We start from the raw sequence: 56794 nt of genomic DNA on the forward strand, positions 1-56794 counted from the left end.
TGAAATCGGAAGCTTTATGAGCTTGTTCCACACTCTGAACCTGAGTTCTTTTACAACACCTTGCCCTACTTGAGCAAGGAGATAAAGAGATACTGCGCTTGTTACCATTTGAGCAGCAAATAAACTAAGAAGCCCTACCACAAGCTGTGGTGAGACGCCCGTTGCAACTTTCTCCATAACTTCTTTAATAACAAGAGGAATAGAAAGAGAAACTCCCGTATTGATTAAGGCTAATATAAAAGAAATAACTAACTTCCCTGTCGGAGGGTTTGTTAGCAACCGCAATTTTTTAAATGAAAAATGAATTCGTTTTTGCGTTTTCATCTTAGTTCCTTTCTAATTCTCTTAATAAGCGATATGCACACCTTAGGCAGACACCTCAAACTTTGCTTTCAAAGTTCCATCTTATTTTACACCATTTCCTTTCTTAACCTGAACTTCTAAGCTTTTACCTATTTTTCAAACTCGTCTATACGAAAATGACAAGCTGGTCATACACTATGGTACACTGAATTCTTTTACTAGATGAGAGGTTGAATAAGGATGTCTGTTTATATTAAATCTATTTCTATTGGAACAATTTCTGGCGGGATCGTTATTTTTGGAAACGCAGGAAATATATCGCCTCCAAGCGGCTCTACGTCCGGCTCTGGTTCTAGTTCTAGCTCTAGCTCTGGTTCTAATTCCCAAATGCCGATGCCTCCTTCTCCGGGAAAAGGCCCGAGAGATAATACAGCTTTTAATGGCTAATAAAAAAACAGTGAGATATTTCTCACTGTTTTTAGACTTGAATACTTGTCATCATCGCAATATAAAAAGCAAAAACAAACAAACCCGCACTTAATACGCTAAGCCATACTGTCTTTTTGTAAAAACAAATAAGTAAATACACAAAAAACAGCAGTGCGACAAATAAGAATAGGATTCCCACAATCGTTACGTGAAACGTTAGAGGGAGCGTCACTTGTTTCCCATAGATAAACGGAAGAATCGATGAATCCATTGCCATATGACTTATATTAGTTGGCGGCGATTGCGTTACCATGATAGCTGTAAATAAAAAAATGATAAGTAAAATAATGCTTTCTGCTCGAATCCACATCACGGGCTTATATTCTGGATGTTTTATCGTTTTTTTCATAAGAAAGCCATTGATGACGGCAAATGCAAGCAGCGGAATAATTGTAATATGCTTTAGTAAAAGAGACTGTCCGTAATCCGTGGCCCATGAATTTACATAGTTGGACAGCCCCATGATAACGACCATTGAAATGAATCCACTTAATGAAAGAAGCACAAAGCAAGCGATCGCAAAAGGAGTAAACCAGCTTAAGAAACGTTTCCAATTGGAGGTTTCTTTTGAAAAAGTGGCAACAATCAGAACCACTCCTCCCCACAGTCCAACTGCTAAAATATGAAGAGAATGTGAAAGCATCCCGCTAAGCGCAGAAGCCGATGCTGCGTGACTTGCATAAGCAATTCCTCCCACCAACGCCACAGTCAGCAACGTATACATATGAGGGTGGCTTTCTATTGAAACAGCAATCATACACAAAATAGCCATTAACACAACAAAGATCCAAGCGTGTCCTGTTCGTGTTTCTAATAATACAAGACGAACTGTTTCACCTAATCCTCTTATTTTTGAAAAAGATAAAATAATCTCAAGCGAATTTCCAACCGAAAAAATAGCGACAGCCGCTGCACTTGCAAGTAGCCATCGCTTTGATAATAAAATTGTTGGTTTTTTTGCAAGCGGCACATATTGCAGTACGGCAAACCCTAATAGTAAGGAAAGAGCTACGTATGTAAACCACTCAAAAACAGGCAACAAAATACTCATCTTTTTAAGCCTTTTTCTTTCTGAAGATTAAGAGTAATGCTCCGACCACCACTACAATCGCAATAACCATGATGACAAAAAACGATGAAGAATCATTGTTCTCTGCTTTTTCATCATCATTTGCTACTTCACTTTTTTGGTTTTGTTCGGATTGAGTAGCGTTTTGCTTTTTTTCACTATCTTTTCCGGCTGCTTGAGTATTCTCTTCCTTCGCTTCATCTTTTATATCTACTTTAAAAGCAATGGAATCTTTCATTACATGACCATCTTCCCCTACAATTTCCCAGTTAACTGCGTAAGAACCGTTTTCAAGAGGCTGATTAACAGAAGCTATTAAATCATGACCTTCTACTTTTTGCGATGCAAGTGAAATTTTTTGTCCATCTTTTGTAACGGTCATTGTACTGATTTTCTCAATGTGTGTTTCAAAGCTTAATTTAATTTCTTTTAGAGGTTCTGTAACCGTTGCACCGTTTTCTGGTACTGTTGTTTGCACGTGTGTATGAGCAAAACTAGCTGTCGGGACAGCTAAAAAGCATGCTAAAAGTAAGCCTATTATTTTTTTCATATTTATGACTCCCTATCTCTTTTTTCTTTTTTCATCATATCCAAAAATGCTTTTATGTAGACGTTTCCGAACACGATCTATTTTCCTAGTAAGTTTACTCCTTTTTTAGTCAGTCTCACAATAACTATCGCCAATTCGTTATAAAATGTTCACAAATCCTAGGAAATATGCCGCTGTAATTTTTTGAATATTCTTTCAGAATATCTTTGAATATAGTAAAATAGTTAAATAAGATGGCTGGCCCTTTTCTAGTTTAAAATCTATAAAGAAAGGATAGGAACAATGAAAAAGTACACATGCCCTTGCTGTGGTTATCAATCGTTAGACAGTGATGGTGACTATGATATTTGTGAGATATGTTTTTGGGAAGACGATCCATATCAAAAGCTGAATGCCAATGAACTAGGAGCCAATTCTATTTCTTTAATAGAAGCGCAGCAAAATTTTATAGTTTATGGAGCATGCGATAAAGAAAGCTTGCAGCACGTGAGAAAGCCTTCTGTTCAAGATGTAAAAGATTTCAATTGGAAACCTATTATAAGTCAAGGGTAGCGAAACTAGTTTATGAAAAAAGAATGCTTGTGAAAGCATTCTTTTTTGATTCAGTACGAAGTGGAAACAAATACAGAAAGCACATTTGTAAACCTATAAAAAGTTTGAGTTTTAGACGAAGCTCTTTCTTTTGCAGTGAATGAATGAAACATGGCATTTCGCAGCGGCTGGCTAATCTCTAATTGAATACTTTTCCCGGTACGATTTTTATTGGCAATATTTCCAGGATTAATGCCTGCAATCTCATCGTGCCCTTTTGTAATCAGTTCCGCTGGAAATCCATTTCGATTTAATAATTGCGTTAATTTTTTTGCACGTTCCCGGTCAGTTCCCCCTACAAAAATATGTTTTTCGTTCCCAAAATAGCCGTGAAGAGATAAAACATTCTCATACTTGCTTACCATTTTACATGCTGTGGGCTCATCAAAATGAGTGCTTGTGATGTGCAGATCTCGTGATCCTTTAGACTTTAACGATTCGAATAGGTAAAGAGCATTTTGTTTGCCAAGCTCTTTGGCAATTTCGCTTGTCCCTCCTTCGATTCCCCCACCGTGTGGAGCAAAGATAAGGACGGGACTTTTTGTTTCTTTGGTCGTCACTTTATAGCTAGCTGAAGACTCATGCTGTGAGAGCTGCTTGAAATTTTGATATTTATCAGTTGATGCACTAGATGTATCTTGAAAAGGTGAAATGAACAAAACGAGTAGACAGATAAATAAGGTAGAGAAACTTACTAAACGATAGTTTTTCAATTTGTATTCCTTCTTTCTATTGTGTAATAAGAACTAAAATGTTGGAATCTTAAAAAATCCAAAAACAAGATTTGTAGTAGTCTTATTTACTTATCGTTATAAAACGCATTTTATTTAATAGTTCTTAATACCTATTTAAAGCAGTTAAAAAAAACTTCAGTGCATATGCACTGAAGTTTTTTTACTTTTTTTTGTTTTTATTTATTTAAAGCAAGCGCCAAACTAATTTTATCCAGCCAAAGAAGGCGATCCATAAAGGTATGCTCAAAGATGTTCCCCACGCTAAACCAATTAAGAAGTTTCCTTTTTCAATCATACAAACCACTCCTTATGAACATTGTAGGTGAACAAGTACAATTCTATACCTCAACTATAACAGAAAGCGCTTTCATTTGATAGCCGCTTACACGTTTTTAGTTCTATATTCATACAGAAAACCGGATTTCAAGTAGATAAAGACGGATATATAAGAAAATGAATAATTACAAGGTGTAAAAAAGTATAATAATCTACTTAAAAAAAAGAAACCTTCTTTGAAGGCTTCTTTTTTGGCTGGTTTTTATTGTTCGCCGCTGCGCTGCAAGCGATTCTCAATAAACAGGCGCTCAACAAATTTATTTAGCTGGGCTTGATACAAACGGCGCTCATCTAGTGTTTTTGCGTCTTGTATTTGCTGCTTAAAGCGTTTGATTTGCTGTCTTTGTTCAACCGTTACATGATGAGAAAGAAGCATAGGTCCCCCTCCATTTCACTAACGTTTGAATTAAGTAAACCAAGGTTTGCCAAAACAAACAACAAACCTGTTAGCTCCTCTTACATAATTTTTTTACTCAGCCTCTTTAGTTCCAACTAATGCTAAACCTGGACCATACGGCGTTGTATGAACATCTAACATTAGCTCATTTGTATAAGGAACAATAGATGCTTCCATTGCTACTTGTACTCCGTCGACTTCATACACTTCATCACCTTCAAAAGGCTCTTCAAAAGCTAACCCAATATTAGGAATTTCACAGCTAATTCCTTTGAAATACAAGCGAATTCCTGTTATCTCCTGCTCTTCAAGTATATTTTTAATTAATTGTTTTGCTTCTGATGTAATATGCATGACTAACCCTTCTTTCTTTCAATACTCTTGCTCTATCCTATCATATCTTTAGAGTTTTTGAAGAGAATAACTACAATTTAAAAGTAATCTATTCTTATTTAATAATAATTATAAATAAGTATTGATTTTAATTTGATATTTGATATAATATAAACATAAGATAACAACAACTCATTGGGAGGCTATTAATTATGAATTTAGAAAACGTATTAAACCAACAAATTGCCGATTTTAACGTATTATACACAAAACTACATCGCTTTCACTGGTATGTAAAAGGGCCTCAATTTTTTACGCTTCATGAAAAATTTGAAGGATTTTATAATGAGACAGCGGACTATATAGATGAGTATGCAGAAAGATTACTAGCTGTTGGAGGAAGCCCAATTGCTACAATGAAGCAGTTTTTACAATCAGCTACTCTTTCTGAAGATGGAAACGAGGAAACAAGTGAAGAAATGCTAGAAACATTAATTAATGACTATACGCTACTTGTTAAAAACTTAAAAAATGGAGTTGAAAAAGCTGAAGCAGCGCATGATCACGTAACTGCTGACTTATTCATTGGAACAATCGGCAATATGGAAAAACATATTTGGATGCTAAAAGCTGCTTTACCTGTAAAAACATCTGTACATGCATAAAAAGAGCCTAATCGGCTCTTTTTTACGTTTATTGATTTACTTTTTTTTGTCTTTGCAGCCACATAAAAAAAGACATATCATCGTGAATGTCATCTTCTAGTACAGCCTTATAGACATGATCACTCGTATAGTAGCGATTGTATCCACTTTGTTGCTTGAAAGATAAAATACATTCCCGCTTCTTTTCAGTGAGAAGCAATTTGAATAGCTCTTGTTTCTCCATTTTGCCCCTCACAATATTTTCTGGAAGTACGGCGATATGAAGCTTCCATTCTTCTCCTTTCTGAATCATATACACGCTCCACTGATAATTATCTTTTTCATTAGCAAAGATCAGCTTATAGGGATTAAAACGCTTTGTAAGTTGATACCCCATGTGAAAAATAGATTCTTCATCCATTTCATCATTTCCTACGTAAAAATTAAGGATGCGATTTGTCATGACATTCAACTCAAAACTCTCCCCTGAGAGAGGGCAACCATACTCTTTTAACAAATTCAATAAATGATTGGATACCACCAGTTGATTTGCTTCGTGCCTTAACTCACTTGATTGTGACAGCAATTCATTCATGTTTTTTGATTCCCCTATCTATCGATCGTGAATTGTTATTGATATTCGCTTTTTTTTCATAAAACCCTTTCATTTTTACTCTTTAATTAAAAATAACTAGATGTAAATTTAGTTATTTAAAGCAACATTTTATGAATAAATAAAGTTTGAGTATAAAATCTGAAGAAGTTTAAAGACTATAGCCGGTACCGGTTTTAAGGAGGACTTAGTATGAATAATGACGAACTTCCTACAAACATGCAAACTGGAGCTGTCCCCCTCAATTGAACCATGGAGGACATGAACTATTTGATGGTCATGAAACGCTTGCCGGCTCGATTAATGTAATGGATCAGTTTATGATGTTTAGGCAATATATAAAAGAACAAGAACTGCTTGAACGATGAATCGAGATTCTTGATAGAGAATCCAACTCGTTTGGATTTTTTCATGATGATGGTGAACGTAGGCTTCATATATAGTTGCTTCTAGCCGTGGATTGGATTGATTTAGTTATGTCCTAGCCTATTTTTACGTACATATTTCAGAAAATGACAAAAAACTATGCATTTTGAATTATTTTCTGAATATTTGTAGTATTTTGATTAATAATGTATTATAATATAATTAACGAATAGAAAGGAGTGAGAGATGGATCATATATACTCGGATTACAGTTAAAGGAGGTGTCATAACACACTCGCAATACGTTTGCTAAAAGTCAGTTGAACTGTAGAACCGATATGTGATAGACCATGATGGTAAAGTTAAGATTAATTCCCCTAAATGAACATGTAACATAATAAACTGCTTCTTTTTCCTTTTAAAAATAGAAGCAGTTTTTTTATGTGTATTTTTCTTTTACGGATTTAATACATGTTTTCTCCACTTTGGCTAACACTTAAGATATACATTTACGTAAAAGGTGGTGACTTTCATGATCGCCGTAAAATTACTATTAGTCGCAGTTTTAATTGCGTTAACTGCTTTTTTTGTAGCGACAGAATTCGCTATTGTAAAAGTAAGGAGTTCAAAAATCAATCAGCTTCTAGAAGAAGGAAATAAAAAAGCCGTCTCTGCTAAACACGTTATTACGCATCTAGATGAATATCTATCCGCTTGTCAGCTTGGTATCACCATCACGGCTCTTGGGCTTGGTTGGCTTGGTGAACCGACGCTAGATCGGTTGCTTCACCCTCTTTTCATTACCTTCCATACTAATGAGCCGCTTGCTGGTATTTTATCTTTTATTATTGCATTTGTTGTTATTACTTTTTTACATGTTGTTTTAGGAGAATTAGCTCCTAAAACGTTTGCTATACAAATGGCTGAACAAATTACGCTGAACTTCGCAAAACCGATTATCGTGTTTTATAAACTTATGTATCCGTTCATTAAAATATTAAACGGCTCAGCTCGTATGTTGACCAAGGTTTTTGGTATCACAATGATTTCGGAAAATGAAGCTGCTCATAGCGAAGAAGAACTTCGCATTTTGTTATCGGAAAGTTTTGAAGGCGGTGAAATCAATCAATCGGAATATCGATATATGAGCAAAATTTTTGATTTTGATGATCGTTTAGCTAAAGAAGTTATGGTTCCTCGTACGGAAATTGTAAGTGCTTCTAAAGACGACGTGGTAGAAGTTTTTTTGCAAATCGCAAATGTGGAAAAATATACGCGCTATCCAATTGTTGAAGATGGAGATAAAGATAAAGTAATCGGTCTTGTTAATATTAAAGAAATTTATAACGATATTGTATTTAACGAAAAAGACGGCACCAATACGTTAGAATCATACGTCAAGCCTATCTTTAAAGTAATTGAAACAGTACCTATCCATGATTTGCTTGTAAAGATGCAAAAAGAACGCATTCAAATGGCTATTCTGTTTGATGAATATGGTGGAACCGCTGGCCTTGTCACAGTAGAGGACATTATTGAAGAAATTGTGGGAGAAATTCGAGATGAGTTTGATACGGATGAAATTCCTTATGTACAAAAAATTAAAGACGACCATTATATTCTTGACGGGAAAATGCTCATTAGCCAAGTAAACGATCTACTCGGCACAGATATTAGCGACGAAGAAGTAGATACCATTGCGGGGTGGGTGTTAACAGAAAAGTTTGACGTGACCAAAAATGATATCATTCAGCATGAGCAATTTTATTTTAAAGTTTTAATTATAGAAGATTTTCACATTAAGTACATAGAAGTAAAAAAAAGAAAGAAGAAAGATAAAAAGGATGATCATCATTAATCATCCTTTTTATTTATTCAAAACCCCTTTTACCAATCGTCTCCTCCATCAAAGAAATCTCCATCAAACAGATTCTCTCCCGCTTCTTCAATATCTTCCCCTATCTCACCAAGCGCCGAGTCTTCAAACATATCATCCATCAAATTTTCAATGAGCAGTCCACCTAACATACCGGCTGCAAAGCCTCCCATTGCGCCTCCTAATCCACTCATACGTGGGTGATGTGAATGGGGATCGTAGTGAGAAGGCTTATAATATTCATAGTCCCGAGGATTTTCCATCATCTCTTCCATCGCTTCTTCCAGCAAACGAGCAATAGTGGATGGATGGCTTAATTCATCGTTCGTAAAAAACAGTTCGTTTTTTATTTCTCTTTCTCGGCCGAAAGAAGGCAAATCTAGCTCCAACAGCATTCGGATACCTTCTCGTTCAACGGCTACCTCGAACTCAATCTCATTTACATATCCCTTCAAAAAGTCTGTGGGGAAAAATGCAAATTCTTGTTTGTATCCATTAAATTTTCCTGAATGGTGTTTTTCTCTAAACCCAAGTGCTTCAAAGCCCTCCACTAGCTGATACAAGCTTTTTGGAGCTTTAATACGCACAAGGTCTCGGTCTGTTGAGTCAACTCCTCCTTCAATATCTAAGTATGTCTTAAAGAAATAGCCAACATTGCTCGCAGAGATTGGAAGATCCAAAGGTAAATGATATGTAAACGGAATTTCTTTTTTCTCTCCTTCATTAATTGTAAATGAAGAAGCTGCGCGCAGGCTTTCAACACGATGCGTATGCATTTGACCGTTTTTCATTTGAACTTCAAGCCAAAATTCAACATCAATTAAATTAATATGTTGCTGAACGTTTCCACCTTGAATAACGATAGCTCCTTCAATTACATGACCGAGCGTATAGGCCGGTTCATTTAAACGTAAATCCACTTTAGCAGCTCCAACCCCAATTTTAGCAAACATTTTTTTAAACATTCTTTTTCCTCCTCCAAAATGCTCTTACTATATATACGAAGTATAACGTTTATAAGTTTCAACTTACAAAAAAAGAACTCAATTCCTTGAGTTCTTTTTGTTGATTCAGTGCTCCTGTATTAAAAAAACCAGCCCCAGCAGCAGCGACGTCTTCTACAGCCGCCATGATTGCCACCGTGATGACCGTCGTGATTGCCACCGTGGTTACCGCCGTGATCGCCACCGTGGTTACCGCCGTGGTTACCGCCGTGATCGCCACCGTGGCTACCGCTGTGATCGCCTCCATGATGACATTTTTTATGGCCTGAACGATGATCGCCATCATGTTTAGGACAATGATCGTTATGCTTATAATCATTATGACAGCATTTTCCTTCGTGACTACTCTTTGGATCGTAGCCATGAGTTTTGTAATAATACTGATTAGAGCACCAGCAACAATTCTTTTTATTATACTGACTCACATAAATCATCCTTATCTATAAATAAGATTTATATAGGCACTTTTATACCTATATATAAATACATTATGTAAACTAGTACAAGGAAGTGCATTGCTGTGGGCCATGACCTAAGCCTGTTTTTAGCAGTATGTATGGGACAGATAATACAAGAAAAAAAGCCATCTGAAGATGGCTTTTTTATAATTGATTTTTCACTTTATTTGCGCTTTCTGCATAAAACTCTAAAATTTCTCTTCTTCTCACAATTCCAATAAATACACCTTGATCATCCGTTACAGGAACAAAGTTCTGGTCAATTGCCTTTGAGAGAATGTTTTGAACTTCATCATATATAGCGACAGGGTTATAATCTTGGTAGCGGTCAATCTCCGTTAATTTAATATTTTCCGTATCTTGAAAGCGATAGTCTCCTAGACTTTTTAACTTCCAAAGAAGATCTCCTTCAGTAAGAACACCTACGTATTTACCATCGTCGTCAACCAACGGAACTGTAGAATATCGATGATACTCCATTTTTTCAAGAGCCTGTCTTAATGTGGATTGAATATTTAATGTTACAACGTCACTTTTTGGTACTAAGAAAAATGCAATATTCATTTTTTACTCTCCTTTTCCTTACCCGCTCATCGTACAATTTCTATTTATTTTTTCAGTTTTCGTCTTATTTTAATGTTTTAATCATACAAAATGCAGCTCGCAGTTATCTTACATTTACAACTATAAGCTGTCAATCATAAGCTATGTAATTGTGGCTTCTTATTTCTCTATTACAGTACCCGTTTTCTAAATAATCAAATCCTAATTTTTAGAAAAACACTTCTAGTTAAAATGATTGTTCCTGCAGCTGCTTCCATATACTAATAAGGGCCGGAAGAGCTATTTTCAGCTCTTCTTCTCTGCGATAAGAACGCAACTGAACCTCATTATATGCTCTTTATATTTTTTGACTCATAAAAAAGTCCCACATGATTCGGCTAGCGTTAGGCCCTTTTGGATCTGTATAGCTGCCCTCTGAATTTCCTCCTGACCATGCATGCCCCATTCCATTGATAATATATTTATCAATAGCTAATTCTCCTTTGCTGCTTTCGTAGCGATATGTTGTATAATCCCGTCCAAAGAGGATTTTTTCTTCTCTCGTTTTAACTGGACTCTCCTGAATCCATCCATCTATTCTTCCGTTATAAGCAAGGTTATTGGTTGTAATCCACTGGTGAACCACTTGATCTGCATTAGCAACATTTACTGTAGAATCAGCGTTACCATGAAATACAATGAGCGGCAGCGGTTTTGCCCGGTTTCCCATTTGTTGATACGCAATTCTCCCTTGCTTAACAGGAGAAGGGCCTTTACTGGCCATAACAGAATACGCATTAAATACGTTAAGAGCCGCCTGGTATTCGATACCTGCTGACACACCTATTCCAGCAAACAGTTCTGGATACGTTACCCCCATAACGATACTCATTGCTCCTCCTGCTGACAGACCGGCAATAAAAACTTTATTTTTCTGAATAAAGTGCATATTTTGTACTTTTTTTACAATCCCTGCAATAATAGCTGGCTCTCCAAACCCTCTAATTTGATGAAGAGGCTCAAACCAATTCCAACATTTATTCATATTTGAGTTAGAAGACTGCTGTGGGTATACCACAATAAATTCCTTTTCGTCGGCAAGCTCATTCATTTGCGTACCTATAGCAAAATCATCCGCATTTTGTGTACATCCGTGCAGCATAACCATTAGCGGGTAAGATTTTAGAATATGATAGGATTTAGGTAGATAGACTTTAAATTTTTTTCCTTTATGAGTATATGTTTTAAATGATTCAGATGACGCTTCTTGTTGTTCACTTGAAGACACAAGCGTTGACGTATTTATAATATTAGGTAGTGAACCCAACATGGTACCCCTCCTCTTTTTGTCAACGTTTTCATTTTTCTTCCCAATTACGTCCTGTATTACAATACTACATATTATTTAGTTTTTTTGCACGTTCTACATTCTCTAAGAGTACAACCTGTTTTGGTTTAAGCCGTTTTTTATACCCTTTCAATCTGGGATTTTTTTGCTATATATATACTTTATTACTATATATGAAAATTGTCACTATAATCATGAAAAAAGGACAAACATACCGTTTGCCCTTTTATTTGGACCTTGATGTTTATATACGATTTGCCGCATTAAGCCTCCATACTTTTATTATATGATGCTTCCTATCATTTATATGAATTTATTGCTCTGCATGTTTAAATCTGTAGCGTTTACTATTTCATATGTAGCTGAGAGATGCTATTAGAGTAGATTCCGTTATTTTGTATACATTTTTTAGAAAACTATGGTAAAAATAAGACTTATCATATGGAGGTGAATAAATTGGCAAATATCCCAAAGGATACTGAGCCCTACTGGCGCGATTATTTAAAGTTTCCAACATACCCATCTCTTTCAGAAAGTCGAAAAGTTGATGTTGTAGTAGTAGGAGGCGGTATCAGCGGTATTACAACGGCATATTTATTACAAAAAGAAGGACTGAACGTCGCGTTAATCGAAGCTGATAACATTTTAAATGGTACAACCGGCCACACAACAGCAAAGATTACAGCCCAGCATGACGTCATCTATGATGAGCTGCTTTCACACATTGGCGAAGAAAAAACGCTGCTTTATTATAAAGCAAACGAACAAGCTCTGCAGTTTATGAAAGACTTAATTCAAACCGAAAACATTGACTGCGACTTTTCCGTACAAGATGCTTACTTATACGGAGAAACGCTGAAGTTTGATCATCGAGTTCGTAAAGAATTTAGAGCCTATCAGCGACTACATATTCCATGTGAATTTGCAACAGAGCTTCCTTTTAATTTTGATATCCGGGCAGCAGCTATTATGAAAGATCAGGCTCAGTTTCATCCGTTAAAATATCTGCTTCATTTAGTAAAAAAGTTCACAGAAAGCGGCGGACTGATATTTGAAAACACTGTAGCAACGGATGTAGAAGAAAGCACATCGCCTACCGTCGTTACAAGAGATGGGCACCGAATTTCTTGTAAGTATGTAGTGGCGTGTTCACACTTTCCATTTTATGATGGAACAGGCTTTTACTATACGCGCATGTATGCTAAACGTTCATATGTATTAGCAGCGAAAGTTGAACAAGCCTATCCCGGAGGTATGTATTTAAGTGCCGATCAGCCTACTCGTTCCCTGCGGTCAACGAAAGTTAACGGGGAAGAACTCATTTTAATTGGCGGAGAAGGCCACAAAACTGGCCAAGGAATAAATACCATGTTTCACTATGAGTCACTTCAGCGATTCGCCGAAGAAAATTTTACTGTTCAACATTTTCGTTACAAGTGGTCTGCACAAGATTTATTTACGCTTGATAAAATTCCATATATCGGTCCTATCAAAGAAAGCAAGCCGAATATCTTTATTGCCACTGGATTTAAAAAATGGGGCATGACCCATAGCACTATTGCGGCACATATTATTCGGGATGCAATAACCGGAAACGACAACCCATATGCGGAGTTGTATAATCCGTCTCGTTTTTATGCGGACCCTAGCCTTAAGCACTTCTTTCGTCAAAATCTTGATGTGGCTGAACACTTTATTACTGGTAAGTTTTCAATGCCTGAAAAAGGACTGGATCAGCTTCAAAATGATGAAGGGTCGATCGTATATGTAAACAGCAAACGTACAGGTGCTTATAAAGATCCTCAAGGAAAGCTTCACTGCGTGGATACTACATGTACGCATTTAGGCTGTGAGGTGAATTGGAACGCAGGTGACCGCACGTGGGACTGCCCTTGTCACGGTTCGCGTTTTTCTTATGACGGATCTGTGGTAGAAGGCCCTGCTAAAAAGCCGCTTACCCCAGTGGATGTAAATTCAACGGATAAAAAAAGCACGCCTTAGGGCATGCTTTTTTTATCCTTATCAATGGATTCACATTTGAATTTACTCTTTACATCCTTCTTTTCTAAAGTATCGGTTATACACCAAAACCATCGCATAAATGACTAAAAAAGAAAATGTAAAGATAATTAACCTTCCAGATTCAGGGACGTGATCAAGATAGTCTGTTTCGAAAAACACAACAAACATCAAAAATGGCAATAGAAATAAAAACCAAATAAAATCTCGATCCATAAACATTTTTATAAAAAATAAAATGGCCCCGATGTAGACAATCATCAAAAACATAATCATTCACCAAATTCTATTTAATACTAGAGGTGTTGTAATGATTATATCGGATTTTACCAATGAAATATAGAGTCATTGGTTTTAATTTTGTAAATTCCTTATAACTTTTAAACTGTTATTTTAACATAATAAGGGAATTCACTGCTGTAAAGACTCTAAGTGAGCAAAGAATTGCGGGTAGGAGACGGATACGGCGTCACGATTTTCAATAATTGTTTCTCCATCTGCAATACAAGAGGCAACAGCAAGCATCATACCGATACGGTGATCTCCGTGGCTGTTTACATTTGCCCCGTGAAGTTTTGTACCTCCGTGAATAATCATTCCATCCTCCGTTGCTTCAATGTTAGCTCCCATTTTCGTTAACTCATTCACTACTGTATCAATACGGTTTGTTTCTTTTACTTTTAACTCTGCAGCATCTTTAATAACCGTGATTCCTGCTGCTTGTGTGGCTGCTAGTGCAATAATTGGGATTTCGTCAATTAGGCGTGGAATTAAGTCTCCGCCTACTTCCGTACCTTTTAAGTGAGAAGCTTCTACAACTAAATCTGCATAAGGCTCTGCGGTTTCTTTTGTTTCTTTGACTATCTCGATAGAAGCGCCCATATTTAAAAGTACATCTAGAATACCTGTGCGAGTCGGATTCATCCCAACTTTTTGAATTTCAATGCGGCTGTTTGCAATAATAGCTCCTGCTACTAAAAAGAATGCTGCTGAAGAAATATCACCAGGCACTTCTACATGCGTTCCTGTTAACGTTTGACCGCCTTCAATTGAAACTGTTAATCCTTCTTCTTCGACTTTAACACCAAATGCCTCTAGCATACGTTCTGTATGATCTCTCGATTTCGCCGGTTCCGTTACAGAAGTTGTTCCTTCTGCTTGCAGTCCAGCAAGTAAAATAGCTGACTTCACTTGTGCGCTTGCAACTGGAGATGTATAGTGTATACCTTTTGCTTTACCACCTCGAATAACAAGCGGTGTAAAATTAGCATCTTCTCGGCCATCTAAATGAATATTCATATCACGAAGCGGACCGGTCACACGCTTCATAGGGCGTTTGGCAATAGATTCATCTCCAATCAATGTTGAATGAAAGGGTGTATTTGATAAAATCCCCATCATGAGGCGAATCGTTGTGCCCGAATTTCCAACATCTAAAATATCAGATGGCTCTTTTAGCGCTTGTATACCTTTCCCTTTTACCACGACGCTTTGTTCATCAATCATTTGAATATCGACACCTAGTTTTTGAAAACAAGAAATGGTGCTAAGGCAATCATCTCCTGGCAAAAATCCGTTAATTGTTGTTGTTCCTTCTGCAATCGAACCAAACATGACGGAACGATGGGAAATGGATTTATCTCCTGGAATTTGAATCGTTCCTCGTAAAGCTTTTACTGTCACAATATGTCTCTCCTTTTATGCGTGAAGCGAATCACGAAATTCCTTGGCATCTGAGAAATAATCAAATAATTCGTGACCGTCACCTTTTTCTACTAATAGTTTTACTTGTTCCATTTCTTTCATCCAGTCATCAAGCAATGTTAAAAGCATAGAACGGTTTTGTTTTAGTATATCTCTCCACATATGAGGATTGCTTGAAGCAATTCTCGTAATATCTCTAAAACCGCCTGCTGCCATTTCCGTGACAAGATGATTCTTTGCTGAATATCCTTTTACTTGTCTTACAAGACTGGTCGCAATCACATGAGGTAAATGACTGACAACTCCGGTGATTTGGTCATGAGTAGCTGCATCAAGCGGTACAAATTGTGCACCAGTAGGCTCTAGCAAATGCATAAGCGCATCTATTTTTTCTTTTTGCTCATTTTCAAACGGCGTTAAGATATAGCGCGCCGAACAAAATAAATCCGCTCGTGCATTGACTGCACCGCTCGTATGAGAACCAGCCATCGGATGCCCCCCAATAAATGAAATACATTTCTTATTCAGCGCTTGGGCTGCTTTCATAATTTCACCTTTGGTACTTCCGACATCCGTTACGATAACTGTTTCTTTAAGCTTCCAAGTAGAAAGGTCGTGTATCCATGCGGTCGTATACTCTACTGGAGTAGCAAGCACGATATAATCTGCTTGGGCTGCTTCTGCTTTTATATCTTCAGCTACATAATCAATGATACCTAGCTGTTTGGCTAATTGTACTTCATTTGTATTGATATCAGCTCCAACGACTGTTACGTGACGATGCTTCTTCATAGCTAGCGCTAATGATCCTCCAATAAGGCCAACGCCAATAAGTAATACACGTGTTTTCACCTTTCATTCTCCTCTATTCATTAAAATTGCTTTGCGTATTCTTCATGTTTTTTTACATTTTCTTGAATTAACTGAATTCGGTCTGCTCCAAACTGATCGATAATAGCAGACGCTAGTTCCCAAGCAATTACTGATTCTGCTACAACAGCCGCCGCCGGTACTGCACAGCTGTCTGAACGTTCAATACTTGCAGCAAACGGCTCTTTTGTATCAATATCTACACTTTGCAGCGGCTTATATAAGGTAGGAATAGGTTTCATGACGCCTCGTACAATAATAGGCATTCCTGTTGTCATGCCTCCTTCTAAACCTCCTGCATTGTTCGTTTTACGCGTATAGCCGTTTTGTTCATCCCATAAAATTTCATCATGTACTTCACTTCCCGGTCTGCGAGCTGCTTCAAAACCTACACCGATTTCAACACCTTTAAACGCGTTAATGCTCATAATAGCAGCGGCTAGCTTTGAATCTAACTTACGGTCATAGTGTACGTAACTTCCTACTGCTATAGGCATTCCTTCCACTACTACTTCCACTACGCCCCCGATGCTGTCTCCATTTTCTTTTGCATCATCGATTGCTTTCATCATTTTCTGTCCAGCTTCATCATCTAAGCAGCGAACAGGTGACGCTTCCGTTTTTTCCTGAAGTTCTGTTAGCGACTCATATGCCGTTTTTTCAGCTTTCACACCGCCAATTTCAAGCACATGACACGCAATATTTACGCCTACAGCTTTTAGTACTTGTTTGGCAACAGCACCTGTGGCTACTCGTACCGTCGTTTCCCGAGCAGATGAACGTTCTAATACGTTTCGCATATCTCTGTGACCATATTTAATCGCTCCATTTAAATCCGCATGACCTGGACGAGGTTTTGTAATTTGTCGCTTTACTTCTTCATCATGATCAACCGGATCAGCACCCATAATGTTTCTCCAGTGAGTAAAATCTTTGTTTTCAACGACTAAAGCAATAGGTGAACCAAGCGTTTCACCGTGGCGAACCCCGCCTTTAATCTGAACTTGGTCTTTTTCAATCTGCATGCGGCGTCCGCGCCCATGTCCCTTTTGTCTTCTTGTCAAATCTTCATTAATATGTTCGGCTGTTAATTCAAGCCCTGCCGGTACTCCTTCAATAATTGCTGTTAATTGGGGTCCGTGCGATTCTCCTGCTGTTAAATATCTCATGTTATCGATTCCTTTCTGCTATAAAAAATAAAAAACTCGCCCCTACGTCATAGGGACGAGTTTTTCTCGCGATACCACCCTAGTTGCAAACACTGCTTGCCACCTCGAATTGTTAACGATCCGCTGACCGCTCTGTAAAAGAGTACTCAAAGAGTGTAATTCGCTCACATTTTTGTACTGACTTTCACCAACCGTCAGCTCTCTGAGACAGGGAAATGTTTGCTACTAGTTTCTTATCACTGTATCACTATGAAATTAAGATAATTTTACTGCTGCACCTTTTAATTCTTCCATGAATTTGTGGAATTCAGGAATGTTCATTTGCTGTGCTGAATCTGATAATGCTACTGCTGGGTCTGGGTGAACTTCTGCCATAACAGCATCTGCGCCGATAGCAATCGCTGCTTTTGCACATGGTAATAGTAAGTCTTTGCGTCCTGTTGAATGCGTTACGTCTACTACAACTGGTAAATGCGTTTCTTTTTTCAAGATTGGAACAGCTGAGATATCTAATGTGTTGCGTGTTGCACGCTCGTATGTGCGGATACCACGTTCACAAAGAATAATGTTGCCATTTCCGCGAGACATAATGTATTCAGCGGCATTAATGAATTCTTCAATTGTTGCTGCTAATCCACGTTTTAAAAGAATTGGTTTGTCTACAGAACCTGCTGCTTTTAATAGCTCGAAGTTTTGCATGTTACGTGCACCAATTTGAATCACATCTACGTAGTCTAGAGCCGTTTCAATATCTTGAGGAGAAACAATTTCACTGATAATTGATAGACCTAGCTCATCTCCTACTTGACGTAAAATTTTCAACCCTTCCACTCCAAGACCTTGGAAATCGTAAGGTGATGTACGTGGTTTGAACGCTCCGCCGCGCATTAATGTAATGCCTTGTTCTTTAAGCGCTAAGCCCACTTCTTTTACTTGTTCGTAGCTTTCTACTGCACATGGTCCCATTACAAATTCTAAGTTTCCAGGTCCTACTTTTGTACCGTTGATGTCAACGATTGTATCTTCTGATTTCTTTTTACGAGATACAAGAAGTGCTTTACGGTGATCGTCTTCTTGAAGTTCTAAGCTTGCTTTGAAGATTTCTTTGAAAATATGCTGAATTGTTGAAGCTTCGAATGGACCATTATGGTTAGCTAAGATTTGATCTAATGATTTACGTTCGCGAACTGGATCAAAGCGATTCACGCCTTGTGTACCTTTTACTTTTCCAATTTCTTGTGCAATTTCACCACGTTTATTTAATAATTCTAAAATTTCTAAATTTATTTCGTCGATTTGTCCTCGTAATTGTTCTAATGATTTTGTCATTTTAAAAATCCTCCTTTGATTTTATAACCTTAAACGGATCTTCTCGTTTAGTTTGTATTTGAAAATCCGTTTTACACCTACACAGCCGCTTATGCGGATATACAAAAAGTCCCTACTGATTGTATCAGTAGGGACGAATTGATCGCGGTACCACCCTAATTGCAAGCATTGCTTGCCTCTTCATTAAGATAACGGCTATTGCCGCTTTTGACTGTCGCCAAAAGAAAGCTCCAAGAATGTAATTCGCAATCTCTTTTGTACTGATTCACACCAACCATCAGCTCTCTGATACAGGGAAGATTTTGCTACTATGCTCTTTTCATCGCTTGTAATGGATATAAAATTATAATGGACCGAAATACAAAAAGTCCCTACTCACCCTTAAGATTTTTCTTAAGAGTCAGTAGGGACGAAAATTCGCGGTACCACCCTAGTTGCAAGCATTTCGCTTGCCTCTTCATTAAAATAACGGCCAGGCCGTCTTTTCCTGCTCGGAAAAGATGCTCAAGGAATGTACTTCGAAAAAATTTTTGTTCTGACTCGCAGCAACCGTCAGCTCTCTGATACAGGGAAATTTTTTCTACTAGTGCTCCTATCAACGCTCAGTATTGACTATGTATGTGTACTTGGATAATCAGTTCCGATCGTTTTGAAACTGTTTGTCGCTTCCAAGTTGTGTGTAATGTTGTGTGATGTTGATTTGTATTATGAATGGTTTTTTTATCTTCGTCAACACTTTTTATCAAATTTTTTTATTTTTTAAAAACCCTTGCTCCTTCAAACCCATCTCTATCAAGAGTTTTGTCACTTTAATTTTTTTTAAATACGTATTCCATTTCAGATTCATATTCAATAAATCCATGTTTATGATATAAACTTTTTCCTGCCGAAGAAGCACTTAACCATATTCGGTTGACACCACTTTTTTGGCAGTAGTGCATCAAATGTTTTAAAACAGCTGAAGCACAGCCTTGCTTTCGGTGATGAAAAGCTGTATACATGTTCATAACATACGCTTCTTTTCCTTGGAGGTTACTGGGTGAAGGCGGACGTATAAAAAAGACAATGCTCCCTGCTGATACAATTTCTCCATCAGCTTTTAAAATAGCTGTATAGCCATTTGGATTATTTATATTTGCAGTAAAATATTCTTCCGTGGCTTTGCGAAACAGCTCCTCATCCCCGTTTAATTCTCCCAGTTCTTTCATGAGCAACATTCGCAAGTTAACCAGGTCCTGCACGTTTTCTAGCACTGCTTTTTCAACCATCGCTCTCCCTCTTTTCGTCTCTTTTAAAAAAACTCTCATCATCTGAGAGCTTCATTCAAGCAAGAAAAACAGCTCCGTATACGAGTGCTCCAACAATAACGAACGCTGGATGCACGCGCAATTTTTCTAATAAAAGAAAGCTGGCTGCTACTAAAAATAGCGTCTGCCATATACCTGAATCACTGTATGAATTCATAAAAAATTCATATGCCATTAAGCCAAGTAAAATAGCGATAACAGGACGAATGTAATTGGTCATTTTTTTTACGTTTGGTGAATCTTTATATTTAAATAATATTCGAAGTAAAATGACTAAAAGCAAAACCGACGGAGCAATTGTTGCAAAAAGAGCAACCAACGAACCTAAAATCCCTGCCTGCTGATATCCGATAAATCCTGCCATTTTTGTTGCAATCGGACCCGGCAGCGCATTTCCAATCGCTAGCATTTCACTAAACTCTTTGACCGTAAGCCAGTGATAGTGATCCACGACTTCTTTTTGAATAAGCGGAATCGACGCAGGCCCGCCTCCATAGCCTAAAATATTTGAAACGAAAAACGCCATAAATAGCTGAATATAAATCATACCGATTCCCTCTTCTGCTTGTGCTCAGCACTTTCGCCTTTTTTTCCTTTTCGTTTTAGCGGAATCCAAGCTGCTGCCATAAGAACAATAATAATAACTGCTGGATGAATATGTGCGAATTCCATTAGCCCTAAACTGATAATCAGCAGAATAATAGCTGGAGTCCACCCTAAACCAGACGTTGATTTTTTAAAAAAATCCCACGTCATAACCGCGAGCATCACTCCTACTACAGGGACAACTGCTTTTGTCATGCCCATAACCCACGGCTGATCTTTAAATTGTGTTAAAGTAGTCAACAGCAATACCATTAAAAAAACGGTTGGAATAACGGCTGCAAATAAAGCCGTACCAAGACCTAAAATGCCGCCGACTCGATAGCCGATGTATCCAGCCAGCTTTGTCGCAATAGGCCCAGGCAGCGTATTGGCGATTGCTAATAAATCGCCAAATTCATCATCATCCATCCACTTGTACGTATCGACCACTTCTTTTTTTACGAGTGGAATAGCTGAAGGTCCGCCTCCATAGCCGAGCATACCTGAGCGAAAAAACGCTATAAAAATATCTAATTGTCGCATTTCTTGCGCTCCTTTCTCTGTGATCTAATAAGCAACGACCGCTCCGTCCGTTCGTGCTTCTGTGCCACCGTATAAGACGCCAGTTTGTTCATCTCTTAAAATAACCTGCCCTCTTCCAAACATATGTCTGCTCGTGGCCACATGAATATCATGCCCTTTACGTTCTAATGCTTCTACAATATGCGAAGGCATTTCTTTTTCCACAAGAACCTTTTTATGTTCAATCCACTGCCATCTTGGTGCATCTAAAGCAGCCTGAGGATTCAGGTGAAAATCAATCATATTCATGACGACTTGCACATGTCCTTGCGGCTGCATAAATTTACCCATTACACCGAACGGGCCTACCGCGCTTTTATTCTTTGTTAAAAATCCAGGAATAATAGTATGATAGGTTCGTTTCCCCGGCTCTAACCGGTTATGGTGCTGTGGGTCTAGCGAAAAATTATGGCCGCGGTTTTGCAAACATATGCCTGTATTAGGTACCACAAGTCCTGAACCAAAATCCATGTAATTACTTTGAATAAATGATACCATGTTTCCTTCTCCATCCGCTGTCGCTAAATAGATCGTGCCGCTATGAGACGGCTGTCCGGCTTCGGGAACAAGCGCTTTTTCACCAATCAGCTCTCTACGCTTGTTTGCATAAGAATCATTTAACAAGTCTTCAACGGCTACTGTCATTTTATCAGCATCCGTAATAAATTTTTGTCCATCTGCAAATGCTAGCTTCATGGCTTCAATTTGCTTGTGGTATGTATCGACAGAGTCTTTGGCGTCAAAAGAAAAGCCTTTTAGCGTATTTAAGGCTAAAAGCGCAATAAGCCCTTGGCCATTAGGCGGGATTTCCCACACATCATATCCTCGGTAAGAAGTTGAAATCGGCTTCACCCATTCTGCTTTAAAAGCTGCTAAATCTTCTTTTGCTAAAAATCCGCCGTATTTTTTCGAAAAAGCTGCTATTTTATCAGCTAAGTTCCCTCTGTAAAAAGATTCTCCATTCGTTTCGGCAATTTCAAGCAGCGTAGCAGCATGGTCCGGTGATCGCCACATTTCCCCTACTTTAGGAGCTGATCCATTATTGGTAAACGTCTCAAACCAGTGCTTATATTCATCACCTTTTAACGCGTGTGTAAATCGTTCGAATGCTCGTTCCCAATTGTACCCTAAAATCGGGGAAATTGGGAACCCTTCTTGTGCATATGAAATAGCAGGCTGTAGCACTTCTTTTAATGACAGCCGTCCAAAGCGTTTTGACAGCTCCACCCATGCACTGGGGGCACCTGGAACCGTAACGGGAACAAAGCCGCGAGCTGGCATCTCTTTTATCCCCATGGCATGCAGAGCTTCGATAGAGATAGAGGCAGGAGCAGGACCGCTCGCGTTGAGTCCATAAAGCTCTTCATTTATCCACACAAGAGCAAATGCATCTCCGCCAATTCCGTTTGACGTAGGCTCTACAACCGTTAAACAAGCTGCGGAGGCAATAGCAGCATCTACCGCATTGCCTCCTTTTTTCAGCATTTCAAGACCCGCTTGAGCGGCAAGAGGCTGACTGGTTGCTACCATTCCATTTTTTCCAAACGTACACGTACGCTGCGATGCATATGGGTGTGTGAAAAAATATTCGCTCATAGAAAATCTCCTCTTTTCCTTATATGATGAGTAAAACGAATCTCTACAGACTAGACATCGCCACTTCTTGCTCATAAACCTCCAATGCTGCTTGCAGAGCAGAACCTGCATTCACTCTGGCTCCGTTTCGAATAAGCACGGCTTCAAGACCGGCCAATGTAAAGAGAACGTTATCTTTTCGACAGCTGTATCCCATTGTACCGATACGCCATATTTTTCCATGCATCGGCCCAAAAGAACTTGCAATTTCAATTCCAAATTGTTCAAGAAGCGCAGAACGAACTGCTTCTCCGTCAATCCCTAGTGGAATTAAGACACAAGTAACGGTTGGAACTTTTGAATGCTCATCGCCAAATAAAGATAATCCCATTGCTTTAATACCGGCTACAAGTGCTTTTTCATGGAGGCGGTGCCTTGCAAATCTTTCCTCTAACCCCTCTTCCAAAATAACGCGCAGCCCTTCTCTTAAAGCATACAGCATGGACGTTGCTTCCGTGTGATGATTTAACCTGCGCTCACTCCAATAGTCTTGAAGCTGACTTAAATCAAAATAATTGCTGATAATATTAGGGCGCAGACGAACAGTTTGAGCATCTGCTTTTGTCGCAATCCCTTTTTCAACTTTTTTACGTTCCATGATAATTTTTTCAATTCGATCATTGTACGTAATAGGTGCCATACCAGATGGAACGGATAAACACTTTTGAGTGCCAGCAATCAAGGCGTCAATGTTCCACTCATCTACTTTTACATCCGTACCACCAATGGTGGCTACTGCGTCGACGATAAACAAGACATCTTGTTCGCGGCATACAGCACCAATTTCTTTAAGGCGCTGCATTCTTCCTGTAGACGTTTCACCATGAACCATTGCAACAATTTTGGGATTTACTTTTTTTATTTCATGTATAACTGTCTCAGGGTCAAATACTTCTCCCCATTCGCATTCAATATTGTGTACATCAGCTCCGTAGCGCTCGGAAATTTCTGTTAATAAATAGCCGAAGCGGCCGAAAATTGGGACAAATACTTTATCACCAGGTTCAATTACACTTGCAAGAACTGCTTCAATTCCAGCTCTAGACGTTCCATCAACGGGAAAAGCCCATTTGTTTTTGGTTTGAAATAGTTCACGAAGCATTTCCATCGTTTCATTCATAATTTGCGTAAATGCGGGGTCAAACTGTCCTAGAATAGGCGTTCCTAGCGCTCTTAATACGCGTGGATCTGCTTCTACGGGTCCGGGTGTCATAATCGTACGCGGCGGTGTATGAAGCTGTTTTGTTATGGTCATGTCAAATTCCTCCTAGTAGGCAAGCTTATATAATAATTCTATTAAGACTTTTACTCCTTTTTCTAACTGTTCTCCTTTGGTGAATTCCTTTGGGGAATGGCTGATTCCATCTTGGCTCGGTACGAATAGCAAACATGTGGGAACTCTTCGTCCGAATACTTGCGAGTCATGTCCTGCACCGCTTACTAGTTCTCGAGAGGAGATATTCTTTTCCGAGGAAATAATTTTAGAAAGTTCAGATAATTTTTCGCTCATGGCGACAGGCTTTTCATCCATCCAGCAGTCGACATTTACTTCCAAAGTCCCTGCCGTTCGCTTGATAATCTCCTTCATTTCTCGTTCTGCTTCTTGCAAAACCTTATACTCATGATGTCTTAAATCTACCGTGAATTCTACATATCCCGGTATTACATTCGGTGCATTTGGAGAGAGAGTAATCTTACCAACCGTTACATATAAAGAATTATAATACCTTTCGCTCAATTCAATAAACGCTTTAGCAAGTTTGCAGCTCACATAAAATGCATCTTTCCGTACATTCATCGGTGTTGTGCCCGCATGGTTACTTTCACCTTTAACAGATACTGTAAAGCGTTTCTGACCGACGATACTAGAAACAATTCCGATATCACATTGAGATATTTCAAGCTGCTTTCCTTGCTCAATGTGCAGTTCAATAAAAGAGGCGATGTCCGTGCGGTACGGCTCACTGTGGAGACCTTTTCCGAAATTCAGCTGTTTCATTGCCTCATTAAGCTTAACCCCTTCTTTATTTATAACATATTTTGCATCACTTTTGCTGTGTAATCCATTCATATTGCCTGATCCCCAATATGTAAGAGGAAATCGACTACCTTCTTCTTCACAAAGTGATACGACTTCTAATGTTTTTTTAGGAGAACCGTAATGCTCATGTAAATACTGCAGAGCAATGATACCAGCCACAACACCAAACGCCCCGTCATATTTTCCTCCGTTTATCACGGTGTCGATATGCGAGCCTGTTAAAATAACTTGTTTGTCAGGGCTCGTTCCTTGCAGACGTCCAAACAAATTTCCTACATCATCGTAATACGTCTTGAGGTGAAGTCCCTTCATTTTTTCTTCTAATGCCTTTTGAGCTGCATTCCACTGTTCCGTGTATAAAAGCCTCGTGACGCCTTTTTGTTCATCTAACCCAAACTGTGACAACCAGCTAATGTTTTCTTCGATTTGCCGACAAAGCTTAGATTTACCCGTCATATCTGCGACCATTGCTATCCCTCCTGCTATCTTCATTTTAAAAAAATGACTGATTGTTTTCATTAACACTTCCTACAATGATTTAGTGTTTTTTTAGCTATTATCACTAAATACACTAAAACTTACATACGTTATATTTTATAACATTATATGTTATTTATTTTATCTTACAGGATAGAATAAACTTCTTCATTAACAATTTATACATTTTTTTCTGAAAATTTTATTTATTTTAACTAAACTTTCTTATAAAATAAAAGATAGATAAAGATACGTGCAGAATAATGTGAGAATTATTAACAAAAGGAGTAATGAATAATGGAACTACAAACTCTTTTACGCATTCCAATTTATGAGAAAGCATCTGTAGTAGCCGGGCAAAAAGGAGTCACCCGCAAAGTACATAACGTCAATATGATGGACGCACCCGATATTTTATCTTTTTTGAAAGAAGGAGAATTTTTAATTACAACAGGTTATCACTTCAAAGAACATGAAGAAAGCTTAGCAAAACTTGTAGAAGGAATGGCTAAGAAGAAATGTGCAGGACTGGCCATAAAAACGAAGCGCTTTTTCGAACACGTGCCTGCTTCTATTTGTCAGCTAGCTGATGAACTTCACTTTCCGATCATTGATTTTCAGACGGATGAAACGTTAGGTGCAGTTATTAACGAATCTCTCAGCTTTATTTTAGATAAAAAAACAGCCGAGCTTCAGCAAGCGATGGTTACGCATCAGCTATTTTCTTCATACATCTTACAAGGAAAAGGCATTGAGAAAATTATGCAGTCCATTCAAACATTATGCAATGCTCACGTTGCCCTTTGTGATACCCACGGACATGAACTCTTTTATACAAACAAACGCGAACCTTTTTCGCTTCCGATGGAAGAAGCGGTAGCGGGCGCTAAGAAGCTGTTTTTACGAACGGTAAAATATACAACTTTTTCCTTTTTGTACAATAAAAAAACCGTTACTCTTTTTCCAATTGCTACTCACACAAGAAAGTACAGTTATTTACTTATTGAACACCAAGTTTCTTTATCCGATTCAGCACTCCTAACAATTGAACAAGCGACAAACGTTTTATCTTTCGAAATGATGAGACAGCAGGCTTTGTATGAAGCTGAACGGCGACGAAAAAACGATTTTTTCAATCAGCTTGTTAATAATTATTATAAAACGCCTGAAGATGCTTCCTTTCAAGCACAGATGATGGGCTTATCAGCAGGAAACAGCTACATTTGCGCCGTTGGAAAAATCCACTCTACATTTACGCCTTACAGCGATGACGATATGATTTATGAGCTGCTTCAATATGAGTTATCAGCCGGTCATACAGAGGCCGTTTTGTTTTTCTATGACAATCTTTATATTCTTTTGTTTACACCTCATTCTCAACCTATGATTACAGAATGTTTGCATCGCTTGCAAGAAGCTGTTTACCGTCACTACGATAAGCGAATGTCATTTGGAATTGGAAACCAAAGTCAATCCCTACTTACAATCGCTGACTCATATAAAGAAGCTGTTGAAGCTCTTGAAACCATCCATTTTAAAGATCCGTCAAAGCTTATTCAATTTTATCAGCCAAAACAGTTTAAAGAACTGTTGAGGTTGCTTCCGGCAAATGATTTACAGGATTACTATTCTCAAACATTAGAAGGCTTGCTGCAGTACGATAAGAAAGATCGCTCCATCTTACTTGACACACTTGAAACATATCTAAATTCCAATTGCCAAATCTCAGAGACTGCTAAACAGTTATTTGTTCATCGAAACACGGTTATCTATCGAATCGAAAAGTGCGAAGAGTTATTAAAAAGACCTATTCACACGTCAGAGGAAACCCTTCGGCTGCGCGTAGCTTTTCAAATTTTTTCTCTTGTGCATGCTAATTAAGTATAACAACAAACGCCTGAGTCTCGACTCAGGCGTTTGTTGTTATACTACATACTATTTATTTTGCTTCTAATTTAGACTGTACCGATTGTAATTTCCCAGCCATCGTATGGTTTTCTTTGTCGCGACGATCATCAATTCGTAAATTTGTACATACGCGCTGAATACCATTTTCAAAAGGTACTTCATGCATCTCTTGAACAATTTGCAGCAGCGTGCTTAATTCCCCTTCAATTAATGTATTCATAGGGGTTAATTGATATGTAATTTCATCTTCATGCTTCGCCAACACTTTTTGAATATCAGCTACGTACTGACTCACACTTGGCGTTTCCGTGCCAACTGGAATAATGGTTACATCTACAATAGCCATGTTATACACTCCTTTTATTTGTTCCATAACTATCATACCAAACTGTGCAAAAATTTCCTACTTCTACGTTTATAAGGCATAGAAAAGAGGAGTAGTTGTAAAACTACTCCTCTTTATTATACTCTTATAGGTAACGCTTTGCTCCTAAGTAACGTTTTGACCAGTAAGAGTTGCTCATTGAACTGATTGTTACACCTTGAGAAGATGACGCATTTAAGAATTGGCCATTTCCTAAATAAATACCTGCATGGCTGGCACCTGGTTTGTATGTTTCAAAGAAAACAATATCGCCAGGTTGAGGTGAACTTACACGTGTGCCTGTTTGATAAATACCAGCAACCGTACGCGGTAAATTCACGCCTACCGCATTGCGGTATACATAGTTAAGGAAACCGCTGCAATCGAATCCGCTCGGCGTTGATCCACCCCAAACATAAGGTGTTCCCATAAAACGTTTACCGTATGAAATAACTTTTGAAGCTGAGCTTGAGCTTGTACTGTTTCCTGTTGATGTTGAAGGCTTTGAGCTGCTTGAATTTAATTTATTAAGCGTATCCGGACCTGCTTCTCCGTCTACTAATAAACCATTTGCACGTTGAAATGATTTTACCGCACTTGTTGTAATTGAGCCAAAGTAGCCTGTTACACCAGCTGAGAAGTAACCTTTATTTTTTAATTTTTGCTGAAGGCTGCTTACTGCCGAACCGCTCATGCCTTGGCGTAAGATTGTTGAAGTACTGCTTGAACCGCCAGTTGAAGCGCTAGAGCCACCATTTTTCAATTTACTTAACGTAGCTGGACCCGCAATTCCGTCCACAGACAGTCCGTTTGCACGTTGAAATGCCATTACTGCATTTTTTGTAATTGAACCGAAGTATTGAGTTGTAGTTCCTTTAAAATATCCTTTATTCTTTAGCTGTTGCTGTAAGGATTGTACGCTTGGTCCTCGTGAACCAACTCGCAACAACGAACTTGAGCTAATTGATGAACTTCCGCTTCCTAGCAGCTTATTAAATGTAGCTGGACCTGCAATACCATCTGCAGATAAACTATTTGCACGCTGAAACGACTTTACTGCACTAGTTGTAATTGAACCATAATAGTTTGTTGTTGTACCATATGTAAAATAACCTTTATTTTTTAATTTTTGCTGTAACTCTTTCACATCCGAATTACTTGTTCCCGGGTATAGCGTAGCATCTCCTAAAGCAGCTTCACTAATTGTTGGGACTACTGTTAAAGATCCACATAACGCTAACGAATATATTAACTTTTTCATAAAAAAGGTTCCTCCAATGCCATAATCTACTAATCTATAAGACGTTTACATTGTAACAACACATTATTACAAAATAACATCACTAATATTACATTTATGTTACAAGAAACGACAGTAGCTTAGCTTGATGGTGTATATTGTCGTAGTTATTTGTCGTTTAATATTTAATAAGTTCGACAAAAAAGTTAATATATTCCAATATTATTCCTTTTCCTACACTAATAATAGGTAAAAAATCACCCGTAACATTATCTTTATGTTTCAAAAAAAACAATTTATTTTTTTTTGAAATGTGAAACTTTTTTTAAATTTATTCGTTTAATGAATTTTTTCTCTTCTTCAGTCAAACAGCTTTTTTCTAAAAATTTATGTTATTTCCATATTAATGAATAAAAATGTGAATGCCGAAACACTAGTCTTGTTTATGTTTTAAACAAAGAGGAGTATTTTATGAGCCATAAAGGCATTCATGGTACAAATGTTAGCGGGTCAGGTGACTCAGAAGATAAGTGCTATGCAGCGGGAGAAAACGAGTAGACGCTTAATACGCGACAAGGTTACCGCATTCGCGATATTCGAAATTCTCAAACAATAGGCAATAGAGGACCTGCTACTCTTGAAACATATACCCGCGCAAAAGTCTTTTCAAGAGCAGGGAAACAAAGATGTCGATACGTTTCTCTTTAAATACAGTCGGGAACCAAAACAAGGAATCATAACAAAAAACATCCTGCAGCGACAGCAGGATGTTTTTTGGGTTAAACGCTTATGACCAAGTAACGGCAAACACGTGGTAGTCATTTTTTAACTGTGGCGCATCAATGGGTATCCCGTGCTGATATCCTTGTTTAACTCTTTTAGGATGTAAGGGTTTAACCCATTCTTTCACTTGCTGTTTTGTACCATTTGCTAAAATATATACACAATCAGAAAATGCCCCGTCATTGTTTGGACTATCAACTTTTAGTACTTCCACTAACACATCTTGGACACACGTTTTTCTCTGAATACATGTAAGCGTACGGTAGATAATATCAGCGGGCACATCGTTATTTAAACGAAAGCCCACCTTTTTTTGTTCAAAAAAAGACGAGAATGAGACGATTGGTAATGTCTTTTTTTGTTCATACGCTTGAGATAAAATCTTGACAAGAACTTCTCCACTCAAGATGATCCCTCTTTCTAAAAAACGCTTCATCACAACATATGTGAGCATTGATTATGCTCATAGGATAATATATTATCATAATTTAATTGTGTGGTGTTAGTCTTTTTTGGGTTTTTACACTGGGAATTATACCCGCCTATTTCTTGCGTTTCCCCGACGTTCTCGCTACTAGCAAAAGAATGAATAATAAAATAAATACTCCTGCTCCTACAAACATATCATATAAGAAATCAAGCATCATACTCCTCCTCTTCCTCCAAAAAACGCTATTAAAACCAAGTGTTTTAATAGCGTTTTTTGAAGAATAAAGCCTAATTAATAAATACAACGGTAAAACAGATGCGATGTATCGAATGGCAAGAAGCCATGAAGAGAACGAGCGCTTCACATTCGTAGAACCATACTTAAACTCTTCAATTTTTCTTTATTTATTCTGATTTGTCATACTATATCACACCACCCTTCTATCGAAAAGGGTTTTTGTTGTTTTAACCCCCATCATGTGTTATGAATAGTATGTAGGTTTTCTTATTTATTTTCGTAACTAAAAAAAGTTTGACAGTTAGAGGTACAAAAAATGACAAATCAGCAAGTAATACAACAACAATTTTTAGATAAGTTCCTTGACTTTATCTTAGTAAAATGTCCAAACTGCGAACTATGTGCGCGAGTTGTAAAACTGGATAAAAAATTGAGCGGGTCAACGCACTCATGCACGTGTCCTCACTGCGGCTATATAGACGTAGTCAACGCTGATAGCCAGGGACCGTTAGAACTTTCTGAAGCAGTAGATCCTTTTTTTCAGCTTCCACTTTACTTAGAAACGATATGCCCTGAACGTCGACTTTGGGCTTATAACTTAGATCACCTTCAGTATATTGAATCTTATATTGAAGTTAAAACATGCGGGGCTTGTTTCGACGAACTGTCGGTTGAACACTCATTGCCAGATTGGGTAATTCATAAGCAGAAAGAAGCATTAAATGAAATTCAACGTTTAAAAGACACCGTCTTTTGTACATTCAAATGAAGATAAAAAAGAAACGTTGCTCAAGCGGCAACGTTTCTTTTCTTACGAAGAATTTTCTTCGGTAAGTTTTCTTCGATAGTCCCCGGCCTTGTCGAACTCTTTTGCAGTGCCGACAAAGAAGTAGGTTACCGTATGATTTTTGTTACCTTGAGTCATTCCGTGAATCATCTTCCCCTGCTTCAATTGCTTTCGCTGACCATTTTTGTTTACATAGAAATATTTATTTTTGGCCCAGCCGCCCCCGCTTAAAAGCGTTTTGGTTTTCCCGACTCCATGCTCGTTTACCTTAAATACAGTGTAGTCTCCTTCTGTCTTGCTAGGATTTCCGTTATCTTTATCATATTCGACCATAACCCATCCTTTGTACCCTTCTGGTATAAGGAAAATGCTCGGCTGAGACGTTTCATCTGGGCGTCCACATCCAGCTGCGATTACAATTAATAAGCACAAAATGAGCCACCTTTTCACTTTTCCCAACTCCTTTCTTAATAAAAGACGTGCCTCTATACTGCTTTTAGTTTTTGTTGAAGGTAAGATTATATTCTTTTTACATCCCTCAATTTTTCCCAGTTTATCCAATTAAATATGCTATATTTATGTATTGTTTGTCACACACTATTAGCAGGCGTTTACAATTTACAATGGGAGGATAACAAAAATGAGCTATGTTTTTTTATTTATTTTGCTCTTTGTCATTCCGCTTTACACGCAGCAAAAAATTGTTCGTGCCGACCGTGAAAATACACGTGCATTATTACTAAGTGAACACGAGCAATCTGAACATAAAAAAAGCGATTCCCCATAAAATAGGAATCGCCTTCTTTTAATATGTTAAGCTTCCAGCTACAACAAGGCCGACGGCAATCGACGCTGCAAACAGAGTTACTCCAACCGCTACATTTCCTTCTTCTACTTTTTTGGCTAGGCTCGTTTTAGGCGTCATGATAAATTCAATAATCCAATATGCCACTACTTGAGTAATGATGCCTACTACTCCCCAAAGAGTTGCATCTAACAAATTTAAGCTGTTACTCCATACGGTGAAAATGACAATAGCGAGCCCAATTCCTTTTCCCCATAACTTCAAAGCGACCGCTATATTTCCACTTTTTATGAGTTCACGATCATTAAATTTTGTTGTTAATTCAAATACCATTATTCCAATAAATAATAGACCTAACCCTACCGCTACGTGAGATAAAAAACTCCCTATACTAGCCCAATCAACCCATTGTGTCATTGTTATTTCTCCTTTTCATTTTAATCCAATTGGCAAATAGTACGATTCATTATCTGTAATTTGATTTCCAGCTCGTATTCCTACTGCGCTTGCTTTTCCATTTAATAAAAAGCATCCATACATGATATGAGCCTCTATTGTTTGCTTTTGCGTCTTCATTTTTGCAGTTGGCAATGGAATAAACTGTTGATAAACAGCAGTGTATTCTTGATATGTTTTATGTTGATCTTCGTCTATTTTGATTCCGCATTCATTATAAATTTCAACGGTATCTCCCTCACGACCAAACGATGGTTTCTTCACAAATGCTTGTTTTCTTTCAATAAATGGATCTTCTTCTAAATACGTTGGTAAAAAGTATGTTTCAATGGTATGATGTTCTTCTTTAGTGAAAAAAGGGTGATTTTGTTCATGCAAAGCCCAAATGAGTGCCTGCACGGCTTTAGACTGCAGCAAAAATGCAGAAGGCGGATTAATGATTGCTACTTGTTTTTGTTGTACCAATGTTAAAAGCATGTGCCCTACTTTTTCATGCGTACTCGGATCTTCATCTTCAATTAAATGTTCAAGCGGATAAGTTTGGCGATATAGTACATCTATTTTTTGTCCATATTGATCATATACGCCCGCTTCTATATGTTCACCTTCTTCAACTGTAGAGGCAGGGACAATTCGAAGCTGCGATAATGGAACGTATGTAGCATCCACATCGGCTAGCTTCATTAAATAAAGAGTCGTTAGCTTATCTTCTTCATGTGTATCATGAGAAGAAAAAACGACGTTTGGATAGTTTGTTCTATTGAGCTCGTTATAAGCTTCAAAAATGGCGTGTTTTAATGCTAAAGCAAGCTTTTTTTCTTCAAGCTTATTAGGGTTTTGAACCTGAAAATGACGACAGACTAACTCATTTATGTGAAATAATTCTTTAATGAATGTAGGCGTATCCGCATTTAATTCTAAAAGCTTGATTTGATCATTTGTAACGGCAAAATCAAGGCGTGAAATGATACTTTCTGTTTCCATCGTTTTCAGCCGTACGTAAGGGAGACTTGCTTTTGGAAATCCTAAAGAGAAAATTGTCTGATCATCCAAAGAACGAAGCAAAGGTGCAGTTTTAAAAAATAATTCCCCAATTTGATTTGCAGCTTCTTGAATAGAATGAATGATAGGAGAAGACTCTATATGTACGTCATAAAGAGCATACTCTGTTCCATATAAATCGTGCCAAAAACCTTCAATTTCTTTATAAAACTTTTCTCTCTTTTCTTTGTGCATTACCCGCCAAAACCGCCTTTAGAACCGCTCCCAATTCCAGATTTATAAGAGCTGCTCGATTTAAATGATTTATAGGCCGATGAAGAGGTCAGCTGTTTTTTAGAACCGTAGTAGCGACCCCCGTGATAATATGAACCGCTGTGCGAAGAAGAAGAATCTGAACAGTAGTACGTTTGTGTATCTTCATCCCATTTCCACTTGTCACAAGATTTATCTTTCGGTTTAGCCGGCCTTGCTTGGTCAGTTGAACCACAAGCAACGAGCGATGTCATTAATGCTGTGGTCAAAACCCCCGCCATCATTTTTTTTGTTTTTGACATTACGTCTTTCCCCCTTAATACGTTACGCCCGTTTTGATTACATATAAACTGTACACGCAGCGATCTTCATCAATTTCTGCAGAGTCTCTTTCCCACTCTAATCCATTGTAGTATGTATAAATAGTTCCGATATAGCTTAATACTTCCAAATGGGTATAAAATGAAGAGACGAATAAAACCGGATGTCCTCGAAGAGAATTCAGTTCGCGGACTTCTAATGTAATATCTCTGTTATCGTCTTCTGCCTGTTCTTTCACTCCTTGCTCATGTTCCTTTACATAAATAATATGTATGTCATCTTCGACTGCAGATGAAGTTTGCTTATACGTTATTCCTTCTTTAACAAAAAATTCGCATTCTCTTCTTGCTAAAATTTGTTCAAGTTCAATAGATTTATAGTGATAAATAGAAACAAACGTATCATCAGGCTTTAGCAGTCTGTATTCTAACTTCCCCATTGTGCAACTCCTTTTGTGACTTTTTTGTGAACATTCTTTAATAAATACGCACAGATTTTCAAAAAGTTTCAATTTTTTCATATAAAAAGGCTTAGCTTCAAATAAGCTAAACCTTTATTTTTTTATCACATCTGTTACAACTTCATAACCGCCTGTGTATGGGTCAAATACATATTCTAGCATGCCGTTTCCACGATTTACTTTAAATAGATAACGGTATTTTTTAGGGCTGTCTTTTGCTGGATATACGTATTTTCCTTTTTGAAACTGACTTAGCAAGAGCTGTTCTCTTTGCGCAAGCATTTTTTTGGCTTCATTATAACCATACAGCGGAAGATTTTTGGCATAGAGAACCGGTACAAACACAAGCACAACGACTGAAATCGTAATAAGCCCTTGTTTGAACCACCGCATAAATCTCTTTGGATTTCGTGAAAGCAGCATTGTTATGACAATTACTGTTAACAAAGGAACAATATATACTTGAACATACGGAATGTTTGCAAATACAGGTCGATTAATCAATAAGACAATAACTTCAATAGCTGCTACTAATACTAAAATAAAATAGACCACTTACGCTTCACACCTCGACGATTCAATGAATTTTATATGTGTTAGAAAGTATTCCCACTCATGAATGAACTCGTCTATTGTATCACAAGACGCAAAAAAAATATCCACGCTCGGCTATTTTGCGAAATTCAGATGATAAAAGAGAGTGAGACATAACTAAATTAATCCAATCTAAAGACGAACAAATTGGATTAATGATCTAATGTGGATCGCTTGGTACACCGCTGTTGATTTCCGTGCAAGACTTCGCTTTCCGCAGGCGGCCGGTGAGTTTCCTCAGCACTTACACTTCCGGGGGTCTCACCTATTCCGCTTTTTCCGCAGGAGTCTTCGTCTTGCCCTCTAATCCACAGCTAGAAGCCACAACATACATAAAACCTATGTTCACCATCACCATAAAAAAATCCGAACGAGTTGGATTCTCCATCTAGAATCTCGATTCATCGTTCGGATCTTCCTTCAACTAAACTACTTTTGTCCCTGCCTCTTTATTACGAGACTTCTACATTTCGATTTTGATTATATTTTTTCCCCTGTAAAAATGAGTAAATGATCGCTGCTGCCCACACAATAAGTATGAATGCATACACAGCTATCTGAGTTGTGCTGCTTGATACCCATGTATTTAAGAGGGTTCTAGCATTTGTTAAAATGATAAAACCACCAACAAGCGAACCAAGCAAGTGAGCTGGAATAATACGAACAAACCATGCAGCAATCGGAGCCGCAATAATTCCGCCAATCATAAGGGCTCCTACCCAGAACCAGTTTACTTGCTCCCAGCCAAGAGAAATTAAAAAGCCAAGTGTAGCTGAAACGGCAATAGCAAATTCACTTGTATCTACGGTTCCAACGACTTTCCGTGCCGTTGTGCCTTTTTTAGCTAGCAATACAGGCGTTGCAATCGGCCCCCAGCCGCCGCCTCCTGTAGCATCAGCAAATCCAGCAATTAATCCTAATGGAATGGACTGCTTAGTCGATAAAGGTTTGGTGTTTTTTTCTTCGTTTGTTTTAAACGTAAATAAAAAGCGAAATAATACATAAACTCCTAATAGCAATAAGAATGTTGAGACGTAAGGTCTTACTGCATCTCCGGGTAAATTACTTAGGAAGCAGGCGCCTACAAAAGCCCCAATGGAACCAGGGATAATCAGCTTTAAGACCATCGATTTATCGACGTTTCCAAATTTAATATGTGAAACACCAGAAGCTGCTGTTGTTACAACTTCTGCTAAGTGAACAGATGCCGAAGCCACAGCTGGTGCAATTCCAAACGTTAAAAGTAGCGTAGTTGATGTCACCCCGTATGCCATTCCAAGTGATCCATCAATTAATTGAGCTAAAAAGCCAATAAGTGCAAACGTAATTAACTTTTTCATGTTGTCCCTCCACTTTAATCTTCTGTTAGAAAGCACAAAAAGGCCTCCAACACTTGTTTGCTAGAAGCCTTCGGTATGTCCGATCAGCTGTCCGTTTTATGAATAAGTTGTTTATATTGTAATCCTAACTATTCCTAGAAGTCAACTGTGTTTTTGGTTTTTTCTTTTAGTCTATGAATACTGCTTGGTTATAGTATCAGTAAAATAAAATTTTTCTTGTTAAGTCAAAAACATAAAAACGACCGCTCACTTAATAAGGGCGGTCGTTTTTATGCATGTCTTTCCAATGAGCTAGCACTTCCGGGGGCAAACTCACATCTTTATCTAATGACGTCACATCCATAGAAGCAGGCTCATCGCTATTTATCACTTTTTCCACCCAATCCGGCTGTACGACTAATGCCTGTTCAATTGTAACTAAAGCCAGCCCTTGCTCAAAAGCTTCTGCTACTTCTGTTGCCGTAAGTCCTCCTGTACCCACAAGAGGAACCCTGTGATTCACGTGCTTAATAATCGAAGAAAGGAGTGAACGATTTTCTTCACTTCTTGAAGTAGATTCATGTAAGGCACTAACATGTAAATAGTCAATTTCTGTACGAACAAGACAATCAATCCACTCAAATGTATCTTCCACTTTATTTCCTAAATATCCTTTTTCTTTAGGTGCTAATGTATATCCCACAATAAATGGTTTGCCCGCATGAGCTGCTCGACGCGTTACTTCACGAATGACTTCAAGCGCAAAAGTGAAGCGGTTTTCTGCGCTTCCTCCATAAGAATCACTTCGCTCATTTGCTTGCCTTGACATAAACTGCTGCAGTAAACATTCATTTCCTCCGTCAATTTCTACTCCATCAAATCCCGCCTCCATAGCTCTTGTGGTAGCTTCGCCAAACGCTTGAACAATATAAGTTATATCGCGCTCGGTCATTTGAACAGGCTTTTTGCCTTTACGTTTATAAGGCTTTTCACTCGGACTAATTGCTTGCCACTTATTTTTCATTTCTACGCACTTTCTTCCCCCGTGTGTTAGTTGAAGAATCGCTTTAGCTCCTCTTCTATGAATGGTTTGAGTCAGTTGATGAAGCTTTCGTATTACCTGATCACGATGAATTCCGATTTGGCCATGTGCTACTTGCCCATTTTCTGTGATAAACGCGGGGCCGACAATTACCATACTGACGCCCCCTACTCGTTTTTCGTAAAAGGTCATATCGATATCGGATATTTCTCCGTTTTCCCGTGAAGCGTATGTAAGTATAGGCCCCATTGCTAATCGGTTTTTCATCTCAAGAGCATCCACAAATTTAAAATGCTTAAACAATTTTTCGTAGGCTGTCTTCAATTGATTCACACCTTTTTCTCTTAGTTTGCCCATCTTTAGGCGGAGTAGACATAGGCATAAAAAAAGAAATGCCTTCAGCGGCATTTCTTTTTACGTTGTTTTTCTTATTTTTTTGACGGGATAAAATACAAATTCGCTTTTTCCAACGATCCTTTTTTCATCAATGAGACCTAGACCGTTGCGACTATCCATACTGTACAGACGGTTATCACCCATTACAAATACTTCGTTTTCAGGTATTTGAATAGGTTCAAAATCTCCTGTAAGCTCCATATCCATATTGTTGGCAATTTGACGATTCGTTTTTAAATAAGGTTCACTTACTTTTTTATCATCAATATAAAGCTGATCTTTTTTCATTTCGATTTTTTCACCTGGCAGACCGATTACTCTTTTTACATAGTGCTTATTCTTAGCCTCATCTTTAATAATCACAATATCTCCACGGCGAATATCATGGAGCGAATACGACAGTTTATTCACAAACAAACGCTCTCCGTTATGCAGCGTTGGGTTCATTGAAGCGCCTTCTACAATATACGGAGAAAATAAAAATGCGCGAATCATAAATACTAGAGCGATAGCGAAGATAATAGTTTTGAATATGCTGCGTAATTGATCGCTTTTTGTTTTTTCCGTAGTCAATATACTTTGTCTCCTTTGTACAGCTCACTTTTCTTATGTAAAAAAGCAAGAAAACCTCTTACTTTAACACTTATTCTAACTTAACCATAGAAAGAACTGAAATCAAATGTTTTATGTTATGTAAAAAAAGAACCTCTAACAAATGTTAGAGGCTTACATTACGCAAGTTTCGTCTTTACACCTCTTATTATAACATTAATTATATAAAAAGAGACTACCTTTTATGTAAAAATTATGTTTTTTACGCAAACTTAACTAAATCTTCACATTTAGAGGGGCTCTTTCATGTATAAAAAGTTGAGAGGTGCAATACTCTATAATCTTTCTTCGCCGCACGGGTCCAATAAAAATGTTTTGATCATCTACAACTGGTACAAAATTTTGTTCAGACGTGCGTGACAAAATACTTTCCATTTCATCATGAATTAGTTTACGGCCTAATCCCTCCGCCTCTTTCAGAAAAGAGCGTTCTTATCTCCTCGATAAGAACGCTCTTTTTAGCTCATTTTTTCAATTTCATTTACAAGAATTGAAATGGCATCCGTTTTTGTTGCTTCACGCATTGTACGCTTCATTGTACTTGCCTGTTGCTGAAGCTCATTCACTTCACGCAAAAACAATTCTTTTGTCAACTGCTCTTCTTCTACAACCATACAGTAGCCTTTTTTCTTAAAGGACTGTGCATTTAAAATTTGATCTCCGCGACTTTGCGCTTTTGATAAAGGAATAATCATCATCGGTTTATGAAGGGCTAAAAACTCAAAGATGGCATTTGATCCGCCGCGTGTAATCACATAATCAGTTGCTGCTAGGACATCAGGAAGCTGTTCATTTACGTATTCTAGCTGACGGTAGCCCGTCTCTTTTTCAAGGCTTGTATCAATATTACCTTTTCCGCACAGATGTACAATTTGAAATTTCTTTTGCAGTTCAGGCAAAGACTCTCGAACAATTTCATTAATGCGGCGCGCTCCTAAACTTCCCCCCATAATAGTTAAGATTGGGCGCTTATCATAAAAGCGAAGCCAGCTTTCCCCATTTGCTGCGCTTCCGCTAAATAGCTCTTTTCGGATAGGTGAACCAACAACCTGCACTTTTTCTTTTGGAAAGTAGTTTGCCGCTTCATCAAAAGAAGTGAAAATTTTAGTGGCAAATTTTTGCGCAATTTTATTTGCCAGTCCCGGTGTTAAATCACTTTCATGAATGAACACGGGAATATTTAGAGATTTAGCAGCCATTACAACAGGCACTGTGACAAAACCGCCTTTTGAAAAAACAAGAGAGGGCTTTAACTTTTTCAGCACGCGACGTGCATCGCCAACTCCTTTTGCTACTCGAAATACATCTTTTACATTTTCCATATCCACGTAGCGACGAAGCTTTCCGCTTGAAATCGGATGATATGGAATGTTTAATTTTGTAATTAATTCTTTTTCAATACCATTGTGAGAACCGACATAATGGATATCCCATTTTTCACTGTCTAATTCTTTCATAATCGCAATATTTGGCGTTACATGTCCAGCTGTTCCGCCTCCGGTAAAAACGATAACTTGCTTACTCATTTTTTCTTCCTCTCTTTACTTCACTTAATTGATCTGTTTTGACATCAATTTTTATCTGATCTTTTTAGCATGCAATCTGACATGTAAAACGATGGTTTTATTATAGCATTTTTCTTTTTACATATGTATGATAAGGCGTATAAAAGCATGCTATACTTTTCATAAGAGGTGATCGTAATGAACAAACCTGTACCTACAATAAAAGGTGAAACCGTGGATTCCGAAACGCGCTGCACGCACTATCATACTGATAAAGATATTATCGCAATAAAATTTTATTGCTGTAATACATATTATCCATGCTATCAATGTCATAACGGGCATGCAGATCATGATATTAAAAGATGGCCAAAATCTATGTTTAATGAAAAAGCTATTCTTTGCGGAGTATGTAAAAATGAGCTATCAATTGATGAATACTTAACCTGTAGCTCCACCTGCCCTCACTGTCATTCTTCTTTTAATCCCGGATGCAGCCTGCATGGACATATTTATTTTGAACAAAAAAGCTGAACGACACATCGTTCAGCTTTTAAAATAACTGTTCATCTATATTTATAATGGAAGGAATCAGGCCTGGGAATAATTCCTCAAGCTCTTCTAAACGCATGGAATAATAGTGCTGCGTGCCTTCTATACGTAGTTTGATAATTCCAGCTTCGCGAAGTACTTTAATATGATGTGATAGCGTTGATTTTGATACATTTAATTTTTGATAATACGAACAGGTCTGCTCCTTTCTTGTCGCTAAACACTGTACAATTCGCAGCCGGTTAGGATCACTCAACGCGTGTAAAATAGGCGTTAATTTAATTTCAGATTTCGGTGGTTGATAAGGTTTTCTCATGCTTAAAATATAACATAGCTTCTTTTGTGTATCAATGTTCGGTAACTTTCGAACTAAAATCCTTGCGCTGTTATTTAATCAGTGTTATAGTTTCGTTGTTCGATGATATTCGAACTTGTCTTCATTTTAATAATAAATTGAATGAAAGATTAAAAACAAAACAAATAATATAAAGCACCATCATTATTAAAGGAGGAACCATCGATGATTCATTTACAAGCTTCAATGAAAGTTAATCCAGAAAAAAGAGAAGAATTTTTAGAAAACGTACAAGAACTAATTAAGCATTCTTTACAAGAAGAAGGAAACAGCAACTATCAACTATTTGAAGATGCGTTTACATCGAACACGTTTATGATGATTGAAGAGTGGAAAAGCGAAGAAGCAATCCAATCTCATAATAAATCAGCTCACTTCCAAAAGTTTGTAGCATTTGCTCAAACTGGAGTACTTGTAGCACCTTTAGATGTAAAAACATTACAAGGTTAAGAATTTAAACTTGAATAATTGAAAGCTGCGATTAACATCGCAGTTTTTTTTATCTACTTTAACAGCGTCCTGAATAAACTAAAAGTAATACTCAATAAATGAGGTGTTTGTATGGAGTTTATTTTAATTTGCAATTTTCTTTTGGGTGGAACCGCAGCGTTTTTATTAGTACCGGCTTTTACAAAAAAGCACTCCTTTCGCATGACTTTGCTTTCTCTCCTTTTCCTCCTTTCAATTGCTCCAACTTTCCTTCTCGCTAATCCACATATTGGAGTTTTATCTTGGACTATTCGAGACAGCCTTCTATTGTTTGCCGCTTTATTTTTATTTTATTTAACCTTCCCCTCAAGCAGGTCAAAAACGCTTTTGTTTTTTCTTTTATTTTTATTGTCGATTGCTCCTCTTGCCTACGTTGTATATGACGACTTCACGCATACATATGCAGATGCCAATATTAGGCTTGGCTTAGGCTTTTTATTCACATGGTTCTTAACAGCTTTGTACAATATTTTGGCTATTCTTCGATTTTTTCGTCAAAAATCTCAGTAAACACGTTAAAAGTTAACAAACAAACGAATAGTTGATTTCATTTAGTATACGCTAACAACTGCACAGTCCTTCTCTTTACATAAAGCTGTGCATACTAAAAAAGGAAGTGATACTTGATGAAACGACTATTCGTAATGGTAGCAGCGATTGCATTCTTGGCACTTAGTCGCATGTTAGTATTTGCCGCTGAAACACCTCCTGCTGCAGATGAGCGGCTAGCTCAAAATGCAGAAGTTCGCATTGTTCATGTTTCACCAGATGCTCCAGCTGTAGACATTTTTGTGGATGACAAAGCCTTGGTAGAAGGAGCAAAATTTAAAGATGTCTCCAATCCCCTGCCTTTGTCAGCTGGTTCTCATAAAGTAGAAGTATACGAAGCAAAAACGAAAGGCACAAAAGATTCGATCATCGAAGCTACACTTGTTGTAGACGGTGGAAAATCGTATACAGTAGCAGCCGTAAATAAAGCAGAAAATCTTGAACTACAGGCCTTCACAAATAATAAGCAAGGAATGGATGGAAAAGCAAGCCTACGTATTGCTCATTTATCTCCTGATGCTCCTGCGGTAAATGTAGGCCCTAAAGGGGCTGCCCCTTTATTTAAGGATTTATCTTTTAAAAGCATTTCAGGTTATCAAGTAGTAGATCCGGGTTCATACGATTTCTCTGTTTCCACAGCGGATGGAAAAGAAATACTAAGTCTTCCTAGAACAAACCTTGAGAGCGGTAAAAACTATACGGTTCTTGCAGTAAATACTACTAACAAGCTTGAGACCATTGTTTTACAGGACAATTAATCAAAAAACGTCATTTCAATTGAAATGACGTTTTTTATAGACTGCGCTGAATGAATTCTTCCTTTTTGTACTCATAAGTAGAAATATCGTTCCACAATCGTTTTGAAAGCTCGTATTTCATACCTTCATATTTTTTTCTAGCACGTTCGCTCGAGCGTAAATGCTCTCGAAAATCAATGCGTTCATTCCAGTAAGGTGATTCACTGACCGTTACGTACACATGACTTCTTCTAGCATCGTATGGAATAAGCTTACGCGCGTTCTTAGCTGTCATAATTGTAGGATAGTGCGCAGCCTGCACACCCTCTTTTAATAAGATAAACATCTCTTTTTCCGCTACATATACGTGAGATGTATTTTTTAATATGGCGCGTACTTCATTTATATCTTCTTCACGTTTGACTCCAATTAAAATATCAACGATTGGTGAACCTGCCAATCCTGGAACGGACGTGCTTCCAATATGTTCAATGTCTACTGAAAAATCTTTTAGTGTGTTGAGTAACGCTTCTTTTTCCATTTGATACAAAAGCGACCACTTTGTTTCATACTGAACAATCTTTCGCATATTGGTTTCCACCCTTTCACTTTTTTATACTGTACCATGATTCAGAATAAAAAGAAAGAATTTTCTAATAATTTAATTTTAGCTTGTGTCAAAATTTTTATATCGATATGGACAGGCTTTATATTATTTTATATATTGTTGTTATTTTTATTCTAAATGTTTCATAATTGTGGATGTTTCCTCCTTCAAAAGGTAGATACGCTTTTATTTTCTATTTCTTCTCTATCATATTCACACTTGCTTTCTTTATACTATTTCATATTTTTTATAGCCTAAGACATTTTTTCAAAATGCAGGTGAACAAAGGACTAAAGACTTTTAAACACCCCTTATATCCCTAAATCCTACCTCTAATATGAATACATTTTACATTAATGTAAAATTTTGTAGTTAAGAATAACAGATAGTTCAAATTCATTATACAATTGAATTTCGTCATATAGTATGATGGATAATGTCGGTAGAAGAAGATAATAGTAGATTTTACTTGAAATTTTGGATTTATTACCGATATATGCTTTGTATACCAATAAAATTATGATGAAATTTGTAATTTGCAAGGAGGAAAAAATGAATAAAAAACATATTATGTACACAGCTGTTTCTTCTGTACTTTTAAGCTCTTCATTGCTTTTGCATTCGATTGATGCAGACGCAGCTGAATCGGCGAAAGTAACTGCTACATCGTTAAACGTACGTGCAACGCCTAGTACAAGCGGTGCCATCGTTGGGAAAATAACACAAGGAAACACCGTTAATATAGTAGACGAAAGCAAAGGGTGGGCTAAAATTACCTATAATGGTAAAGACGCTTGGATTTCGTCTCAATACATAAGCAAAACACAAATAAACAGTACGTCTACGGCAAATTCGACATCCAAATCAGCAATCGTTAACGCTAGCTCATTAAACGTTCGTTCTTCTGCGAGCACAAGCGCGTCCATCGTGACGAACTTACCACGCAATTCAAAAGTAACGGTGTTAAAAGAAAGCGGATCTTGGTCACAGGTTAAAACGGCAAGTGGTCAAACGGGCTGGGTGGCGAGTCAGTATTTAAAAGCGGACTCTGGTTCTTCTACTCCCACTAACGACTCTGGCTCTACCTCATCCAAGTCGGCGGTTGTTAACGCCAGTTCTTTAAACGTTCGTTCTTCTGCAAGCACAAGCGCGTCCATCGTGACGAACTTACCACATAATTCGCAAGTAACGGTGTTAAAAGAAAGCGGATCTTGGTCACAGATTAAAACGTCAGCAGGTCAAACGGGCTGGGTGGCGAGTCGGTATTTAAAAGCTGATTCTGGACAGTCTTCACAAACAGCCCAGTCGATTCAAATTTCAAAAGCTTCAAATTTGCGTACTCAGCCGAGCTTAAGTGCGGGAATTATTCGTGTAGCAAAAGCAGGTGAAAGATTTAAAAAAATAAGTGAAGCAAATGACTGGGTGCAAATTCAGTACTCTGCGAGTCAAACAGCATGGGTATCAAAAGGGCTAACAGCTCCGGCTGGTTCCACAACTTCAGCTAGTTCACCTGCTCCATCTGCTGCTTTGAAAGATAAAATTATTGTAGTAGACGCTGGGCACGGCGGATATGATCCTGGCACTTCAGGTAAATCATCAATTGAGAAAAATCTAGCGTTAACAACAGCAAAACTTGTTGCAAGCCGCTTAGCTAATTCTGGAGCAAATGTATTTATGACGCGGTCAAACGATACCTTTATTTCACTGAGCGGACGTGTGAACGTTAGTGAAGCAAAGCATGCAGATGCATTTATCAGCATTCACTATAACGCTTCTACTTCATCTTCTGCAAACGGCATTGCGTCATTTTATTACAGTGAAGCCAAAGATAAAGAATTAGCGAAATATATTCAAGAAAGCATGGTTGAAAACGCGCCTTCTATGAAGGATATGGGCGTTCGTTTTGGAGATTATTATGTTACTCGAGAAAACAACCAGCGTGCTGTACTGCTTGAATTGGGCTTTTTATCAAATTCTCACGATGAGCAAATTGTTTCTTCTAACGCGTATCAGCAGCAAATATCTACAGGTATTTATCAAGGAATTGCTCGATATTTTGCAGCTAATAAATAATAAAAGCCCTCATTATGAGGGCTTTTATGCTACCAGCTTGCTTTTTTAACACCTGGAATTTGTCCTTTGTAGGCCAATTCTCTAAAAGCAATGCGTGACATTTCAAATTTTCTAAGGTAGCCTCTCGGACGACCGGTAACGCGGCAGCGATTATTTAAGCGCGTTGGCGAAGAATCTCTAGGCAATTTTTTTAACGCTTCGTAATCTCCTTTTTCCTTCAGATCTTGACGTAATTGCGTATACTTCGCCACTATCTCTTGACGTTTTTGTTCTTTTACAACTTTTGATTTTTTTGCCAAACTTTTTGTCATCCTTTCCTATACATTTTTTCTCTTTATTTGAAATACGTAATTATTACGATTTAATTGTTTTGGGGGTCCACCTTTAAATTTAATCGTATTTTCTTCATTCTTTCAATTTATTTGCTTCAACGCTTACATGCAGTTACCCGCAAACTGCTGTATAAACATAAAAAAAATTGTATGTCAAATGTAATTAATTCCTGTATCTCCTATATCATACAAAGAGACCTACATATTCCATATTGTAGGAGGATTTGTATTTACAGATAATATTTCAATAATATTACAGTTCATTTACATATTAATAACTTCGACAAATTTAGCGGTTATCTAGTATATAATCATCTTAGAAATTCCAAAAATAATATTTTGTGTACTTAATAAAATATAAAAGTAAAGGTGATTAAAAAATGAAGTCGACTGGTATTGTAAGAAAAGTAGATGATTTAGGTCGTATTGTAATTCCTAAAGAGTTAAGACGTGTTCTTGAAATAGATGTAAAAGATCCTGTTGAAATTTTTGTCGAAACAGATCGAATTATTTTAAAGAAATATGAGCCGAATGGTGCTTGTGCGATTACTGGCGAAGTATCTTCTGACAACGTAACAATCGCAGATGGCAAATTAACTTTAAGCCGCGAAGGTATGGAGTTATTACTTGAAGAGTTAAAACAACGTAATTTCTAATAATAAGAAAAGCAGCTGCTTACATGCAGCTGTTTTTCTTTGTATGAAGGTTTTTTCTTCGCTTTCTGATGTTCAGATGCTATACTCAGAAGCGAAATACATAATAAAGGAGCATTTCATTATGACAGTTGAACAAATTACTTATCATTTTTTAGCCCATCGAAACGTAACCAATGAATTAATCAACAAAATTGAAGCAGGTCACTACGACTACAAGCCTGCTCCAACATCTATGTCCGCTTTTGACCTATCTACGCATATTTTAACATCTTTTTATGCATTTGCATCAGTGGTAAAATCCGGCGATTTATCTCCACTTGGTCAAAAAGCTGATTTTAGCGGTAAGTCATTATCAGACCTTTCAGCTGAATATACGAAAAAAACAGTAGACGTATTACGCTCACTTAGCGAAGGTGATTTAAACAAAACAATTGACACAACTGCAGCGTTTGGAAGAAAGCTTGCTGGAAGTCAAATTTTACAAATGGCCATTGACCACGAAATTCATCATAAAGGAAATTTATACGTATACGTGCGTGAAATGGGTCATACGGATCTTCCTCTATTTGTTCAGTTCGGTTAAGGTTATAAAATAGTTTAAGTTTATGCCTGTAAGCGCCCAAGCTAGAAGTTTGGTGCGCTTTTTCTTTGCAGTTTTCGGGATAATAAGTTAGATATATGGTATAATTCTATCAATCACTTCATATCTACTATTCAAAGCTTGTTTCTTCTTATAAAACGATAGTCATCATCTTTTACAAAGGAGGAATCACTTCATGAGTCAAACTGTTAATCAACAAAAAATTGCTCAAGTGTATCATCTTCCGTTTGTTTCTTCATTTGGAGGAAGTGCTATGAACCTTCTTTCTCCTCAAGCTGACGAACATATTTTAGATATTGGCTGCGGCACTGGTGAATTCATTTCGCAGCTCGATAAGCTTCGTGTCCATGCAACGGGCATCGATTGCTCTGAAAATATGGTTGAACAGGCTCGTCATCAGTATCCGACTCTATCTTTTGAACAATTAAATGCCCTTAACCTTCCTTATTACGAACAATTTGAAGCTGTTTTTTCCAATGCAACTTTGCATGATATCCGTCCCCCCCACCTTGTCATTAAAAACATTTACAATGCTTTAAAACCAAATGGCCGATTTGTAGCAGAGTTTTGGGGGAAAGGAAATATGGACGAAATTTTCACAGAAATCATTCGTCAATTCAAAACGTTTGATATTCCTTATCGCGAAGTAGATTTTCCTTGGTATTTTCCTTCTGTAGCTGAATATTCTTCCCTTTTGGAATCACATAATTTTCATGTCACCACTGCCATACACTACAGTCGCCCCTTCTTGTTAAAAGGGGAAAATGGCTTGCGTAATTGGCTGGAAACAAATGCAGCTCCCCTTTTTGCTCACGTAACGACAGAAACAAAAAATGTCATCATTACACGCTTAGAAAATAGAATGCAAGACAAGCTTTTTCAAAACGGATCTTGGCTAGCAGAAGCTAAACACATACGTGTACATGCTGTAAAACTAGACTGAAAAATGGACGTGATTCTATTCACGTCCATTTTCGTTAAAGTGCAGCCAGTATCCTTTTCCTCGAATCACTTCGATTTCTAAATACATGCCTATCTTTTTGCGCACGCGGTAAATCAGCGCATTCAGCTCTTCCGCTGCTACTAGAATTTCTCCATTTGACTCTACTCGTTCAGGCCAAACGCTTTTTTTTAATGCTTCTTTTGAAACAAATTGATTGTTGTTTTCTAGAAGATACGCTAAGCATGCGTATTCTTTATCTGACAAAATATACGTTTCCCCTTTTACTTTTACTTTCTGTAAAATTGGATCTAATGTATAAAACGGCTTACTTATTTGTTTTAGCATAGGTCCTAAATCGAGGGTTACATCCATGTCGTTATCGTCATTTTTAAATACTAACGCTGCCTCCTCATTTGCTAAGGTAATGATATCGTGCTCTTTCAATAAACGACCAGTTCCAGGTCGTAACTCTTCTCCGTTCACTTTTGTACCGTGTTTACTAAACAAGTCTGTAATAAAAAATGCATTATTTTCATACGTTACTTCAAAATGCTTGCGTGAAATGTAAGCACTTTGAAAAGCCAGATAAGGCTCCCATTCTTCACTGCTTCGTCCGATAATACAGGCTTTATCTTTTGGAATAGGCACGGAAGCTCCTTCGTAAAAAGGAGCACCTTTCCGAATAATCAACATACCGTTCATGTTTGCTCACACTCTTTTTTTAAAATTTTCCGACTCTTATTATGTAATTATAATACTCACATTTATTGAGATTTCTTCCAACTTTGGATAACATCATAGTATAGTCAGTTATATGATAAAGGTTGTTGTCATGTAAGTAAACCTTTAGATTATTTCTTTTCTAACTAGAAGAATACGTATTCTTTGCACTGCTGTAACAGGGATACAAATTTTTTGTAGAATAATTTGATTTTTAGTAACTTTGACATATGTTCTCTCTTTTTAAAGCGGAGTAAAATAGGAAAATACGTGAAATATTTACATAATGGAGGAAGACCAATGGGACGGTTGCCAAAAGATAGAGAAATTCAAGCGATTAAACGACGCGTTGCACTGGTATTGTTAATTATTGGATCATTTATTTTAACAGGTGCTAGCTTTAGCATTTACTGGTTTATGATGTTAAAAATATAAGTTTTTTTATAAAATAAACAAAAAAGACATGGTTTTCTTCCCATGTCTTTTTTTATTTTATTCTTTTTCAGACACTCCCGCAGATTGAAACGTGGCCATATTGGCAATCATCAGTGAAGCCGAGTGTAGCAGCGGAAATGTAACAGCAGCTCCACTTCCTTCACCTAAGCGCAGATTGAGATTGAGAAGCGGTTTCTTATCAAGAAGCTTCATCGCACACGCGTGACCTTGTTCAACAGATTGGTGACTAGCAAACATATAGTCTCTTGCTTGTGTATTGATTTCTGTCGCTAGAAGGGCTGCAACTGTACAAATAAAACCATCTACTAAAATAGGAATGCGATGAGCAGCAGCAGCTAACATAGCACCTGCCATTCCAGCAATTTCAAGCCCTCCTATTTTACTGATAATATCAATCGGATCTTGAGGGTTAATATGCCTGTTTTGCAGCGCTTCTTCAATCACGTTCACTTTGTGGCGTAGTTGTTCGTCAGAAATGCCTGTGCCCATTCCTGCAAGCTTAGAGACTTTTTCTCCTGTTAATACAGCTAAAATAGCCGTGCTTGACGTAGTATTCCCAATGCCCATTTCTCCTACAATTAAACATTTGATTCCTTGGGAAATAAGCTTTTCAGCTTCCTCATATCCGACTTGAACAGCCTGTTCTGCCTCATTACGCGTCATCGCGTCTTCTTTAAGAAAACTAGCCGTGCCTAGCTTCACTTTTCGTTGTACAAGGTCCTTATGAGAAAGGTGTGAAGCAATGCCGATGTCAATCAGTTTGAACTGTGCATCTATTTGCTGACTAAACACGTTAATAGCTGCTCCTCCCTGCAAGAAATTTAGCGCCATTTGTGCCGTTACGTCTTGGGGATAAGCTGAAACTCCTTCTTTTACAATTCCATGATCGCCTGCAAAAACGAGGACTCCTGGTGGAGTGACTGTCGGAAAAACTTCCCCTGTCATTGCCGCTAATTCAACTGCTATTTCTTCTATTCTTCCAAGGCTTCCTAGCGGTTTTGTTAATGTATCAATATAGCGTGCAGCTTTTTCGCCAGCGCTTGTTTGAAGCGCTGGAATATAAACGTTTATCATATGTACAACTCCTTTATTCTAGCAAATGTCTACCGTTTAATTTAACAGGATTTTGTTTATTCTGGCTAGTCTTTTTTAAAGTAGAAGATTGGATAGAGTTCCCAAAACTTAGTTATACTAGTAAGAGTCTGTTTAATGCGTAGAGGCAGTATTTTGAAAGGAAAGATTTTATGACAACGAAACAGCACAAAAAGGAAAAGGCAGGTCGGCTCATTTATCGCTACATTATGATGTTAATTGGAGCTTCCTTGGCTGCCGTTTCTATCGAATTATTTTTAGTCCCAAATTCCGTAATTGATGGTGGTATTATCGGTATTTCTCTAATTTTAGTTTACTTAACGAAATTGCCGTTCAGTCTTCTTATCATCATCTTTAATCTCCCTTTTTTATATAGTGGATATAAACAAATTGGTCAGAGCTTCTGCTTTTCATCTATGTTTGCAGTTGTTGCTTTATCCATTGTAGAGTCTCAATTGCACCACGTTCCAGCTGTAACATCTGAACCGCTTCTTGCTACTGTATTTGGGGGGCTACTATTAGGAGCAGGTGTAGGGACAGTCATTCGTCACGGAGGCGCGTTAGATGGAACTGAGATTTTAGGCATTTTATTAACAAAAAAAATTCCGTTTTCTGTGGGCGAATTTGTAATGTTTTTAAATATCTTCATTTTTGCTTGGGCAGGGTTTGTGCTAGGTTGGGAACAGGCCATGTACTCTATCCTTACGTACTATATTGCTTCTAAAACTATTGATGCCATTATTCAAGGGCTTGATGAAACAAAAGCAGCCTTTATTGTTTCAGATCACTATGAAGAGCTATCAGATGCTATTACGCATCGCCTGGGAAGGGGAGTTACGAAACTGTATGGTAAAGGCGGATTTGAAGGTACAGAAAAAGAAGTCATATACGTAGTGGTGACGCGTTTAGAAATTACCAAGCTTAAAACCATTATTTCTGAAATTGATCCGCATGCATTTACAACGATTATGGATACACAAGAAGCGCAAGGTGGCAAATTCAAATCAGCGATCCACTAACTTATACATAAGCGCGGATTTCTTTGAGCATGCTAATAGGTGACTACCCATAAAGGAGATCATCATGATGAAAGAACAAATGTCCAACTTATTTCACCAATTAAAACAGTCGGTTTACGATGCATCTGATAAGTTATACGATAAAGTACATACACTGCACTCACCACCAGGAGTGAGTGTGTTTGAACTGTATGAATGGATTAAAGAAAATCCAAGCACAACCGTACAAAACCAAACATTACTCGGAATTTCGTACTATTTCTATAGACTCGAAGTAGACGGTGTTTTTTTCTATATGGAAACAAAATATGATTATTTACTTTATATGACTATCTATAGTTCAAAACGTCATTATTTCACCTATCATTCCTACCAAGATTCTTTATCAACAGTGACTCCATTGACGTTTCCTATTACTAAATAATAAAAAGCTCCTCGGTTTCAGGAGCTTTTTTTATATGATTATCTTCCTTTTCGGACTTTAAAGATAAACAGCGCAAGTAAAAAACCGCTCGCCGCAGTTACTATTTTCCACGCGTTTAAGATTGGATTTTTTTTCAAGGTCCTGCTCCTTCCTTGCGGCTATACTAAAAATAGGATGGCCACCTTTCAAACAGCTAGTCCAACTTCCTTCCTACTATAAATATGCTCATTTAACATATAGCCCACCAACATTTTCATCATTTTCACTTTTCATACTATAACATATTTTTGCCATTTAGTAGAAGTCTTAAAAGTAAAAGCTGCACTTCTCTTAAAAAAAACGGTATTGAATCCCTGCATTTTCTTTGCCGTTCATTTTTTGATAAAGGTTTTGGGCAACTAAATTTTCACTGCTGCACTCAGCGGTCATACTTGCAAATTCAGACTTTTGAGAATAGGCAAGGCAAATCTTAACCAAACGTTCACCAATTTTATTTCCTCTGTTTAAAGGAGATACGTACAAGTCTTTTAAAACAGCTGTTTCTTGAAAATAATAGGTGCTCCACGATATGTACACTGTCGCAAAACCTACTAATTTCCCTTCCAATTCAGCGACAAACTGTATGCCGTAGGAAGGATTGTTCAATAAGCGCTTAATATGTAAAGTTAAAGCTTTCCGAGAAGGGGCAGGCTGCTCACAGAATTTCACTATATATTCTTGCATTAATGTAGCCAGTCGCTCTCGATCGGTTTCAACCGCCTGTCGAATGACAACCATTTAATCACTCCTTTTAGCTCAACGCTCTTAACATAATTCGATAGCCATACTTTTTTTCCTTTCATTTTCGTGAAAAGCTTCCTACTTTTACACAATAGGTATTTAAAACAAAAAACCTTGTACGGCTTGTATATAAGAGGGAAAATGCGAAGTTTTTAAAAAAAGGTTGCAAATAGCAACCTTTCTTATTTATAAAGCGCATAGTTCCTTAATAATAAACCTACACAGCCACTGATTACAATGAGTCCTCCTGCCGTTAGAAACGCCGCCGTCACATCTAGCGAAGCAATAGCTCCAAGCAGCAGCACTGAAAGCCCAAACGTCACATATGAAACGCTCAGCGTAGCGGAAAACACTTTAGGAAGCATTTCTAACGGAACGGCCGTTTGTGTAAGCGTGTAAGAACACGTAGCGCTCATTTGAAGTGCAATGCCAATAGCGAAACTAATTAAAAGTGAAAGCAAAGGAACAGACGTCACTCCGAACAATAATGTAAAGAAACCTGATAAAAGACTGCCCAGTGCTACGATACGATAAAGGCTTTTCTCTTGCTCAACTGAAAGCTTCAACAAAACGAAACCTCCAAGAAGCGTTCCAATAAAAAAACTGCTGTTAATATACCCCCACCAAGCTTCATTTTTATTTAATACCTCTTTCACAAACACGTAGACAATAGCTGATGCCCAAACGCCAGCAGCCATTCCTTCTAAAACCTCCATGACTAATAGAACCCGCAGGCGCGGATAATGCCAAATTAGCTTCCATCCCTCTTTTAAGCCTTGTTTTTGATTCATTTTAGAAGAATGAACGTGTATACGAACGGCCTGCATGAATACGATTGATAAACTGAATAACGAAAATGACAGCCATAAAAGACCAGTAGCATTCCAACTAATGATCAGGAAGCTTCCAAGCGGGTAGGCTGCAATTTGAATCGTTTGATCGGTGACATTGAACGTACTGTTCCACCTTAACAGCTTCTCTTTATCTACTAAATGAGGAAGCATAGAGCTTTGAACCGGAGCTGCCCACCCATCAAAAAAAGCAATAAGCGCAACGCAGCACAGCATGCCAATAAGCGGCAGATCCCATAAGAAAAACATAGATAAAACACTTGTTTTCAACAGCTGAGACACCACAAGAATACGCTTAACTTTGTAGCGATCTATAAGAAAAGGCACAGTGAAACTGCTCAAAAACTTAGCAGTTGTAATGGTAAACGGAATGCACGAAAGCAGCACAGGCGAACTGTTTCGAGCGTAAAGAATGCTAATTAACGCAACAATATATAATACATCTGCTAAATTGGCTTGGCTTTGACCAACCCATAAAAAAAGTGCGGAACGATTTTTCACGACAATCCCTCTTTCTTTTTAGTATGACTGAAAAGAAAGAGAATCCTACACGTAATCAACCCCTTTATAGAGTGGCGTACTTTTATCAGCTTATTACAATCGTATGCTTTTTACAGGACATAATTTATTTATATATTAAAACACACAAACAGTTAAACTCTATCGTAAAAGATCTAGAAATTGTCGTGAAAACAAAGTTAGCTTAACTATAGAATATTAAAGTTATAGAATCAATGATATTTTACATAATTTTCTTTTTTCTTCTTCTTTACTTCTAAATAACCTAAGCTTGCCATATATATAGATGGACGAGTGCTCCTGTTAAAATCTAACGTATAGGGTGAGGAATATTTTTTCGAGAGTGGTTTCGATTTGCTGTGGCAGCTTATTAATTGGAATAGGGCTAAACGGATTTATTGCTCCGTATCACTTACTAGACGGTGGACTTATAGGATTTGGACTTATCGTATATTATGTATTTGGAACTCCTATTGGAATGTCCATTTTCTTTTTGAACGTACCTGTCTATTTATATGCTTTTTTTCGTCATCGTCAAAACTTTTTTTATGGAAGTATCGGTTTATTTGTTTCTTTTTTCATGACAGAATGGCTGTCTATTCTCGAAGGGACGCTGAAGCTTCCTTTGCTCTTTAGCTCATTGCTCGGAGGCGCGCTCGTAGGAATGGGAATAGGGCTGATGCTTCGCTACGGAATCAGTTCGGACGGGCTTGATTTAATTGCTATTATTGTATCAAAAAAATGGAAAATTAATATAGGAATAACCATTTTTATCTTAGATAGTACAATTATGATAGTAGGCTTACATATTATCGGATTTACTGCTTTTTGCTATTCCATGCTTGTTATTACGATGAGCAGCATTATGATTATGCTCTTTACTTCTCCGCAATGGTTGTCTTCATAAAAAAACGCTGGAAAATTCCAGCGTTTTTTTATCTGTTTCCTACTATCATATTTATGTGATTGTGGAGAACCGTAATTGTTGAAGGTGTTGTAGTTTCCTTTTCTCCATCACAATCTACCGTTTTTTCGGGAGTGGTTTCGATATGCACTTCTTTTGCACGAAAATGCATGAGATTACTTTCAGGATTCAGCTGTTCCTCTTCAGGAGTGGTTTGCAACCATGCCATAACCGGCTCAACTCCCATTTCTTTAATAACAAATACATCTAATAATCCATCTTGAAATGAGCTGTTTCCTAGCATAGCACGAGTTCCTCCTAAAAAAGGACCATTTCCAATTAACACCATAACGGCTTCTCCTTCATAGGAAGCTTTTTCACTCGTCATTTTTAGTTGAAAAGGTTCTGCTTGATTTAATGTTCTACCTACGCTCATGTAATAGGAGAGTTTACCAAATCTCTCTTTGTTTTCTTCTAAAATATTTTCAGATACATCAGCTACGAGGCCGATTCCCCAAAAGTTTAAAAAATAATCTTCGCCATGCTTTCCAACGTCCACTGCCTCCGTTTGCTTTTCTATAATTTGCTCCACGGCTTTTAAAGGATTTTGATTCATTCCAATTGCACGCGAAAAGTCGTTGCACGTTCCTCCAGGTAAAATAGCACATAAAGGGCGTTGCTTTAGGGGAGCAAGAGCGTTGATGAGCTCATAAACTGTTCCGTCTCCTCCTGCCCCAATAATGACATCCACTTGGCCTTCTAATTTTCTTACTAGGTCGGCACCGTCTCCAGGTTGCTCTGTTTTATATAAAGTAACCGAATCAAATGCTGTGTTTAACCGATCACATATAAAGTCAATTTCATTTACTAATTTTTTGTTTCCAGCGTTTGGATTCAAAATTACTGCTGCTTTCATCTTTCTCTCTCCTCTATTCAAATCTTCCGTTTCATCTTTCTCTCTCCTCTATTCAAATCTTCCGTTTCATCTTTCTTCCCTTTCTTTTAAAAAAACAAACCTTTTCAAATATGAACGTTTTATGAAACCATCCCAATAGTACTTTTTTTACTTTCAAAACCTGCTATAATAATTTTCGGACTTGTATTAACAAAAGATGGTTATTGAGAGGAGCTTTCTATACGTGTCAATAAAATGCATGACGCAGCTATTTGCAAGTTGTTTTGTTTTTTTACTTTCCTCAGTCGCTACTTGGTATAACGGCTCTTCGATGCTTGAAGGACCTTTATCAGCTAGTTTGACCGGAGGGCTAACAAAGTCCTCGGCGGTTCATCACTATTCTCAAATCGATTATTTGTTATATACAATTAAATTCCACCCTCAGTTTCCAATTATGATGATGGTGAGCGGGATTTATTTGGTTGTATTACTATCTATTATTGGGTTCAAAAAGCGGTATGGATTGATTAGCTTCTGCTGTTTATGTATCACAGCGCTCTTATGCTACAGCAGCTATAAACTTTCACATACCCCTACCGAAGGTGAACACGCCATGATTACCTCTAGCTTAGCTGCAGCAAGTTTATGCTTAGCAGTCGGATTATTCTATTTATTAAAGCGATTTTATTCTCAAAAGGAATATATTTAACCATATGAAAAAAACGTCGGATCTACCGACGTTTTTTATATGAATTTAGGTTTATTATTATTGGTTTTGTTCGATTGGCGTATAACCTATATACGCAGACTGAGGTCGGTAAATACGGTTATTTTCTGACTGCTCTACGACATGAGCTGTCCAACCAACCACACGGCTTGCTGTAAAAGTTGGGGTAAATAGTTCAGACGGGAGCTCAACCGCTTTCATAACCGCTGCAGCGAAATATTCTACATTGGTATAAATACCTCGACCTGGCTTGTATTCATTTAGTAATTCAATGGTTTTATCTTCAATTTTAACAATTAAATCAAATAGCCCGTTATCTCCTGAGATTTGTTTCGATACTTCTTTTAATGCTTCTGCTCTCGGGTCATGTGTACGGTAAACGCGATGACCAAACCCCATAATTTTCTCTTTATTATCTAATTTTTTGCGAACCCAAGGCTCAATATTCTCTTCACTTCCAATTTCATCAAACATTGTAATAACACCAGAAGGAGCTCCTCCATGAAGCGGACCTTTCATCGCGCCAATTGCTCCGCAAATAGCTGAAACCATGTCAGACTCAGTAGATGAAATAACGCGTGATGAGAAGGTTGAAGCATTCATTCCATGTTCAATCGTCAAAACAAAA

65 protein-coding genes, 2 pseudogenes and 3 other annotated features (1 of these 70 cut by a window edge) are annotated in these 56794 nt (G+C 37.7%); of the genes and pseudogenes, 23 read left to right on the forward strand and 44 right to left on the reverse strand.

All coding sequences use genetic code 11. The features are described 5' to 3' along the window. On the reverse strand, positions 1-324 hold a 324-nt coding region (locus tag ACLHDF_RS28215; protein WP_413921744.1), incomplete at its 3' end, for an ABC transporter transmembrane domain-containing protein. Positions 325-543: 219 nt separating this feature from the next. On the opposite strand from ACLHDF_RS28215, the gene ACLHDF_RS28220 reads away from it, so the two are divergent. Continuing rightward, complete coding sequence (locus ACLHDF_RS28220) at positions 544-750, forward strand: hypothetical protein (RefSeq protein ID WP_074894881.1); 207 nt, start codon at positions 544-546, stop codon at positions 748-750. A 31-nt stretch (positions 751-781) separates the two neighbouring features. On the opposite strand, the gene ACLHDF_RS28225 is transcribed toward ACLHDF_RS28220, so the two are convergent. Both ACLHDF_RS28225 and ACLHDF_RS28230 read right to left on the reverse strand, forming a co-directional pair. Continuing rightward, entirely contained in the window at positions 782-1843 is a 1062-nt protein-coding gene (locus tag ACLHDF_RS28225) for a copper resistance D family protein (protein WP_413921745.1), read from the reverse strand. 4 nt (positions 1844-1847) lie between these two features. Further along, positions 1848-2411, reverse strand: a complete 564-nt coding sequence (locus tag ACLHDF_RS28230; protein WP_413921746.1) for a copper resistance protein CopC — start codon at positions 2409-2411, stop codon at positions 1848-1850. A gap of 282 nt (positions 2412-2693) precedes the next feature. On the opposite strand from ACLHDF_RS28230, the gene ACLHDF_RS28235 reads away from it, so the two are divergent. Further along, a complete protein-coding gene (locus tag ACLHDF_RS28235; RefSeq protein WP_413921747.1) occupies positions 2694-2963 on the forward strand; it encodes a CPCC family cysteine-rich protein in 270 nt (89 codons plus the stop codon). Positions 2964-3013: 50 nt separating this feature from the next. On the opposite strand, the gene ACLHDF_RS28240 is transcribed toward ACLHDF_RS28235, so the two are convergent. The 3 genes from ACLHDF_RS28240 to ACLHDF_RS28250 form a co-directional block, all read right to left on the reverse strand. Continuing rightward, on the reverse strand, positions 3014-3715 hold the full coding sequence (locus ACLHDF_RS28240) for a poly-gamma-glutamate hydrolase family protein (protein ID WP_413921748.1): 702 nt from the start codon (positions 3713-3715) through the stop codon (positions 3014-3016). Positions 3716-4274: 559 nt separating this feature from the next. Then, entirely contained in the window at positions 4275-4448 is a 174-nt protein-coding gene (locus ACLHDF_RS28245; protein WP_013057683.1) for a hypothetical protein, read from the reverse strand. 93 nt (positions 4449-4541) lie between these two features. Then, on the reverse strand, positions 4542-4823 hold the full coding sequence (locus ACLHDF_RS28250) for a Fe-S cluster assembly protein HesB (protein ID WP_413921749.1): 282 nt from the start codon (positions 4821-4823) through the stop codon (positions 4542-4544). A gap of 191 nt (positions 4824-5014) precedes the next feature. Between ACLHDF_RS28250 and ACLHDF_RS28255 the strand changes: the two genes are divergently transcribed. After that, complete coding sequence (locus ACLHDF_RS28255; protein WP_413921750.1) at positions 5015-5467, forward strand: Dps family protein; 453 nt, start codon at positions 5015-5017, stop codon at positions 5465-5467. A gap of 28 nt (positions 5468-5495) precedes the next feature. Here ACLHDF_RS28255 and ACLHDF_RS28260 read toward each other — a convergent pair whose 3' ends face one another. After that, positions 5496-6041 carry a hypothetical protein gene (locus tag ACLHDF_RS28260; protein ID WP_413921751.1) on the reverse strand — a complete coding sequence of 182 codons (546 nt, stop codon included), beginning with the start codon at positions 6039-6041 and terminating at the stop codon, positions 5496-5498. Between the two features lie 210 nt (positions 6042-6251). Here ACLHDF_RS28260 and ACLHDF_RS28265 point away from each other — a divergent pair. Beyond that, positions 6252-6418 (forward strand): annotated as a pseudogene (locus ACLHDF_RS28265) (spore coat protein); the annotation flags it as partial. 539 nt (positions 6419-6957) lie between these two features. Continuing rightward, entirely contained in the window at positions 6958-8283 is a 1326-nt protein-coding gene (locus ACLHDF_RS28270) for a hemolysin family protein (protein ID WP_413921752.1), read from the forward strand. Between the two features lie 29 nt (positions 8284-8312). Here ACLHDF_RS28270 and ACLHDF_RS28275 read toward each other — a convergent pair whose 3' ends face one another. From ACLHDF_RS28275 to ACLHDF_RS28290, 4 genes are all read right to left on the reverse strand, one after another. Continuing rightward, positions 8313-9266 (reverse strand): sporulation protein, encoded by a 954-nt coding sequence (locus ACLHDF_RS28275; protein WP_413921753.1) that lies wholly within the window; start codon positions 9264-9266, stop codon positions 8313-8315. 58 nt (positions 9267-9324) lie between these two features. Then, positions 9325-9624, reverse strand: a complete 300-nt coding sequence (locus ACLHDF_RS28280) for a hypothetical protein (RefSeq protein WP_413921754.1) — start codon at positions 9622-9624, stop codon at positions 9325-9327. Positions 9625-9907: 283 nt separating this feature from the next. After that, positions 9908-10327, reverse strand: coding sequence for a CBS domain-containing protein (locus ACLHDF_RS28285; protein WP_413921755.1), 420 nt, complete (start codon positions 10325-10327; stop codon positions 9908-9910). 337 nt (positions 10328-10664) lie between these two features. Next, the gene (locus ACLHDF_RS28290) at positions 10665-11636 is read right to left on the reverse strand and encodes an alpha/beta hydrolase family esterase (protein ID WP_413921756.1); all 972 of its coding nucleotides are present in this window, start codon (positions 11634-11636) and stop codon (positions 10665-10667) included. Positions 11637-12110: 474 nt separating this feature from the next. On the opposite strand from ACLHDF_RS28290, the gene ACLHDF_RS28295 reads away from it, so the two are divergent. Beyond that, on the forward strand, positions 12111-13655 hold the full coding sequence (locus ACLHDF_RS28295) for an FAD-dependent oxidoreductase (RefSeq protein WP_413921757.1): 1545 nt from the start codon (positions 12111-12113) through the stop codon (positions 13653-13655). Between the two features lie 42 nt (positions 13656-13697). Here ACLHDF_RS28295 and ACLHDF_RS28300 read toward each other — a convergent pair whose 3' ends face one another. From ACLHDF_RS28300 to allC, 11 genes are all read right to left on the reverse strand, one after another. After that, positions 13698-13943, reverse strand: a complete 246-nt coding sequence (locus tag ACLHDF_RS28300) for a hypothetical protein (RefSeq protein ID WP_413921758.1) — start codon at positions 13941-13943, stop codon at positions 13698-13700. Positions 13944-14084: 141 nt separating this feature from the next. Further along, on the reverse strand, positions 14085-15356 hold the full coding sequence (gene aroA, locus ACLHDF_RS28305; protein WP_413921759.1) for a 3-phosphoshikimate 1-carboxyvinyltransferase: 1272 nt from the start codon (positions 15354-15356) through the stop codon (positions 14085-14087). 15 nt (positions 15357-15371) lie between these two features. Continuing rightward, positions 15372-16229 carry a prephenate dehydrogenase gene (locus ACLHDF_RS28310; protein WP_413921760.1) on the reverse strand — a complete coding sequence of 286 codons (858 nt, stop codon included), beginning with the start codon at positions 16227-16229 and terminating at the stop codon, positions 15372-15374. Positions 16230-16249: 20 nt separating this feature from the next. After that, entirely contained in the window at positions 16250-17416 is a 1167-nt protein-coding gene (gene aroC, locus ACLHDF_RS28315; protein WP_413921761.1) for a chorismate synthase, read from the reverse strand. A 48-nt stretch (positions 17417-17464) separates the two neighbouring features. Next, positions 17465-17665: a binding site (T-box leader), on the reverse strand. A gap of 6 nt (positions 17666-17671) precedes the next feature. Beyond that, positions 17672-18745 carry a bifunctional 3-deoxy-7-phosphoheptulonate synthase/chorismate mutase gene (locus tag ACLHDF_RS28320; RefSeq protein ID WP_013057698.1) on the reverse strand — a complete coding sequence of 358 codons (1074 nt, stop codon included), beginning with the start codon at positions 18743-18745 and terminating at the stop codon, positions 17672-17674. A 126-nt stretch (positions 18746-18871) separates the two neighbouring features. Further along, positions 18872-19077 (reverse strand) — a binding site (T-box leader). A gap of 70 nt (positions 19078-19147) precedes the next feature. After that, positions 19148-19353, reverse strand: a binding site (T-box leader). Between the two features lie 201 nt (positions 19354-19554). Then, a complete protein-coding gene (locus tag ACLHDF_RS28325) occupies positions 19555-20013 on the reverse strand; it encodes a GNAT family N-acetyltransferase (RefSeq protein WP_413921762.1) in 459 nt (152 codons plus the stop codon). Positions 20014-20068: 55 nt separating this feature from the next. Next, complete coding sequence (locus ACLHDF_RS28330) at positions 20069-20599, reverse strand: chromate transporter (RefSeq protein WP_413921763.1); 531 nt, start codon at positions 20597-20599, stop codon at positions 20069-20071. Next, the gene (locus ACLHDF_RS28335) at positions 20596-21180 is read right to left on the reverse strand and encodes a chromate transporter (protein WP_013057701.1); all 585 of its coding nucleotides are present in this window, start codon (positions 21178-21180) and stop codon (positions 20596-20598) included. Before ACLHDF_RS28335 ends, ACLHDF_RS28330 begins: the two co-directional genes overlap by 4 nt. Positions 21181-21204: 24 nt before the next feature. After that, on the reverse strand, positions 21205-22815 hold the full coding sequence (gene ggt / locus ACLHDF_RS28340) for a gamma-glutamyltransferase (protein WP_413921764.1): 1611 nt from the start codon (positions 22813-22815) through the stop codon (positions 21205-21207). 43 nt (positions 22816-22858) lie between these two features. After that, positions 22859-24109, reverse strand: a complete 1251-nt coding sequence (locus tag ACLHDF_RS28345) for a pyridoxal-phosphate-dependent aminotransferase family protein (protein ID WP_413921765.1) — start codon at positions 24107-24109, stop codon at positions 22859-22861. Between the two features lie 12 nt (positions 24110-24121). Then, positions 24122-25363 carry an allantoate deiminase gene (gene allC / locus ACLHDF_RS28350; RefSeq protein ID WP_413921830.1) on the reverse strand — a complete coding sequence of 414 codons (1242 nt, stop codon included), beginning with the start codon at positions 25361-25363 and terminating at the stop codon, positions 24122-24124. Between the two features lie 306 nt (positions 25364-25669). Between allC and ACLHDF_RS28355 the strand changes: the two genes are divergently transcribed. Further along, the gene (locus ACLHDF_RS28355; RefSeq protein WP_413921766.1) at positions 25670-27253 is read left to right on the forward strand and encodes a PucR family transcriptional regulator; all 1584 of its coding nucleotides are present in this window, start codon (positions 25670-25672) and stop codon (positions 27251-27253) included. Between the two features lie 58 nt (positions 27254-27311). Here the strand turns inward: ACLHDF_RS28355 and ACLHDF_RS28360 are convergent, their stop codons facing one another. Next, positions 27312-27626, reverse strand: coding sequence for an MTH1187 family thiamine-binding protein (locus tag ACLHDF_RS28360; protein ID WP_251392762.1), 315 nt, complete (start codon positions 27624-27626; stop codon positions 27312-27314). Between the two features lie 124 nt (positions 27627-27750). Further along, on the reverse strand, positions 27751-28905 hold the full coding sequence (locus ACLHDF_RS28365) for a peptidoglycan-binding protein (RefSeq protein WP_413921767.1): 1155 nt from the start codon (positions 28903-28905) through the stop codon (positions 27751-27753). Positions 28906-29355: 450 nt separating this feature from the next. Between ACLHDF_RS28365 and ACLHDF_RS28370 the strand changes: the two are divergent. Next, positions 29356-29532: pseudogene (locus ACLHDF_RS28370) on the forward strand (catalase); the annotation flags it as partial. A gap of 139 nt (positions 29533-29671) precedes the next feature. On the opposite strand, the gene ACLHDF_RS28375 reads toward ACLHDF_RS28370, so the two are convergent. Further along, complete coding sequence (locus ACLHDF_RS28375; RefSeq protein WP_413921768.1) at positions 29672-30073, reverse strand: hypothetical protein; 402 nt, start codon at positions 30071-30073, stop codon at positions 29672-29674. 577 nt (positions 30074-30650) lie between these two features. Between ACLHDF_RS28375 and ACLHDF_RS28380 the strand changes: the two genes are divergently transcribed. Then, positions 30651-31103, forward strand: a complete 453-nt coding sequence (locus ACLHDF_RS28380) for a hypothetical protein (protein WP_413921769.1) — start codon at positions 30651-30653, stop codon at positions 31101-31103. 42 nt (positions 31104-31145) lie between these two features. Here ACLHDF_RS28380 and ACLHDF_RS28385 read toward each other — a convergent pair whose 3' ends face one another. Continuing rightward, the gene (locus tag ACLHDF_RS28385) at positions 31146-31571 is read right to left on the reverse strand and encodes a DUF6843 domain-containing protein (RefSeq protein ID WP_413921770.1); all 426 of its coding nucleotides are present in this window, start codon (positions 31569-31571) and stop codon (positions 31146-31148) included. A gap of 190 nt (positions 31572-31761) precedes the next feature. On the opposite strand from ACLHDF_RS28385, the gene ACLHDF_RS28390 reads away from it, so the two are divergent. Next, a complete protein-coding gene (locus ACLHDF_RS28390) occupies positions 31762-31908 on the forward strand; it encodes a hypothetical protein (RefSeq protein ID WP_413921771.1) in 147 nt (48 codons plus the stop codon). An 18-nt stretch (positions 31909-31926) separates the two neighbouring features. Here ACLHDF_RS28390 and ACLHDF_RS28395 read toward each other — a convergent pair whose 3' ends face one another. The 9 genes from ACLHDF_RS28395 to ACLHDF_RS28435 all read right to left on the reverse strand — a co-directional run bounded on the left by ACLHDF_RS28395 (position 31927) and on the right by ACLHDF_RS28435 (position 39906). Further along, positions 31927-32343 carry a DUF350 domain-containing protein gene (locus ACLHDF_RS28395; RefSeq protein ID WP_413921772.1) on the reverse strand — a complete coding sequence of 139 codons (417 nt, stop codon included), beginning with the start codon at positions 32341-32343 and terminating at the stop codon, positions 31927-31929. 15 nt (positions 32344-32358) lie between these two features. Then, positions 32359-33618, reverse strand: a complete 1260-nt coding sequence (locus tag ACLHDF_RS28400; protein WP_413921773.1) for a glutathionylspermidine synthase family protein — start codon at positions 33616-33618, stop codon at positions 32359-32361. Further along, on the reverse strand, positions 33618-33938 hold the full coding sequence (locus tag ACLHDF_RS28405) for a hypothetical protein (protein ID WP_013057715.1): 321 nt from the start codon (positions 33936-33938) through the stop codon (positions 33618-33620). The genes ACLHDF_RS28400 and ACLHDF_RS28405 overlap by 1 nt, the downstream gene beginning before the upstream one ends. A gap of 14 nt (positions 33939-33952) precedes the next feature. Further along, entirely contained in the window at positions 33953-34396 is a 444-nt protein-coding gene (locus tag ACLHDF_RS28410) for a hypothetical protein (RefSeq protein WP_413921774.1), read from the reverse strand. Between the two features lie 114 nt (positions 34397-34510). Further along, positions 34511-34972, reverse strand: coding sequence for a hypothetical protein (locus ACLHDF_RS28415; protein ID WP_413921775.1), 462 nt, complete (start codon positions 34970-34972; stop codon positions 34511-34513). A 491-nt stretch (positions 34973-35463) separates the two neighbouring features. Then, the gene (locus ACLHDF_RS28420; RefSeq protein ID WP_413921776.1) at positions 35464-36351 is read right to left on the reverse strand and encodes a sulfite exporter TauE/SafE family protein; all 888 of its coding nucleotides are present in this window, start codon (positions 36349-36351) and stop codon (positions 35464-35466) included. A gap of 250 nt (positions 36352-36601) precedes the next feature. Beyond that, positions 36602-37705, reverse strand: a complete 1104-nt coding sequence (locus ACLHDF_RS28425) for an NADH-dependent flavin oxidoreductase (protein ID WP_413921777.1) — start codon at positions 37703-37705, stop codon at positions 36602-36604. Between the two features lie 81 nt (positions 37706-37786). Beyond that, positions 37787-38341 carry a signal peptidase I gene (lepB, locus tag ACLHDF_RS28430; protein ID WP_413921778.1) on the reverse strand — a complete coding sequence of 185 codons (555 nt, stop codon included), beginning with the start codon at positions 38339-38341 and terminating at the stop codon, positions 37787-37789. Positions 38342-38838: 497 nt separating this feature from the next. Continuing rightward, on the reverse strand, positions 38839-39906 hold the full coding sequence (locus ACLHDF_RS28435) for an undecaprenyldiphospho-muramoylpentapeptide beta-N-acetylglucosaminyltransferase (RefSeq protein WP_413921779.1): 1068 nt from the start codon (positions 39904-39906) through the stop codon (positions 38839-38841). A 177-nt stretch (positions 39907-40083) separates the two neighbouring features. Between ACLHDF_RS28435 and ACLHDF_RS28440 the strand changes: the two genes are divergently transcribed. Then, the gene (locus ACLHDF_RS28440) at positions 40084-40419 is read left to right on the forward strand and encodes a CHY zinc finger protein (RefSeq protein ID WP_413921780.1); all 336 of its coding nucleotides are present in this window, start codon (positions 40084-40086) and stop codon (positions 40417-40419) included. Positions 40420-40438: 19 nt separating this feature from the next. On the opposite strand, the gene ACLHDF_RS28445 is transcribed toward ACLHDF_RS28440, so the two are convergent. Next, entirely contained in the window at positions 40439-40753 is a 315-nt protein-coding gene (locus ACLHDF_RS28445) for an ArsR/SmtB family transcription factor (protein ID WP_413921781.1), read from the reverse strand. A 204-nt stretch (positions 40754-40957) separates the two neighbouring features. Here ACLHDF_RS28445 and ACLHDF_RS28450 point away from each other — a divergent pair, with 204 nt between their 5' ends. From ACLHDF_RS28450 to ACLHDF_RS28460, 3 genes are all read left to right on the forward strand, one after another. Continuing rightward, positions 40958-41242, forward strand: a complete 285-nt coding sequence (locus ACLHDF_RS28450) for a putative quinol monooxygenase (protein WP_413921782.1) — start codon at positions 40958-40960, stop codon at positions 41240-41242. 111 nt (positions 41243-41353) lie between these two features. Then, complete coding sequence (locus tag ACLHDF_RS28455) at positions 41354-41791, forward strand: hypothetical protein (protein ID WP_413921783.1); 438 nt, start codon at positions 41354-41356, stop codon at positions 41789-41791. A gap of 116 nt (positions 41792-41907) precedes the next feature. Continuing rightward, entirely contained in the window at positions 41908-42588 is a 681-nt protein-coding gene (locus ACLHDF_RS28460; RefSeq protein WP_413921784.1) for a DUF4397 domain-containing protein, read from the forward strand. Positions 42589-42622: 34 nt separating this feature from the next. Here the strand turns inward: ACLHDF_RS28460 and ACLHDF_RS28465 are convergent, their stop codons facing one another. Continuing rightward, positions 42623-43156: a GrpB family protein gene (locus tag ACLHDF_RS28465; RefSeq protein WP_413921785.1), complete on the reverse strand. Its 534-nt coding sequence runs from the start codon at positions 43154-43156 to the stop codon at positions 42623-42625. A gap of 570 nt (positions 43157-43726) precedes the next feature. On the opposite strand from ACLHDF_RS28465, the gene ACLHDF_RS28470 reads away from it, so the two are divergent. Then, positions 43727-45247 (forward strand): SH3 domain-containing protein, encoded by a 1521-nt coding sequence (locus ACLHDF_RS28470; RefSeq protein ID WP_413921786.1) that lies wholly within the window; start codon positions 43727-43729, stop codon positions 45245-45247. Positions 45248-45276: 29 nt separating this feature from the next. On the opposite strand, the gene rpsN is transcribed toward ACLHDF_RS28470, so the two are convergent. Next, positions 45277-45546 carry a 30S ribosomal protein S14 gene (gene rpsN / locus ACLHDF_RS28475; RefSeq protein ID WP_413921787.1) on the reverse strand — a complete coding sequence of 90 codons (270 nt, stop codon included), beginning with the start codon at positions 45544-45546 and terminating at the stop codon, positions 45277-45279. Positions 45547-45959: 413 nt separating this feature from the next. Between rpsN and ACLHDF_RS28480 the strand changes: the two genes are divergently transcribed. From ACLHDF_RS28480 to ACLHDF_RS28490, 3 genes are all read left to right on the forward strand, one after another. Further along, the gene (locus tag ACLHDF_RS28480; protein ID WP_013057736.1) at positions 45960-46235 is read left to right on the forward strand and encodes an AbrB/MazE/SpoVT family DNA-binding domain-containing protein; all 276 of its coding nucleotides are present in this window, start codon (positions 45960-45962) and stop codon (positions 46233-46235) included. A gap of 121 nt (positions 46236-46356) precedes the next feature. Continuing rightward, complete coding sequence (locus ACLHDF_RS28485) at positions 46357-46818, forward strand: DinB family protein (protein ID WP_413921788.1); 462 nt, start codon at positions 46357-46359, stop codon at positions 46816-46818. Positions 46819-47011: 193 nt separating this feature from the next. Then, positions 47012-47779 (forward strand): class I SAM-dependent methyltransferase, encoded by a 768-nt coding sequence (locus ACLHDF_RS28490; protein ID WP_413921789.1) that lies wholly within the window; start codon positions 47012-47014, stop codon positions 47777-47779. A 15-nt stretch (positions 47780-47794) separates the two neighbouring features. Here the strand turns inward: ACLHDF_RS28490 and ACLHDF_RS28495 are convergent, their stop codons facing one another. After that, a complete protein-coding gene (locus tag ACLHDF_RS28495; RefSeq protein WP_413921790.1) occupies positions 47795-48481 on the reverse strand; it encodes an FHA domain-containing protein in 687 nt (228 codons plus the stop codon). Between the two features lie 318 nt (positions 48482-48799). Here ACLHDF_RS28495 and ACLHDF_RS28500 point away from each other — a divergent pair, with 318 nt between their 5' ends. Then, positions 48800-48934: a hypothetical protein gene (locus ACLHDF_RS28500; RefSeq protein ID WP_013057740.1), complete on the forward strand. Its 135-nt coding sequence runs from the start codon at positions 48800-48802 to the stop codon at positions 48932-48934. Between the two features lie 57 nt (positions 48935-48991). On the opposite strand, the gene cobT is transcribed toward ACLHDF_RS28500, so the two are convergent. Next, positions 48992-50029, reverse strand: coding sequence for a nicotinate-nucleotide--dimethylbenzimidazole phosphoribosyltransferase (gene cobT / locus ACLHDF_RS28505; RefSeq protein ID WP_413921791.1), 1038 nt, complete (start codon positions 50027-50029; stop codon positions 48992-48994). A gap of 170 nt (positions 50030-50199) precedes the next feature. Between cobT and ACLHDF_RS28510 the strand changes: the two genes are divergently transcribed. Then, the gene (locus tag ACLHDF_RS28510) at positions 50200-51066 is read left to right on the forward strand and encodes a YitT family protein (RefSeq protein WP_413921792.1); all 867 of its coding nucleotides are present in this window, start codon (positions 50200-50202) and stop codon (positions 51064-51066) included. Positions 51067-51130: 64 nt separating this feature from the next. Beyond that, positions 51131-51490: a hypothetical protein gene (locus ACLHDF_RS28515; protein WP_413921793.1), complete on the forward strand. Its 360-nt coding sequence runs from the start codon at positions 51131-51133 to the stop codon at positions 51488-51490. A 330-nt stretch (positions 51491-51820) separates the two neighbouring features. Here the strand turns inward: ACLHDF_RS28515 and ACLHDF_RS28520 are convergent, their stop codons facing one another. Further along, entirely contained in the window at positions 51821-52267 is a 447-nt protein-coding gene (locus ACLHDF_RS28520) for an N-acetyltransferase family protein (RefSeq protein ID WP_413921794.1), read from the reverse strand. 185 nt (positions 52268-52452) lie between these two features. After that, positions 52453-53622, reverse strand: coding sequence for an MFS transporter (locus ACLHDF_RS28525; RefSeq protein ID WP_413921795.1), 1170 nt, complete (start codon positions 53620-53622; stop codon positions 52453-52455). Positions 53623-53983: 361 nt separating this feature from the next. Between ACLHDF_RS28525 and ACLHDF_RS28530 the strand changes: the two genes are divergently transcribed. After that, the gene (locus ACLHDF_RS28530; protein WP_413921796.1) at positions 53984-54547 is read left to right on the forward strand and encodes a YitT family protein; all 564 of its coding nucleotides are present in this window, start codon (positions 53984-53986) and stop codon (positions 54545-54547) included. Positions 54548-54575: 28 nt separating this feature from the next. On the opposite strand, the gene ACLHDF_RS28535 is transcribed toward ACLHDF_RS28530, so the two are convergent. Further along, positions 54576-55460 carry a diacylglycerol/lipid kinase family protein gene (locus ACLHDF_RS28535; RefSeq protein ID WP_413921797.1) on the reverse strand — a complete coding sequence of 295 codons (885 nt, stop codon included), beginning with the start codon at positions 55458-55460 and terminating at the stop codon, positions 54576-54578. A gap of 223 nt (positions 55461-55683) precedes the next feature. Here ACLHDF_RS28535 and ACLHDF_RS28540 point away from each other — a divergent pair, with 223 nt between their 5' ends. Next, on the forward strand, positions 55684-56148 hold the full coding sequence (locus tag ACLHDF_RS28540; RefSeq protein WP_413921798.1) for a DUF4306 domain-containing protein: 465 nt from the start codon (positions 55684-55686) through the stop codon (positions 56146-56148). Between the two features lie 57 nt (positions 56149-56205). Here ACLHDF_RS28540 and ACLHDF_RS28545 read toward each other — a convergent pair whose 3' ends face one another. After that, positions 56206-56794, reverse strand: the 3' portion of a protein-coding gene (locus ACLHDF_RS28545; RefSeq protein ID WP_413921799.1) for a citrate/2-methylcitrate synthase. It continues 515 nt past the right edge of the window; 589 of the gene's 1104 nt are visible here — the last part of the coding sequence; its start codon lies beyond the right edge, outside the window; its stop codon occupies positions 56206-56208.

Origin of the sequence: Priestia megaterium, from assembly GCF_046599315.1 — a bacterium.
In the GTDB taxonomy this organism is placed as follows: Bacteria; Bacillota; Bacilli; order Bacillales; family Bacillaceae_H; genus Priestia; species Priestia megaterium_F.

Coding starts and splice junctions, on each gene's coding strand:
- ACLHDF_RS28220 (WP_074894881.1), top strand. CDS start 544: ATGTCTGTTTATATTAAATCTATTTCTATTGGAACAATTTCTGGCGGG.
- ACLHDF_RS28225 (WP_413921745.1), bottom strand. CDS start 1,843: ATGAGTATTTTGTTGCCTGTTTTTGAGTGGTTTACATACGTAGCTCTT.
- ACLHDF_RS28230 (WP_413921746.1), bottom strand. CDS start 2,411: ATGAAAAAAATAATAGGCTTACTTTTAGCATGCTTTTTAGCTGTCCCG.
- ACLHDF_RS28235 (WP_413921747.1), top strand. CDS start 2,694: ATGAAAAAGTACACATGCCCTTGCTGTGGTTATCAATCGTTAGACAGT.
- ACLHDF_RS28245 (WP_013057683.1), bottom strand. CDS start 4,448: ATGCTTCTTTCTCATCATGTAACGGTTGAACAAAGACAGCAAATCAAA.
- ACLHDF_RS28250 (WP_413921749.1), bottom strand. CDS start 4,823: ATGCATATTACATCAGAAGCAAAACAATTAATTAAAAATATACTTGAA.
- ACLHDF_RS28255 (WP_413921750.1), top strand. CDS start 5,015: ATGAATTTAGAAAACGTATTAAACCAACAAATTGCCGATTTTAACGTA.
- ACLHDF_RS28260 (WP_413921751.1), bottom strand. CDS start 6,041: ATGAATGAATTGCTGTCACAATCAAGTGAGTTAAGGCACGAAGCAAAT.
- ACLHDF_RS28270 (WP_413921752.1), top strand. CDS start 6,958: ATGATCGCCGTAAAATTACTATTAGTCGCAGTTTTAATTGCGTTAACT.
- ACLHDF_RS28275 (WP_413921753.1), bottom strand. CDS start 9,266: ATGTTTAAAAAAATGTTTGCTAAAATTGGGGTTGGAGCTGCTAAAGTG.
- ACLHDF_RS28280 (WP_413921754.1), bottom strand. CDS start 9,624: ATGATTATAAGCATAACGATCATTGTCCTAAACATGATGGCGATCATC.
- ACLHDF_RS28285 (WP_413921755.1), bottom strand. CDS start 10,327: ATGAATATTGCATTTTTCTTAGTACCAAAAAGTGACGTTGTAACATTA.
- ACLHDF_RS28290 (WP_413921756.1), bottom strand. CDS start 11,636: ATGTTGGGTTCACTACCTAATATTATAAATACGTCAACGCTTGTGTCT.
- ACLHDF_RS28300 (WP_413921758.1), bottom strand. CDS start 13,943: ATGTTTTTGATGATTGTCTACATCGGGGCCATTTTATTTTTTATAAAA.
- aroC (WP_413921761.1), bottom strand. CDS start 17,416: ATGAGATATTTAACAGCAGGAGAATCGCACGGACCCCAATTAACAGCA.
- ACLHDF_RS28320 (WP_013057698.1), bottom strand. CDS start 18,745: ATGACAAAATCATTAGAACAATTACGAGGACAAATCGACGAAATAAAT.
- ACLHDF_RS28325 (WP_413921762.1), bottom strand. CDS start 20,013: ATGGTTGAAAAAGCAGTGCTAGAAAACGTGCAGGACCTGGTTAACTTG.
- ACLHDF_RS28330 (WP_413921763.1), bottom strand. CDS start 20,599: ATGATTTATATTCAGCTATTTATGGCGTTTTTCGTTTCAAATATTTTA.
- ACLHDF_RS28335 (WP_013057701.1), bottom strand. CDS start 21,180: ATGCGACAATTAGATATTTTTATAGCGTTTTTTCGCTCAGGTATGCTC.
- ggt (WP_413921764.1), bottom strand. CDS start 22,815: ATGAGCGAATATTTTTTCACACACCCATATGCATCGCAGCGTACGTGT.
- ACLHDF_RS28345 (WP_413921765.1), bottom strand. CDS start 24,109: ATGACCATAACAAAACAGCTTCATACACCGCCGCGTACGATTATGACA.
- allC (WP_413921830.1), bottom strand. CDS start 25,363: ATGGTCGCAGATATGACGGGTAAATCTAAGCTTTGTCGGCAAATCGAA.
- ACLHDF_RS28355 (WP_413921766.1), top strand. CDS start 25,670: ATGGAACTACAAACTCTTTTACGCATTCCAATTTATGAGAAAGCATCT.
- ACLHDF_RS28360 (WP_251392762.1), bottom strand. CDS start 27,626: ATGGCTATTGTAGATGTAACCATTATTCCAGTTGGCACGGAAACGCCA.
- ACLHDF_RS28365 (WP_413921767.1), bottom strand. CDS start 28,905: ATGAAAAAGTTAATATATTCGTTAGCGTTATGTGGATCTTTAACAGTA.
- ACLHDF_RS28380 (WP_413921769.1), top strand. CDS start 30,651: ATGACAAATCAGCAAGTAATACAACAACAATTTTTAGATAAGTTCCTT.
- ACLHDF_RS28390 (WP_413921771.1), top strand. CDS start 31,762: ATGAGCTATGTTTTTTTATTTATTTTGCTCTTTGTCATTCCGCTTTAC.
- ACLHDF_RS28395 (WP_413921772.1), bottom strand. CDS start 32,343: ATGACACAATGGGTTGATTGGGCTAGTATAGGGAGTTTTTTATCTCAC.
- ACLHDF_RS28400 (WP_413921773.1), bottom strand. CDS start 33,618: ATGCACAAAGAAAAGAGAGAAAAGTTTTATAAAGAAATTGAAGGTTTT.
- ACLHDF_RS28405 (WP_013057715.1), bottom strand. CDS start 33,938: ATGTCAAAAACAAAAAAAATGATGGCGGGGGTTTTGACCACAGCATTA.
- ACLHDF_RS28410 (WP_413921774.1), bottom strand. CDS start 34,396: ATGGGGAAGTTAGAATACAGACTGCTAAAGCCTGATGATACGTTTGTT.
- ACLHDF_RS28420 (WP_413921776.1), bottom strand. CDS start 36,351: ATGAAAAAGTTAATTACGTTTGCACTTATTGGCTTTTTAGCTCAATTA.
- ACLHDF_RS28435 (WP_413921779.1), bottom strand. CDS start 39,906: ATGAGTAAGCAAGTTATCGTTTTTACCGGAGGCGGAACAGCTGGACAT.
- ACLHDF_RS28440 (WP_413921780.1), top strand. CDS start 40,084: ATGAACAAACCTGTACCTACAATAAAAGGTGAAACCGTGGATTCCGAA.
- ACLHDF_RS28445 (WP_413921781.1), bottom strand. CDS start 40,753: ATGAGAAAACCTTATCAACCACCGAAATCTGAAATTAAATTAACGCCT.
- ACLHDF_RS28450 (WP_413921782.1), top strand. CDS start 40,958: ATGATTCATTTACAAGCTTCAATGAAAGTTAATCCAGAAAAAAGAGAA.
- ACLHDF_RS28455 (WP_413921783.1), top strand. CDS start 41,354: ATGGAGTTTATTTTAATTTGCAATTTTCTTTTGGGTGGAACCGCAGCG.
- ACLHDF_RS28460 (WP_413921784.1), top strand. CDS start 41,908: ATGAAACGACTATTCGTAATGGTAGCAGCGATTGCATTCTTGGCACTT.
- ACLHDF_RS28465 (WP_413921785.1), bottom strand. CDS start 43,156: ATGCGAAAGATTGTTCAGTATGAAACAAAGTGGTCGCTTTTGTATCAA.
- ACLHDF_RS28470 (WP_413921786.1), top strand. CDS start 43,727: ATGAATAAAAAACATATTATGTACACAGCTGTTTCTTCTGTACTTTTA.
- ACLHDF_RS28480 (WP_013057736.1), top strand. CDS start 45,960: ATGAAGTCGACTGGTATTGTAAGAAAAGTAGATGATTTAGGTCGTATT.
- ACLHDF_RS28485 (WP_413921788.1), top strand. CDS start 46,357: ATGACAGTTGAACAAATTACTTATCATTTTTTAGCCCATCGAAACGTA.
- ACLHDF_RS28490 (WP_413921789.1), top strand. CDS start 47,012: ATGAGTCAAACTGTTAATCAACAAAAAATTGCTCAAGTGTATCATCTT.
- ACLHDF_RS28495 (WP_413921790.1), bottom strand. CDS start 48,481: ATGAACGGTATGTTGATTATTCGGAAAGGTGCTCCTTTTTACGAAGGA.
- ACLHDF_RS28500 (WP_013057740.1), top strand. CDS start 48,800: ATGGGACGGTTGCCAAAAGATAGAGAAATTCAAGCGATTAAACGACGC.
- cobT (WP_413921791.1), bottom strand. CDS start 50,029: ATGATAAACGTTTATATTCCAGCGCTTCAAACAAGCGCTGGCGAAAAA.
- ACLHDF_RS28510 (WP_413921792.1), top strand. CDS start 50,200: ATGACAACGAAACAGCACAAAAAGGAAAAGGCAGGTCGGCTCATTTAT.
- ACLHDF_RS28515 (WP_413921793.1), top strand. CDS start 51,131: ATGATGAAAGAACAAATGTCCAACTTATTTCACCAATTAAAACAGTCG.
- ACLHDF_RS28520 (WP_413921794.1), bottom strand. CDS start 52,267: ATGGTTGTCATTCGACAGGCGGTTGAAACCGATCGAGAGCGACTGGCT.
- ACLHDF_RS28535 (WP_413921797.1), bottom strand. CDS start 55,460: ATGAAAGCAGCAGTAATTTTGAATCCAAACGCTGGAAACAAAAAATTA.